A 57,671-nucleotide genomic window follows, 5' to 3' on the forward strand; every position below is an offset into this window, starting at 1 on the left:
TGCCCACCGCCCTCGGCAAGGGCGTCCTGGTGGCCCCCACGGTCTACGGCAACGTCCTGCTCGGCCCCACCGCCGAGGACCTGGACGACAAGGCCGCCACCGGAACGACCGCGCAGGGACTCGCGGCGCTGCGCGAGAAGGGCCGGCGGATCCTGCCCGCGCTCCTCGACGAGGAGGTCACCGCCGTCTACGCCGGCCTGCGCGCCGCCACCGAGCACGACGACTACCGCATCGCCGCCCACCCCGACCAGGCGTACGTCACCGTCGGCGGCATCCGCTCCACGGGCCTCACCGCCTCGCTCGCCGTCGCCTCCCACGTCACCGGACTGCTGGGCGACGCGGGGCTGGACCTGAAGCACCCCGTCGACCTGGAACCGGTGCGCATGCCGAACCTCGGGGCCGCCTTCCCCCGGCCCCACCAGCAGGGTCCGCACGTCGTCGTCTGCCACTGCGAGCACGTCACCCTCGACGAGATCCGGGACGCCCTCGCCGCCACCATCCCGCCGCGCGGCCTGCCGGGCCTGCGCCGCCGCACCCGGGCCGGGGCGGGCCGCTGCCAGGGCTTCCACTGCGGGGCGACGGTCCGGGAGCTGTTCGGGAAGACGGGCCGACCGTGACGGCCGAACGCCATGTCGACGTCCTCGTCGTCGGCGCCGGCCCCGCAGGTCTCGCGGCCGCCGCCCGGCTCGCCCTCGCAGGCGCGGGCCGGGTCGAGGTGCTGGAGCGGGAACCGGAGGCCGGGGGAGTGCCCCGGTACTGCGCCCACGGCGGATTCGGCACCTGGACCCGGCCGTTGACCGGACCGGCGTACGCCCGGCTGCTCGTCGAGGCCGCCGCGCGGGCGGGAGCGGTGGTCCGTACCGGGGTCACGGTGCTGGACTGGGCCGGGCCGCTCGCCCTCGCCACCGTCGGCGTGCGCGGCCCGGAGACGGTCACCGCACGGGCGGTGGTCCTCGCTACCGGCGCCTACGAACGCCCGCGCGCGGCACGGCTCGTCCCGGGCACCCGGCCCGCCGGGATTTGTACCGGAGGAGAGCTTCTGCAGGCCGTGCACCGCTACCGGCAGCCGATCGGCGAGCGGGCCGTGGTGATCGGGGCCGAGGAGGTGTCGTACGCGGCGGCCCGGACCGTGCGGGCGGCGGGCGCCGAGGTCGTCGCGATGGTCACCGGGCTGCCGCGCGCCGGCTCCGTCCGCGCCCTGGACGCCCGGCTCCGCGCCCGGATCCCGCTGCTGACCGGCACGGCGGTCACCGAGATCCTCGGGCACGGGCGGCTGTCCGGTGTGCGGATCCGGCACCGCGACGGGCGCACCGGCGTCCTCGCCTGCGACACCGCCGTCTTCACCGGGGACTTCGCGGCCGAGGACGAACTCGCCCGCCGGGGCCGGATCGCCCTGTCCGACGGGCCCGCTCCGTACACCGGCCGTCCGGGGGTCTTCGCCGCCGGTGGTCTGCGGCAGCCGGGACTGGACGTCCGGGCGGCGGTGCGGGAAGGCGTCGAGGCGGGCGGGGCGGTGCTGGAGTGGCTGGTCAGCCGGCCGTGAAGGAGCCGTGCCGGCCCGCTCCCGCCGCGAACCGCGCCGCGCCCTCCAGGCCCTCCGCCAGCACGGCCGTGCCGTAGCGGATCTCGGCGTCCATCGCCGCCGGCTCGTCCAGCCCCTCCTGGTCCAGCACCGACGCGCGGTCGCTGCGCAGGCAGGCCTGCGGGAAGGCCGCCACGGACGCGGCCAGTTCCTCGGCCGCCTCGCGGGCGCGGCCGGGCGGGACGAGCCGGTTGGCCAGGCCCATCCCGTAGGCCTCCGGGGCCGGGACCGGGCGGCCGGTGAGGATCAGGTCCATCGCCCGGCTCGTACCGATCAGCCGCGGCAGCCGTACCGTGCCACCGTCGATCAGCGGCACGCCCCAGCGGCGGCAGAAGACGCCGAACACCGCGTCCTCCTCGGCGACCCGCAGATCGCACCACAGGGCCAGCTCCAAACCGCCGGCCACGGCGTGCCCGGCGATCGCCGCGATCACCGGCTTGGACAGGCGCAGCCGGGTCGGGCCCATCGGGCCGTCGCCGTCCGGCGCCACCCGGTTGCCGTGCCCGGCGCCCATCGCCTTGAGGTCGGCGCCCGCGCAGAACGTGCCGCCCTCGCCCCACAGCACCGCCACCCGGGCCTCGTCGTCCGCCTCGAACGCCCGGAACGCGGCGGCCAGTTCGGCGGCCGTCGGCCCGTCGACCGCGTTGCGCACCTCGGGCCGGGAGAGGACGACCGTGGTCACAGGACCCTTGCGTTCGACGCGGACCGGCATGCGTTTCCCTCCCCGGGGAAGGCCACCCCGTGTCGGACGGCCTCCGTCAGATGACCTTGAGTCGTACCAGCGCTCCCAGTGTCAGGGCTCCCGGCAGCAACGGCACCCACACGGTGATGATCCGGTACGCGAGGACGACGGCCGTGGCCACCGCCACCGGACCGCCGGCCGCCACCAGCGCCACGATCAGCGCCGCCTCCACCGAACCCAGGCCGCCCGGCGTGGGGATCAGGGCGACGGCGACCGTGGCCGCCAGGTACGCCAGCGCCATGTGCGCGGGCGGTACGTCGAGGCCGAGCGCCCGCCCCACCGCCACCAGACCGCCCGCCTGGAGCGCGGGGAAGGCGAGCGAGCCGCCCCACAGCGCCAGCGCCCGGGACGGCCGCGTGTGCACCGAGCGGGCCTCGCCCAGGGCGCTGCGCACGAACCGGAACACCGGCTCGCGCACCCGCCGGACGAGGAACAGCGCGGCCAGTGCCACGGCCACCAGGGCGCCGGCGACGGCCAGGACCGGGCCGACGTCGCCGTCGGGGAGCAGGCCGTCGAGCCGCAGGGCGTCCGGGAAGGCGACGAAGAACACCGCCATCAGGCCCACGCGGGCGATCGACTCGGCGAGCAGGTAGAGGGCCAGCGCGGCCGAGGAGGTGGCGAGCGGCACCCCGCACACGGTCATGAACCGCAGGTTCACCGCGCCCGAGCCGAGACCCGTCGGCAGCAGGTGGTTGGCCGAGCCCGCCGCCAGCTGGGTGGCCAGCAGCCGCCAGCGCGGCAGCGGCTGGACGACCGCACCCTGTCGGGTGAAGGCGGCGGCCACCCAGGTCAGGCAGGTGGCACCGCCGGCCGCGAGCAGCCAGGGCCAGGAGGCGTCGCGCAGATGGCCGAAGCCCTCGACGAGGACCGGCCAGTGCTGCACCGCGATGACCGCGACCAGCACGAGCGGGATGAGCGTGAGGATGTGCCGCCAGGGGACACGGCGGGCGAGCCGGGGGAGGCGGCTCTCACGGAAGCCGGGGATTCTTACCGCTGTCACACCGGGAGAGGTTTTCCGCGCCGACCCAACTGCGGGTGGCGGAAGAGGAGACACCGGATGACGGCCGGGAAGCGGGTGAGGGGGGAGGCCCGCCGGGGAGCCCACCTGGGGCTTCGCGGAGCCGGACGGGGCCTGCGGAGGGCTCATCGGGTCCTTCGTGCGGGGAGACGGGGCGCGGACATTGACCTCAACGACGCTTGAGGTCCTACGTTCTCCCTCATGAGTATGGAGACCACTGCCTGGACGCAGCTGCACAGCGTCATGACCGCCCAGCAGGAGCGGCGCCCGTTCGACCGGGCCACGCTGCGCCGTATCGCCGCCTTCGCCCGCCCGCACCGTGCCGGCATAGTCCGTTTCGTCATCCTCGGGGTGGTCACCGCCCTGCTCGCCGTCGCCACCCCGGTGCTCGCCGGCCATGTCGTCGACGCGATCGTGTCGGGCCACGACACCGGCGCGGTGGTACGGCTGTCGCTGCTGATCGCGCTGGTCGCGGTCGCGGAGGCCGCGCTCGGGGTGCTCGGGCGGCGGCTCTCGGCGACGCTCGGGGAGGGCCTCATCCTCGACCTGCGCACGGCTGTGTTCGATCATGTGCAGCGGATGCCCGTCGCGTTCTTCACGCGTACCCGTACGGGAGCGCTGGTCAGCCGTCTCAACAACGACGTGATCGGCGCCCAGCGGGCCTTCGCCAACACCCTCTCCGGTGTGGTCAGCAACCTGGTCACGCTGCTGCTCACGCTCGCGGTGATGCTCACCCTGTCCTGGCAGATCACCCTGCTCGCGCTGGTGCTGCTGCCGCTGTTCGTGGTGCCCGCCCGCCGCATGGGCGGCCGGATGGCCCGGATGCAGCGGGAGGCCGCCGCGCTCAACGCGGCCATGGGCACCCGGATGACCGAGCGCTTCTCCGCGCCGGGCGCCACCCTGATCAAGCTCTTCGGCCGCCCCGGGGAGGAGTCGGCGGAGTTCGCCGCGCGCGCCGCCCGGGTCCGGGACATCGGCGTGCGCACCGCCACCGCCCAGTCGGTGTTCATGACCGCCCTGACCCTGGTCTCCTCGCTGGCGCTCGCCCTGGTCTACGGCCTCGGCGGCTGGTTCGCGCTGCGCGGCACCCTGCAGCCCGGCGCGGTGGTCGCCCTCGCCCTGCTGCTGACCCGCCTGTACGCCCCGCTGACCTCGCTCGCCGGGGCCCGCGTCGAGGTGATGAGCGCGCTGGTCAGCTTCGAGCGGGTCTTCGAAGTGCTCGACCTGAAGCCCCTGATCGAGGAGAAACCGGACGCCCGCGAGGTCCCCGAGGGCCCGGTCGCCGTCGAGTTCGAGGACGTCCGCTTCGCCTACCCGGCCGCCGACCAGGTCTCCCTCGCCTCCCTCGAAGAGGTCGCGGTCCTCGACTCGCGCGGCGGCAGCGAGGTGCTGCACGGCATCTCCTTCCGCGCCGAACCCGGCCAGACCGTGGCCCTGGTCGGCTCCTCCGGCGCCGGCAAGTCCACCATCGCCCAGCTGCTGCCGCGCCTGTACGACGTCGACGGGGGCACCGTCCGCATCGGCGGCACCGACGTCCGCGACCTGACCGCGGGCTCGCTGCGCGCCACCCTCGGCATGGTCACCCAGGACGGCCACCTCTTCCACGACACCGTCCGGGCCAACCTGCTGCTCGCCCGACCGAGCGCCACCGACGAGGAGTTGTGGGACGCCCTCGGCCGCGCCCGCCTCGGCGAGGTCGTCCGGTCGCTGCCCGACGGCCTGGACACCGTCGTCGGCGAACGCGGCTACCGGCTCTCCGGCGGGGAGCGGCAGCGGATGACCATCGCCCGGCTGCTGCTGGCCCGCCAGCGCGTGGTCATCCTCGACGAGGCCACCGCCCACCTCGACAACACCTCGGAGGCGGCGGTCCAGGAGGCCCTGACCGAGGCGCTGGCAGGGCGGACGGCCGTGGTCATCGCCCACCGGCTGTCCACGGTCCGGGCCGCCGACCAGATCCTGGTGGTCGAAGCGGGAGAAATCGTGGAGCGCGGCACCCACGAGGAACTCCTGCTGGCGGACGGGCGGTACGCCGAACTGCACCGCACCCAGTTCGCGGAGGTGACCGCGCCCTGACGGAGCGTTCACATGGCCGTCACATTTTCCTGTGAGTAGAGGAGGGGAGCGCTCCCCTACTTGACGACCGTGGTCCGGACCTTTAGCTTCACGCCTTAAACAAAGCCTCACGCGTGTAGCCAACACCCACCTGACCAAAGGGTGTTGGGCCACACCGTGCTGCCATCCCCCCGCGTGAAAGGCCAACCCCCCGCATGGCCAGACCTCTGCCCACGGCTGTCGCCCTCGCCGCCCTGTCGCTCTCCGCAGGACTGCTCACCGCGTCCCCCGCACAGGCCGCCACCGGCACCATCACCGGCCTCGCCGGCAAGTGCCTCGACGTCGCCGGCGCCAACTCCGCCGACGGCACCGCCGTCCAGCTCTACGACTGCAACGGGACCTCCGCCCAGCAGTGGACCCGCGGCAGCGACGGCACCCTCCGCGCCCTCGGCAAGTGCCTCGACGTGACCGGCAATTCGACCGCCGACGGCGCCAAGCTCCAGCTGTGGACCTGTAGCGGCGGCGCCAACCAGCAGTGGACCGTGTCGTCCGCGAACGACATCGTCAACCCGCAGGCGAACAAGTGCATGGACGTCACCGACAACAACTCCGCCAACGGCACCCGGATACAGATCTGGACCTGCGCGGGCACCGCCAACCAGAAGTGGACCGCCCCCGCGGCCGACGGCGGCACCACCCCGTCCTCCCCGATGGCCGTGGCGCCCTACCTCTACAACGGCTGGGGCGACCCGCCGAGCCCGACCACGATCACCAACGCGACCGGCGTGAAGTACTACACGCTCGCGTTCGTCCTCAGCAACGGCTACTGCAACCCGCAGTGGGACGGCAGCCGGGCGCTGACCGGCGGGGTCGACCAGAGCACCATCAACACCGTGCGCGCCAACGGCGGTGACGTCATCCCCTCCTTCGGCGGCTACAGCGGCAACAAGCTGGAGAGCTCCTGCTCCAGCGCGGGCGAGCTGGCGGCGGCCTACCAGAAGGTCATCAACGCCTACGGCGGTCTCAAGGCGATCGACATCGACCTGGAGGCCGACGCCTACAGCAACGCGACCGTGCAGCAGCGGGTCGTGGACGCGCTGAAGACGGTGAAGGCCAACAACTCCGGCCTGAAGGTGTACATCACCATCGGCACCGGCCAGAGCGGCCCCGACACCAGCCTGATCAACCGGGCCGCGTCCTCCGGACTGACCGTCGACGCCTGGGCCATCATGCCGTTCGACTTCGGCGGCGCGGGCCAGAACATGGGCAACCTCACCACCCAGGCGGCCGAGGGGCTCAAGAACGCGCTGAAGAACGCGTACGGCTACAGCGACGACACCGCCTACCGGGACATGGGCATCTCGTCGATGAACGGCATCACCGACAACAGCGAGACCGTCACGGTGGCCGACTTCCGCACCATCCTCGCCTACGCCCAGCAGCACCACCTGGCCCGGCTCACCTTCTGGTCCGCCAACCGCGACCGGCCCTGCACCGGCGGTTCCGCCGACAGCTGCTCCGGCGTGAGCCAGTCCAACTGGGACTACACGCGCGTCTTCGCCGGATACACCGGCTGACCCCCCGCCCAAGCCGCCTTCAAGGAGAACCCGTGCCTTCCCTTCCCCGGCGCCGCAGATCGACGGCCGCCGCAGCGGTGGCCGTCGTCGCCGCCTCCCTGCTCACCGCGGCGGGCGCCGCCTCGCCCGCGTCCGCAGCCACGCTGCCCACCGGCAACACCACCCTGCTCAACGCGGCCAGCGGCAAGTGCGTGGACGCCAAGGCGGCCGCCACCGCCGACGGGACCGTCGTCCAGCAGTACACCTGCAACAACACCACCGCCCAGCAGTGGAGTTTCACCGCCACCAGCGACGGCTACGTCCGCATCAACAACGCCAACAACACCAACGAGGTCCTGGACGTCACCGGCGTCTCCACCGCCGACAACGCGGCCGTCCAGATGTGGACCTACGGCGGCGGCACCAACCAGCAGTGGCTGCCGGTCGACGACGGCGGCGGCGCCTACCACTTCGTCAACCGCAACAGCGGCAAGTGCCTCGACGACCCCGCCGCCTCGACCGCCGACAGCGTGCAGTTCGTCCAGTACACCTGCAACGGCACGCAGGCCCAGCGGTTCCAGGTCGTCCCGGTGACGCAGTCGAGCAACCCGGACCTCGGCTCCAACGTGGTCATATTCGACCCGTCGATGTCCGCGTCGACCATCCAGAGCAAGCTGGACTCGATCTTCGCGCAGCAGGAGACCAACCAGTTCGGCTCCCAGCGCTACGCCGTGATGTTCAAGCCCGGCGCCTACAGCGCGGACGTCAACGTCGGCTTCTACACCCAGGTCCTGGGTCTCGGCCTGTCGCCCGACGCGGTCTCCGTCAACGGCGCGGTGCACGCGGAGGCCGACTGGTTCCAGGGCAACGCCACCCAGAACTTCTGGCGCGGCGCCGAGAACCTCTCCGTCAACCCGACCGGCGGCAGCGACCGCTGGGCGGTCTCGCAGGCGTCCGCCTACCGCCGGGTGCACCTGCGCGGCGGCCTCGCCCTGGACGACGGCGGCTGGTCCAGCGGCGGCCTGATCGCCGACAGCCAGATCAACGGGCAGGTCAACTCCGGTACCCAGCAGCAGTGGCTGACCCGCAACTCCCAGCTCGGCAGCTGGACCGGCTCCAACTGGAACATGGTCTTCGTGGGCAGCACGGGCGTGCCGTCGACCACCTTCCCGAGCCCGCCGGACACCACGGTCGCGCAGAGCCCGACCACCCGTGAGAAGCCGTTCCTGTACGTCGACGGCTCCGGCAACTACCAGGTGTTCGTGCCTTCCACGCGCACCAACACCTCCGGCACCAGCTGGAGTTCCGGCTCCGCCGCCGGCACCTCCCTGTCCCTGGACAGCTTCTACGTCGTGAAGCCGGGCGCCACCGCGTCCCAGATCAACGCGGCCCTGACGGCGGGCAAGAACCTCCTGGTCACCCCGGGTGTCTACCACCTCGACCAGACCCTGCAGATCAACCGCGCCGACACCGTCGTCCTCGGCCTCGGGCTCGCCACCTTCGTCCCGGACAACGGCATCACCGCCATGAAGGTCGCCGACGTCGACGGCGTCAACATCGCGGGCCTGCTCTTCGACGCCGGCACCACCAACTCCGCCACCCTGGTGGAGGTCGGCCCGAGCGGCTCCTCGGCCTCGCACGCGAGCGACCCGACCTCGCTGCACGACGTGTACTTCCGCGTCGGCGGCGCCGGCGTCGGCAAGGCCACCACCAGCCTGGTCGTCAACAGCAGCAACGTCATCGGCGACCACATGTGGATCTGGCGCGCCGACCACGGCACCGGAGTCGGCTGGACCACCAACACCGCCGACACCGGACTGATCGTCAACGGCAGCAACGTGACCATGTACGGCCTGTTCGTCGAGCACTTCCAGAAGTACCAGACCATCTGGAACGGCAACGGCGGCAAGACGTACTTCTACCAGAACGAGATGCCGTACGACCCGCCGAACCAGTCGTCCTGGATGAACGGCTCGACCAAGGGCTACGCGGCCTACAAGGTCGCCGACTCGGTCACCAGCCACCAGGCGTACGGCCTCGGCAGCTACTGCTACTTCAGCACCAACTCCAGCGTCGTCGCCGATCACGCGATCGAGGCGCCGACCAACTCGAACGTGAAGTTCACCAGCATGGTGACGGTCTCCCTCGGCGGCACCGGCACCATCAGCCACGTCATCGACAACAGCGGAGGACCGTCGAACTCGTCGACCAACGTCGCGAACCTCACCTCGTATCCGTGACCGTCGCCCGGTGAGCGGACAGCGGGTGCCCCGGCGGATCTCCGCCGGGGCACCCGCCTCTCGTCACGACGGAGCGTTGTCCCGGGACTGCGCGGCACGGGCCGGGGACGGGTCCTTCGGCTCCCGGCGGTCCGGTCCCGGACGGTGGCCGCCGCGCAGTGCGGAGGCCACGGCGGAGACCAGGGCCATGCCGGCGGCGACGCCGAAGACGATGGCCAGGCCGTGGTGGAAGGGCCCGGAGACCAGCTGCGGGAAGAAGGTGTGCCCGGTCAGGACGGACCGCTGGGCACGGGTGACATGGTCGAGGACGCCCTCCGAGGCGAGCAGGTGCTCGATCGGGTTGTTGCCGAGGAAGGTCGCGAAGAGCGTGCTCACCGGCGGCAGCGACGCGGCGTGCGCGGCGGAGGCGGCCGGCACGCCGTGCGCCACCAGCCCGCTCTTCAGCGTCGCCGGGAGCGAGGAGGCGAGCCCGGACACCATCAGCGAGAAGAAGACGCCGATGGACAGCGCCGTACCGGAGTTCTGGAAGGTCGAGCGCATGCCCGAGGCGACACCCCGGTACTCGGCCGGCACACTGCCCATGATCGACGAGGTGTTGGGTGCCGAGAACATGCCCTGGCCCAGGCCGTTGAGCAGCAGCAGCGCCGCGAACAGCCCGTAGTCGAAGTCGACGGGCAGGGCGAGCAGCCCCAGGAAGGACGCGGTGACGACGACCAGCCCCGCGGTGGAGAAGAACCGGGCGCCGAACCGGTCCGACAGGTATCCCGACACCGGTCCCGCGATCAGGAACCCCAGCGTCAGCGGGAGCATGAAGATGCCGGCCCACAGCGGGGTGTCCTCGAAGTCGTAGCCGTGCAGCGGCAGCCAGATGCCCTGCAGCCAGATGATGAGCATGAACTGCAGGCCGCCGCGCGCGATCGAGGTCAGCAGGGCGGCCACGTTGCCCGCCGCGAACGCCCGGTTCCCGAAGAGCGCCAGGTTGAACATGGGCTCGGCGACCCGCGTCTCGACGACGCAGAACGCCAGCAGCAGGGCGGCGCCACCGGTCAGGCCGGCCAGCACCCACGGGTTCCCCCAGCCGGTGGCGCTGCCGCCGTAGGGCTGGATCCCGTAGGTGATCCCGGCCAGCAGGATGCCGGCACCGGCCGCGAAGGTGAGGTTGCCGAGCCAGTCGATCCGGCCGGGGCGGCCCGCCGAGGTCTCGCGCAGGCTCAGGTACGACCAGATCGTGCCGGTGATGCTGACCGGGACGCTCACCCAGAACACGGCACGCCAGTCGACGACGGCGAGCAGACCGCCCGCCAGCAGACCGAGGAACTGGCCCGCCAGCGCGGTGATCTGGTTGATGCCCAGGGCCATGCCGCGCTGCCGGGCCGGGAAGGCGTCGGTGAGGATGGCCGCCGAGTTGGCGGTGAGCATGGACCCGCCGAAGGCCTGCACGATCCGCCACAGGATCAGCCACAGGGCTCCCGCCCCCGCGCGGAACGGATCGAGCGACAGCGCGACCGAGGCACAGGCGAAGATCAGGAACCCGAGGTTGTAGATCTTCACCCGGCCGAACATGTCGCCGAGCCGCCCGAGCACGACGACCAGGACGGCGGACACCAGCAGATAGCCGAGGATCATCCAGAGCAGGTAGCCGATGTTGCCCGGCGCCAGCGGGTCGAGCCCGATGCCGCGGAAGATCGCCGGCAGCGAGATGATCACGATCGAGGCGTCCATCGTGGCGATCAGCACGCCGAGCGTGGTGTTCGACAGCGCGACCCACTTGTAGCCCGGACCGGGGGGACCGTCCTTGCGGCGGGCCGAGCGCAGGGCGGCGGACCACCCGTGCCCGCTCACAGCCGCTCCGCCAGCCGGTCGAGGAGCGGCAGGGCCGCCCCGAGGGTGGCGCGCTCCGGCTCGGAGAACGTGTCGAGGACGGCGGCGAGCCGCTGGACCGACTCGGAGCGCCGCTCGGCGAGCACGGCCCGCCCCTCCTCGGTGACGGCCACGATGCTCCGCCGCCCGTCCGTGGCATCGGGAGTACGGCGGACCAGACCGCGCTGTTCGAGCTGGGCGAGGGTGCTCGCCATGGCCTGCGGCCGTACCCGCTCCGTCTCGGCGAGGGCGGTCGGGGAGTCCGGGCCCTCGCCCGCGAGCCGCGCGAGCACGGACACCCCGGACAGGGACACGTCCCCGACGGCGTGCGCCTGCCGCAGCCGCCGCGTCACCCGGCCCACCGCGAGCCGCAGCTCGGACGCGAGCCGGGTGGCCTCGCTCAGATCGCGTATACCGCCGGCACCGGCGGCCATATCTGCCTTCACATGTACTAACGATAGGTTTATCAGTCTGGACTGCTCAACCACTCGTTAGTAAATATGACGGTCAGCGGGCGATGTGGTGGCGCCGGCCGCCGTGCCGCAGCCGGACCGCGGCGTAGACCAGGTCGGCGAGGAGTACGACGGCGCCGACGATCAGCAGGTAGAACAGTCCGTGGGCGGCGAATCCGACGAGGCCCAGCACGAGGGCCACGAGGACCAGGAACAGGAACAGGCTCATCGGCTCTCCCGGACGGGCTCGGTGGGTCAGCGGCGGGCCAGGCGGCGTTCGCCGCCCGTGCCCGGGACGTAGTCGAGTTCGTAATGAGCGAAGACCGCGGGTTCCCGGGCGGCCGGCAGCTCGCCGTCGGTGTCGATCGACGGAGCCTTCTTGACCACGTCCTTGGGGTAGGCGACCTTCAGGTAGGCCGGACCGACGGTCGCCTCGGCGAGCGGGACGAACACCAGGCGGCGGCGGGTGGGCAGCCCGACCGTCACGGTGGCGAAACGGGGCTCGTCGGTCGCGGTGTCCACGTAGACCGACTCCAGCGCGCCGATCCTGTGCCCGGCTGCGTCGACCACGTCATGACCGCGCCACTCCCGGATGTCGGTTGCTTCGAACATCGGGCACCTCCGCCGACCGGGTACCCGGTGCGGCCGCCGGCAGTCGTCGGGCACACCGGCGGACTGCCGCCGAACACGTGCGGCGGCGACGGCCCTGGCAGGCGACAGGCGACAGGCGACAGGCGACAGGCGACAGGCGACAGGCGACAGGCGTCACAGGACCGCCCTCAGCGCGCCGGATCGGCCAGGTCGGCCACCAGCCGCCTGGCCAGCCGCTCGGAGGAAGCGGGGTTCTGGCCGGTGTACAGATTGCGGTCGACCACCACGAACGGGAGCAGGGGCAGCCGCGCCTTGACGTAATCCGCACCGCCCTCGCGCAGGCGGTCCTCAAGGAACCAGGGGGCCTTGCGGCCGAAGCTGTTGAGCTTCTCCTCGGTGTTGGACAGGCCGGTCATCCGGTACCCGGCGAACGGCCAGGTCCCGTCCTCGTCGCCGGCCGCCAGCGTGGCGGCCGGCGCGTGGCACAGGAGGGCCAGCGGCCTGCCGGAGCCGAGCACCCGGGTGAGCAGCGCGCCCGAGACCGGGTCGTACGCCAGGTCCTCCATCGGGCCGTGTCCGCCGGGGTAGAACACCACGTCGAACCGGTCCGGGTCGACGTCCGCCAGCGTCTCGGGGCTGTCCAGCAGGCTCCGGATCGAGTCCAGGTACCTGGCGACCTCGCGCAGCTTGGACGGCAGTCCTGCGGTGCGGGACATGCTGAGCCGGTCCAGGGTCGGCGCCCTCCCGCCCGGGGTGGCGATCGTGATGTCCCAGCCTGCCTCACTGAAGATCTTGTGGGGCATGGCCAGTTCCTCACCCCAGAACCCCGAGGGGTGTCTCGTTCCGTCGTTCAGCGTCCAGTGGTCGGCTGCGGACACGACGAAGAGGACCGTGGTCATCTGCGCTTCTCCCTCCGGCGATCGACTCGGTGACCCGCCGGGCGGGTCGACCGTCGAGTGATGTGTGCGTTGCTTACATAAGGTCGGCCATGAGGCTACGAGGCAATGCAGGCAGTGTCAACAGTGTCAACATTCCTTCCCGCGTCGAGGTGCAGGTCGCGCTCGTCGCGCCTGTATGGAGTTGTTGACGGTGCTTACATCGAAAGGCTAGGCTCATGTAATCACTGTCAACATCTAATCAGGGAGCCGCGATGCCCTCGCCCCAGCAGGAAACAGTCAAGGTCGACCTCGGCGGCCGCACGGTCACGGTCCCCAAGGGCGGCCTGTACGACCGCTACCGGATGGACACCGATCTGGACGAAGTCGCCCGCGATCCCCGTGTCAGCGGCGTGGACTTCTTCCGGCGACTGCCCAAGACCAAGGTCGACTCCCCGATCGGCGCCACGCTCACCCCGAACTTCTACTACCGCATCTCGACCGCCCGGATCACGATGCTCGCCCGCTCCCGCGCGATCCGCTCCCGGCTGCCCGGGGAGCTGGCGCCGCTGGAGGTCGCGCCGGGCCTCGGGCTGGTCTCCGTGATGTTCTTCCGCTACGACGTGTGCGACATCGACTTCTACACCGAGGCCGCCGTCGGGATCGCCGTGAAGCCGGCCCGGCACGGCAGGCTCGGGTTCTTCGACCTCGTCGCCGCCCTGAAGAACGAGCACCTCGACTCCTACGTGCTGTCCCTGCCGGTGAGCACGGACATCGCCCAGGTGCGCGGCCACGACGGGTACGGCTTCCCCAAGTGGGTCACCGGCCTCGATGTCGGCATCGACGCCCACCGGACCACCGCACGCGTGGCCAACGACGACGGCGGCACCGACCTCTCGCTCCGGGCGGCCACGCCCGCCCAGCGGGCCTACCCGAGCGGCGAACGGGTCTCGACCCTCACCTCGTACACGTCGATCGGCGATGCGTGGCACTCGACCCTGAGCCAGACCAACGTGCTGGCGGCCGGCACGGATCTGCTCCCGCGCAATCTCGCGCTGGAGGTGGGGCAGGGCCGGATGGCCGACGATCTGCGTTCCCTGAACCCGATCAGGACGATCCAGTTCGACGTGGTCAGCGAGGGCCAGCTCGCCCTGCACATGCCGGTCCCGACGTCGGTCCACAGCCGCTAGCAAGGAGTCCTGCCATGGCCACCGACCACGCCCTCCCACCCGCCGCCACCGCCACCACCGCCCGCGGTTCCGTGCTGCCCGCCTCCCTCACCCCGGCCCTGATCGAGCGGCTGGCCGCGCGGGTCGTCGCCGGGCCCGACGCCGCCCGGGTCGTCACCAGCGCTCCGTACACCGGTGAGCCGCTGGCCGACCTGCCGGTCTCCACCCCGGTGGACGTCGAGAACGCCTTCGCGCGCGCCCGTGTCGCCCAGAAGGCCTGGGCCGCCACCCCGCTGAACCGGCGCAAGCAGATCCTGCTGCGCTTCCACGACCTGGTCCTCGCCCGCCAGGCCGAGGCGCTGGACCTGATGCAGGCCGAGAACGGCAAGACCCGCCGCGACGCGCACCTCGAAGTGGTCGACATCGCGATCACCTCCCGCTACTACGCGCGCAACGCCGCCAGGTATCTGGGACCCAGGCGCCGGCGCGGCGCGGTCCCGCTGCTGACCCACACCACCGAGCTGCGCCACCCCAAGGGGGTCGTCACGGTCGTCTCCCCGTGGAACTACCCCCTGAGCATGGCCGCCGGCGACGCCATCGCGGCACTGACGGCGGGCAACGCCGTCGTCCAGAAGCCCGACACCCAGACCGCGCTGACCGCACTGTGGGCACTCGACCTGATGGAGGAGGCCGGTCTGCCGCCGGGCGTGTGGCAGATGGTGGTCGGGCGGGGCAGTTCCGTCGGCGGCACGCTGATGGACAACGCCGACTACATGATGTTCACCGGCTCCACCGCCAGTGGGCGGAAGATCGCGCGCGACGCCGGTGAGCGCCTCATCGGTGCCTCGCTCGAACTCGGCGGCAAGAACGCCATGATCGTCCTCGACGACGCGGACATCGAGAAGGCCGCCGCAGGCGCCGTCACCGCATGTTTCCCCTCGGCCGGCCAGCTCTGCGTCTCCATCGAGCGCCTGTACGTGGCGGAGTCGATCCGCGACCGGTTCGTCGAGGCGTTCGTCGCGCGCACCGAGCGGCTCAGGATCGGCGCCGCATACGACTACAGCATCGACGTCGGCAGCCTCACCAACACCTCCCAGCTCCGGACCGTCAGCGCGCACGTCGACGACGCCGTCGCCAAGGGCGCCACCGTCCTGGCCGGCGGAAAGGCCCGGCCGGATCTGGGGCCGCTGTTCTACGAGCCGACGATCCTCACCGACGTCACCCCCGACATGACGCTCCACGACCACGAGACCTTCGGCCCGGTCGTGTCGGTCCACTCCTACGGCAGCGTCGACGAGGCGATCGCGCGGGCCAACGCCACGCCGTACGGCCTCAACGCCAGCGTCTGGTCCGGCAACGGGGCGCGCGGCCGGGCCGTCGCCGCCCGCGTGCACGCCGGCACCGTCAACGTCAATGAGGCATTCGCGGCCGCGTGGGGCAGCATCGACGCGCCGATGGGCGGCATGGGCGACTCCGGACTGGGCCGCCGCCACGGGGCCGACGGCATCCTCAAGTACACCGAGCCCCAGACCGTCGCCCACCAGCGCATCCAGGGCTTCGCCCCACCGGCGGGCATCGGTCCCGAGACCTGGGCCGCCCTCCTGACCGGCGCACTGAAGGTCCTCAAGGCGGCCGGCGTCCGCTGAGACACCGACGGCCCTGCGCGCGTCGACGGCGCGGCTCCGACGGAGCCGCGCCGTCGATGCGCGTGCGGTCGACGCGCGTGCGGTCGACGCGCGTGCGGTCGTGCGCCGGGCCGGTGGCGCTCGCGGCTTCGCGGCGGCGCCTTATGGCGAACAGGTGTGGCGGCGGACCGGAAGGGCCCCAGGTGGTCGCGGCGAGCGACGAGCACCTGGGGCCCTTCCGGTGGCACGCCTACGCGGTGCGCTGTGACGCGGAGAGCCAGGCACGGTAGCGGCGCAGAGCCCGTCGCTGCTTCCGCCGCTCGGTGAGGAGGGCGATCGCCGGGTGGGTGCCGGGCGTGGGCCGGCTTCCGCGGGCGACACGGCGCATCTGGTGGCGTACCTGCGCCATGCCGGCGGCCGAGGCGAGGGCCTTGTCGGACCAGGTGACCGGCCGAAGCTGTGCGTCGGCCTCACCGCCCTGCCGCCAGCGGTCGGGCAGGTCCGGGGTGACGGCGAGGGCCGTGCCCATCCCGATGAGCGCCACGCCGCTGTCGAGGACCCGTTCCGCGGTCTCCCGCCGGGTGATGCCGCCGGTGAGCATCAGCGGCAGCGGACTCGTCGTGACCAGGTCCTTCGCCAGGTCGAGGAAGTACGCCTCGCGGGCCTGGGTGCGCGAGTCGGCGCGGCGGCCCGACATCGCCGGGCTCTCGTAGCTGCCGCCGGACAGTTCGACCAGGTCGACTCCGAGCGGTTCGAGCATGGCGATCACCTGCCGTGCGTCGTCGGCGTCGAACCCGCCCCGCTGGAAATCGGCGGAGTTGAGCTTCACCGCGACCGCGAAAGAGGGGGAGACGGCGGCGCGAACCGCGCGGACGACCTCCAGCAGCATCCGGGCCCGGTTCTCCAGCGACCCGCCCCACCGGTCGGTGCGCCTGTTGACCAGCGGGGACAGGAACTGCGACAGCAGGTAGCCGTGCGCGGCGTGGACCTCCACACCGTCGAAGCCCGCCTGTTCGGCGCGCCGGGCCGTGACGGCGTACCGGGTCACGGTGGCCTCGATCTGCTCGGGGGTCATGGCGACGGGGCGGCCGAAACGGCTGCTGTGCCTGCCCAGGTCGACGGCGACCGCGGACGGGCCCCACACGACGCCGGGCATGTCGGATCCGATCTGGCGGCCGGGATGGTTGATCTGCATCCAGACCGCCCCGCCGCCGGCCTTGCCGGCCTCGGCCCATGCACGGAACGGCTCCAGCGGCGCGGCGGCGTCGAGCACCACGCCGCCGGGGCCGGTCAGCGCCTCGGCGTGGACCATGACGTTGCCGGTGATCAGCAGCCCGGTGCCGCCGGCGGCCCAGCGCCGGTACAGACCGAACAACTCCCTGTCGGGGAGCTGGCCGTGGCCGGCCATGTTCTCCTCCATGGCCGCCTTGGCGATCCGGTTGCTCAGCACGTGCCCGGAGCGCAGGGACAGGGGCGTGAACAGCTCGCTGGTCATCCCGGTTCCCCTCTCAATCTCAGTTGCCTACGATGTGTGCAGCGTTTACATTAAAACGGCAATGTAATCAGCGTAAACATGACGGGGTGTGACCTGTGTCGCAAGTGGGCGGCGTCAGTCGTCGCGGCGATCCGCCTCCCGGTGGTGTGACGGCGGGTTCGGTGGACGGTCCGGTCACCACGGTCGGCGGACCCGAGAAGGCCGAGCGGGCGCGTGGACTGGGCGCCGACGTGGCGATCGACTACCGCACGCAGGACTTCGCGGAGTACGGCCCGTACGACGTGATCCTCGACGTCGTCGGCGGCGACTACCTCGAACGCAACGTCAGGTCCCTCGCCGCCGACGGACGTCTGGTCGTCATCGGCCTGCAGAACGGGCTGGAGGGCAGCCTCAACCTGGCCGAGCTGGTGTTCAAGCGCGCCTCCGTGCACGGCACCACGTTGCGTACCCGGTCCAAGGAGCAGAAGGCGGCCGTCGTCGCCGAGGTGCGGAAGAACGTCTGGCCGATGATCGAGAGCGGAGCCGTGCGGCTGGTCGTCGAACGGACCCTTCCCATGGCCGAGGCCGCCGAGGCGCACCGGCTCATGGAGGCCGGCGGCCACCTCGGCAAGATCCTGCTGGTCAACGGGTAGCGGGCGGCGCAGCAGTCGGCCGAAGTGCGCGCGGGTAGAGTGAAGGACGCCCTTGACCTGCAGGAAGCAGGCAGGGAGCCGCCATCTAGGAGTTCAGAATGCTGCGCACTTTGATGAAGTCCAAGATCCATCGCGCCACTGTCACCCAGGCCGACCTGCACTACGTGGGATCCGTGACCATCGACGCCGACCTCCTCGACGCCGCCGACCTGCTGCCGGGCGAGCTGGTCCACATCGTCGACATCACCAACGGCGCCCGGCTGGAGACGTACGTCATCGAGGGCGAGCGGGGCTCCGGAGTCGTCGGGATCAACGGGGCGGCCGCCCATCTCGTGCACCCCGGGGACCTGGTGATCATCATCAGCTACGCTCAGGTCACCGACGCCGAGGCGCGTACGCTTCGGCCGCGGGTCGTGCACGTCGACCACGACAACCGGATCGTGGCCCTCGGTGCCGACCCGTCCGAGCCGGTACCGGGCTCGGACCAGGAGCGCAGCCCGCAGGCCGTGCCGGCCTGACCGAAGGCCCAGGAGGGCGACATGAGCGACATCGAGATCCGCGACGACCGGGCGGCCGGCCGTCTTGAGGCGGTCGCCGGCGACGAAGTCGTCGGCCACATCGAGTACTTCGTCCTGGAGTCGCCCTCCCGGGCCCTCGTGCCCGTCCACACCATCGTGGAGCCGGAGCACGAGGGGAAGGGCATCGCGGGCTCCCTCGCGCGCGAGCTGTACGCGATCTCCGAGCGCGAGGAGACCCCGGTGGCCCCGCTCTGCCCGTACGTCGTCAGGTGGGCCGAGCGCCACCCCGACGTGGCGCCGACCCCGGATCCCGAGCTGCTGCGCGCGGCGAAGGAATGGCTGGTCGCCCACCCCGGCCGCTTCTGAGGCTCGGCGTGCTAGCCCTCCTGCACACCTCGCCCCTCCACGTCCCCGTCTTCGACGCCCTGCGCGACGAGCACCACCCGGGCCTGGAGCTACGCCATTCCGTGGCCCCGGACCTGCTGGCCCGGGCGCGGCGGGAGGGCCCCGAGGCAGTGGCCGGGGACGTGGCCGCCGCCCTTCACCGGGCGGCGGCGGACGACGGCGTACGGGCCGTGCTCTGCACCTGCTCGACGATCGGCGAGGTCGCGGAGCGGGCCGCCGGCGAGATCGGCGTACCGGTGATCCGCGGCGACCGTCCGATGGCGGCCGCGGCGGTGGCGGCGGGCCCCCGTGTCGCCGTCCTGGCGACGGTCGAGAGCACCCTGCCGCCCACCCTGGCCCTGCTCGACGACGAGGCGCGCCGCGCGGACCGGCCGGTCCGGACCCGCGCCCACGTCGTACCGGACGCCTGGACCCGCTTCGAGGCCGGCGACATCGAGGGATGCGCCCGCCTGGTGGCAGCCGCGGCGGACGCCGTGACCGACGCCGACGTGATCGTCCTGGCCCAGGCCTCCATGACCTCGGCCGCGAAGTTCACGACGACGGCGCTGCCGGTGCTGTCCAGCCCGCGCCCGGGCCTCGCGGCGGCTGCGAGGAGTGCGGGGGCGTCGGTCGGGTAGGTGGGCAGTAGACCCCCAGAGGTGACATCGAGCCACTGGCCGGAGGACACCATGACGACCCCACCCCCAGCCCCCCACCCTCCGGACCCCTACCCCAGCCCGGTCCCCACCCCCCAGCCACCCCCGGCCCCCGAACCAACCCCACCACCCCAGCCCCCGCCACCCCCACCCCCGGCCCCGATCCCCCCAAACCCAGACCCCACCCCCACCCCAGAACCGGGCCCACCCCTAACCTGACCAAAGCCCACCCGACGAACGGCGTCGCCCGGAATTCAGGGGCGCGGGGAACTGCGCAAATCCCCACGACGGACCGGCACCCGGCGGACGACCTCGCCCCACCTCACCTCAGGGGCGCGGGGAACTGCGCGAAATCCCACGACGGACCGGCACCCGGCGGACGGCCTCGCCCCGCCCCACCCCAGGGGCGCGGGGAACTGCGCGAAACCCCACGACGCACCCGCACCCGACGGACAACCCCGCCCCACCCCAGGGGCGCGGGGAACTGCGCGAAACCGCAGCTCACCCGCACCCCGGAAAGACGACGGCGCTACGCCGTGACCTCCGAGCGGTCCCCGCCCCACAGCGTGTGGAACGACCCCTCCCGGTCCACCCTCCGGTACGTGTGCGCCCCGAAGAAGTCCCGCTGCCCCTGCGTGAGCGCCGCAGGCAACCGCTCCGCCCGCAGCGCGTCGTAGTACGCCAGCGCCGCCGAGAACCCCGGCACGGCCACCCCCTCCCGCGTCGCCGCGATGATCACCTCGCGCCAGTCGTCCTGCGCCGCCGCGATCTCCCGCGCGAACGCCTCGTCCGACAGCAGGCTCGGCAGATCCGCCCGCGCGTCGTACGCCGCCCGGATCCGGTCCAGGAACGCCGCCCGGATGATGCAGCCGCCCCGCCAGATCGAGGACACCGCCCCGAGGTCGATGTCCCAGTCGTACTCGTCGCTGCCCGCCTGGATCTCATGGAAGCCCTGCGTGTACGACACGATCTTCGACGCGTACAGCGCCTGCTCCACCCGGTCCGCGAACGCCGCCGCCTCCGCCTCGGACAGCGCCGTCGGCTTCGGCCCCGCCAGCCCGCGGGAGGCCGCCCGCAGATCCGCATGGCCCGACAGCGAGCGCGCGAAGACCGCCTCGGCGATACCGGACACCGGCACGCCGAGGTCGAGCGCGATCTGGACGGTCCAGCGGCCGGTGCCCTTCTGCTCCGCCTGGTCCACCACCACGTCCACGAACGGCTTGCCGGTCGCGGCGTCCACGTGCGCCAGCACCTCCGCCGTGATCTCGATCAGGTACGAGTCCAGCCGGCCCGTGTTCCACGTGCGGAAGATGTCCGCGATCTGCGCGGGGGAGTACCCGGCGACATCGCGCAGCAACTGGTACGCCTCACCGATCAGCTGCATGTCGGCGTACTCGATGCCGTTGTGCACCATCTTCACGAAGTGCCCGGCCCCGTCGGGGCCGATGTGCGTCACGCAGGGCGCGCCGTCGGCCGCCTTCGCCGAGATCTTCTCCAGCATCGGGCCCAGCGAGTCGTACGACTCCCTCGGGCCGCCCGGCATGATGCTCGGCCCGTGCAGCGCGCCCTCCTCGCCGCCGGACACGCCCATGCCCACGAAGTGGATGCCCTGCTCGCGCAGCGCCTTCTCGCGGCGCCGGGTGTCCGCGAAGTGCGCGTTGCCGCCGTCGATGATCATGTCACCGGGCTCCAGGAGCGGCGCGAACTCCTCGATCACCGCGTCCGTGGGACCGCCCGCCTTGACCATGATGACCAGCCGGCGCGGCCGCTCCAGCGCCGCCACGAACTCCTTGGCGGTCTCGGCCGCGATGAAGTCGCCCTCGTCCCCGAAGTTCTCCACCAGCTCGTGTGTCTTCGACACCGTGCGGTTGTGCAACGCCACCGTGTAGCCGTTGCGCGCGAAGTTCCGGGCGAGGTTGCGGCCCATGACCGCGAGACCCGTGACGCCGATCTGCGCCGAAGTGCTCATACCGCCTGCTCCTCAAGAATCAAGTCGATCCCGTAGAACGTGCAAGGGATGCTGCCGCCGCTCATGCCAGCCAGTATTGCCCAAAGGCCATCCTGACCCGCCGTTCGACCGGCCGCACTTGCAGATACGGACGACATGGGCCCGACGGCTCAGTAACCTCGTGAAACGCTTCCGGCGGTCCCGCCGGCACCGTACGGTTGACGGCGCGTCAACGCCTGCCCCCGTCGCACCCGTTCGGACGTGACCGCCGTGCCTCCGGGGACAAGAGGCGGCTGATTGCCGTCTTGTCATGGCCTGTTCGGGACGCTTACTTTTGGCCTCCTGACGCGCGTGGCGAGGGGGGCTTCCGACATGGCCGATCGCGGCCGGCACCGCCGGTACCAGCCGAACAGGATCAACCGCGCCTCGCTCACCGTCACGGCGGGCGGCGCCGGCCTCGCGCTGCCGCTCGCCGCCGCCGCAAGCGCCGACGCGGCCTCCGTGTCCACCTGGGACCAGGTCGCCGCCTGCGAGTCGAGCGGCGACTGGGGCATCAACACCGGCAACGGCTTCTACGGCGGGCTCCAGTTCACCCAGTCCACCTGGGAGGCCTACGGGGGCACGAGGTACGCGCCGCGCGCCGATCTCGCCACCAAGGACCAGCAGATAGCGGTGGCGGAGAAGGTCCTCGACGGCCAGGGCCCGGGCGCCTGGCCGGTCTGCTCGGTGCGGGCCGGGCTCACCCGCGGCGGCGGCACCCCCGACGTGCACACCGAGAGCGCCGCCACCCACCCCGCGACGAACCACGCCGCGAAGACATCCTCGGCCAAGAGTTCGGCCAAGAGTTCGGCCAAGAGTTCCGCGAAGAGTTCCGTACGGGACGTACAGCCGCAGACCACGCCGCAGTCGCGGGCCGGCCGGGCCGAGATGTACACCGTGGTGCACGGCGACACGCTCTCCGGGATCGCCGAGGAGCACGACGTGGCCGGGGGCTGGCACCGGCTGTACGCGGCCAACCGCGCGACGGTCGGCTCCGACCCCGACCTGATCCTGCCGGGACAGCGGCTGAGCCTGACCGGCCGGGCCGCGAAGACCGAGCCGGCGGCGAAGAAGGCGGCCGCGAAGACCAAGGCCCACCCGAAGGCCGAGGCCAGGACCGGCACCGGTACGAAGACCGCGAAGACCAAGCCCGACACCCACGCCGGCCACTCCCTCGTCGCCCCCGTCGACGCCCCGATCGGCACCCCGTACCACGCGTCCGGCTCGCACTGGTCGAAGGGCTACCACACCGGCGTCGACTTCCTCGCGCCCACCGGCACCTCCGTGAAGGCGGTCGAGGCCGGGCAGGTCGTCACGGCGGGCTGGGGCGGCTCCTACGGCTACCAGGTGGTGATCCGGCACGCCGACGGCCGCTACACGCAGTACGCCCACCTGTCGGCGATCTCCGTGCGGGCCGGGCAGAGCGTGTCCACGGGCCAGCGGATCGGCCGCTCGGGCTCCACCGGAAACGCCACGGGCCCGCATCTGCACTTCGAGGTGCGGACGGGGCCCGGTTTCGGCTCGGACATCGACCCGGTCGCCTATCTCCGGGCCGGCGGCGTCAGGATTTGATCCGGGTCCGCGTACGGTGCCCGTCCAGGAACGGACCGTGCACGTAGCCGACGGCGGGCAGCACCACATCTGCCATGCTCGGCACCACGTCCGGCGCCGCGGGGCCCGACCGCTGCTGGGGCATCCTGACCAGTGAGGCGGCCTCCGCCGGCCTGGCCACCCCCGTCGGCTCCGCCTGCGACGCGCCGCCGAGTTCGGCACCACCGCGCTCGGCGCCCGCCTGCGCCAGGCCCGCCTCGGCCAGTTCCACCAGCGCCTCGACCAGCGGCTCGGGCGACACCTCCGGCACCGCCGGGTCCGGCACCGGCCGGGCGGCCGGATGCGGGGTGCGCTCGATGCGCTCGGTCGTCAGCAGGATCAGGCCGCCCGCCGCCACCACACCGCAGCCCAGCGCCAGCAGGGTGCCCGTCGCGCCGTAGCGGAACGTCTCGCCGAACATCGTGATGCCGACCGCGGCGGCCAGCACCGGGTTGACCACGGTCAGCGTGGCCAGGGGCGCGGCGAGGCCGCCACCACGGTAGGCGGCCTGGGAGATCAGGACGCCCGCGACGGCGTAGGCGCCGATCACGGACAGCCAGAGCAGGTCGGCCGTGGCGATCCCGCCGTCCCAGTCGATCGCCACCACCTTGGTGAACACCGAGGACATGCCGAAGGCTATGCCGGACGCGGTGGCGAGCAGCACGCTGCGCACCGCCGGGTGCCGGTGCGCGGCCCGGCCCGCGACCATCAGCGCGACGACCGCCGCGCCGGTGACCACCGCGACCCCGATCCGGCCGGCGGAGGCCAGGGTGTGCGAGTCGGAGGAGCCGACCAGGGAGAGCAGACCCGCCAGACCGACGGTGGCCATGATCGCGCCGCGCCAGGCGGTCGTCCCGGCCCGGCGGCCCACGAAGAGGGCCGCCATCGGCAGTGCGAACACGATGGTGAGCGCGCCCAGCGGCTGGACCAGGCTCAGCGGGCCGTAGGCCAGCGCCACGACGTGCAGCAGGCCGCCGAGGCCGTTGAGCGCCATCGCCCCCCACCAGCTCGGGCGGCGCAGCGGCGCGTACTGCTCGTCGGGGGAGGAGACCGCTACCTGCTCCTGCACGATCGCTCCGCCGGCGTAGGCGACGGCGGAGACGAAGGAAAGCAACACGGACAACGCGAGGGCGCTCATACTCGGCTCCTCTGCGTCAGGCGCGGCCGCTTGGCCCCGCGCGGTGATCGGTCGGCTTCCATGAGCAACACTCTGCCCGTCCGCGTGCTTCCCGTCGTCGTACCTGAGCACCTAATGGGTCCTACTACCGATGGAGTACGACGGGATCCTGATCATCCCCAGGGTGGGGGCCGCCGGGTGGAGGCGGCCTCGGCCCGCGATCCGGGGGACCCTGGTACTACTGCTGTTCGTGGACCCCTTCGAGGACCTGGACCCCGATCTCGCCGCGCTCCGTCCGCTCGGCGGCTTCTTCGTCCTGCGCACGGTCCGACCTGCGGTAGGAGGTGCCGACGCGCCGCGGATCGGTCGGCTCGGCACTCTGGCAAAGAGCTATAAAAAAGACACATCGGATGTTTACGGGAATGCGCTGACTTTCCGTGTCGAGACCGTTTCGGGGCGTCTGGGCGCCGCCGAGCCCCGGGTCGCCGCCTCCATCGCCCACCAGGCGCTGGCCGCCCGGCTCTGGTCCGTCGCCCTCGGCTGTGCCGTCCGCTACGGCCGCCTGCCCGACCTCGACCCCGGCCTGCTCCGCTGGGACCCCGCCGCCGGCGCCCCCGACGACCTCTGGCTCACCGAGGTGCGCGCACGGCCCGGCGGCACCGGTCCGGCCCCGCTCGCCGACTCCGTCGCGCAGGCCGTCGTACACGGCCATCTCGAACCCCTGGGGGAGACCCTGAGGGATCGCTACGGCGTCGCCGCCGGCCTGCTCTGGGGCAACGCGGGCTCCGCGCTGGCCGGTGCCGCACGGGAACTGGACCGCTGGGCCCGCGCGAACAACCGTACGGAAGCGGCCGCCCGGACCCGCGCCCTCGCCGACGCGCTCTTCGCGCACCCCCTGCTGAGTGCCACCGGCACCCGCGCCGGCCTGGCCTTCCGGCGCCGCAGCTGCTGTCTCTACTACCGGGTACCGGGCGGCGGGGTCTGCGGTGACTGTTGTTTCACACAACCACCGCGCTCTTCCCCGCGCGCCGCATCTGGGTGACCATGGAACAACCGGCCGTGGAGAGCGAGGGGTTGCGGGTGCGAGTCGGACTGCTGACCCGGGAGTACCCCCCGGACGTCTACGGCGGCGCGGGTGTTCACGTGGAGTTCCTCGCCCGTGAGTTGCGGCCCCTGGTCGACCTCGAAGTGCACTGCTGGGGCGAGGGCCGCGGGGTCGGCGTCGTCCGGCACCGCCCCTGGTCCGCCCTGGACACCGCCAACGACGCACTGCGCACCTTCTCCGTGGACCTGGCCATGGCCGCGGGCCTCGAAGGCCGCGAACTCGTGCACTCCCACACCTGGTACGCCAACCTCGCCGGCCATGTCGCCAAGATGCTGTACGGCGTCCCGCACGTGGTGACCGCGCACTCGCTGGAGCCGCTGCGGCCCTGGAAGGCCGAGCAACTCGGCGGCGGCTACGCCCTGTCGAGCTGGGCCGAGCGCAGCGCGATCGAGGCCGCCGACGGCGTGATCGCGGTGTCCGGGGCGATGCGCACGGACATCCTCGACTGCTACCCCGCCCTGGACCCGGCGAAGGTCCACGTGGTGCACAACGGCATCGACACCGCCCTGTACCGCCCGGACCCCGGCACCGACGTCCTGGCCCGCATCGGCATCGACCCGGGCCGCCCGTACGTGCTGTTCGTCGGCCGCATCACCCGCCAGAAGGGCGTGCCCCATCTGCTGCGCGCGGTACGGGACATCGACCCGGCGGCACAGGTCGTGCTGTGCGCGGGGGCACCCGACACGCCCGAGATCGACCGGGAGTTCCGCGAGCTGTTCGCGGAGCTGAGCCGGGTCCGGGAGGGCGTGCACTGGATCCCGCAGATGCTGCCCCGCGCCGACGTCATCCAACTCCTCACCCACGCGGCCGTGTTCGCCTGCCCGTCGGTCTACGAGCCGCTCGGCATCGTCAACCTGGAGGCGATGGCCTGCGGCACGCCCGTGGTGGCGTCCCGGGTCGGCGGCATCCCCGAGGTCGTCGACGACGGCAAGACCGGCCTGCTGGTCGATCTGGACGACGACTTCGAGGGCAACCTGGCGCGGGCGCTGGACGCCGTGGTCGGGGACCGGGAGACGGCCCGGCGGATGGGCGAGGCCGGACGCGAGCGCGCCGTCGGGGAGTTCGGCTGGGACGCGGTGGCCCGGCGCACGGTCCGCCTCTACGAGGAGATCCTCAAACAGGCGTAACGACAGGCGTAACGAACAGGCCGCCTGTTCGACGCGATCCCGGTGCAGGCTTAGCGGGTGTGCTCCCAGGGCAAGCATGGAGCACCAGGGTGAGGGGAGCGGCCATGCGTCGTGGTGGACCTTCGGTACTCGGGATCGTGCTGGCCGGCGGCGAGGGCAAACGCCTGATGCCGCTCACAGCCGACCGGGCCAAACCAGCGGTCACCTTCGGCGGTACCTACCGCCTGGTCGACTTCGTGCTGTCCAACCTGGTCAACGCGGACGTGCTGCGCATCTGCGTGCTGACGCAGTACAAGTCGCACTCGCTGGACCGGCACATCACCACCACCTGGCGGATGTCCAGCCTGCTCGGCAACTACATCACCCCGGTCCCGGCACAGCAGCGGCTCGGCCCGCGCTGGTACCTGGGCAGCGCCGACGCCATCCTGCAGTCCCTCAACCTCGTCCACGACGAACAGCCCGACTACGTCGCGGTGTTCGGCGCCGACCACGTCTACCGCATGGACCCCCGGCAGATGCTCCAGCAGCACATCGAGGGCGGCGCCGGGGTCACGGTCGCGGGCATCCGCATCCCGCGCGCGGAGTCCTCGGCGTTCGGGGTGATCACCCCGGGCTCGGACGGGCAGACGATAGAGACCTTCCTGGAGAAGCCGGCCGACCCGCCGGGCCTGCCGGACGCCCCGGACTGCGTCTTCGCCTCCATGGGCAACTACATCTTCACCACCAAGACCCTGGTGGAGGCCCTGCACCGGGACGCCGAGGACGACGACTCGCTGCACGACATGGGCGGCTCGATCCTGCCCCAGCTCACCGCCCGCGGCGAGGCCCAGCTCTACGACTTCGGCACCAACCACGTCCCCGGCGAGACCAGGAGCGACCGCGGCTACTGGCGGGACGTCGGCACCCTCGACGCGTACTACGACGCCCACATGGACCTGATCGCCGAGCGGCCCGCGTTCAACCTGTTCAACCGCAGCTGGCCCATCTACACCCACTCCAACCAGCTCTCCCCGGCCCGCTTCAACTCGGGCGGCATGGCGAGCGAGTCCATCATCAGCGCCGGCTGCCTGATCCGCGGCCAGGTCACCCGGTCCGTGCTGTCACCGGGCGTGCGGGTCGACCCGGGCGCGGTGGTCCAGGGCTCGGTGCTGCACGACAACGTCATCGTGGGCCGCGGCGCGGTGGTGCGCGGCGCTGTCCTGGACAAGAACGTCGAGGTCCCGCCGGGCGCGACGATAGGCGTCAACCCGGACCGGGACGCGGAGCTGTACACCGTCTCCAAGGGCGGGGTCATCGGCCTGGGGAAGGGGCAGCTGGTCTCCTAGCCCCTGACCTGCGCGCGTGCCAACTCGGGCGCGACGCGCTGCGAGTGAAAACCCCTCATTTGCCGGATTTTGGCGCTCTCTCCCCTCACGATGCAGACAGCAATGTCGAGCTTCGGAGGTCATCCGACATGAGAGGGACCAGTGGTATGTCACATACCACCGCGGTTCTCCGGCGCAGCCGGCTGTGCCTCGCCGCCGCGCTGGCGGCGTCCGCGCTGCTCACCGCCCCCGCCGCGGGGGCCGCCGAACCGGCCGACGGCCGCCTCGCCGATCTGGTGAACCCCTTCATCGGCAGCCAGGACGAGGGCAACACGTTTCCCGGCGCGGCCGTGCCCTTCGGCATGGTGCAGCTCTCCCCGGACACCGGCCACAGCACCGGCTACGACTACACCCAGCGCCGGATCCGCGGCTTCTCCCTGGTCCACCTCTCCGGCGTCGGCTGCGCCATCGGCGGCGACCTGCCCGTGCTGCCCACCACCGGGGACGTCACGCAGACGGACTACGCGAAGTACGCCGCCGGGTTCGACCACGCGGACGAGGCGGCCGGCCCCGGCTACTACCGCGTCGGCCTCGACTCGGGCGTGACGGCCGAGCTGACCGCGACCGCCCGCACCGGCGTTCAGCGCTACACCTTCCCGGCCACCGACCGGGCGAACGTCCTGCTCAACGCGCACCAGGCGCTGCACAAGCCGGTCGGCAGCGACGTCGAGATCCTCGACGACCACACGGTCCGGACCAGGATCACCGGCCACGGCTTCTGCCGCGAGACCGCCCCCTACACCGTCTACACGGTCACCCGTTTCAGCCGGCCCTTCACCGCGTACGGCACCTGGAACGGCGCCACGGTCACCCCCGGCTCGCGTACCGGAGCCGACGGGGCCTACGTCCGTTTCGACACCACCCGGGACCGCACCGTCGAGGCGACCACCGCCCTGTCGTACGTCGACGCGCAGGGCGCCGGGGCCAACCTGCGCGCCGAGGGCGGCCGTTCGTTCGACACGGTGCGACGGCAGGCCCGGGACGCCTGGGAACGGCGGCTGGGCGGCATCCGCGTCCAGGGCGGCTCCGAGACCCGGCGCCGTACCTTCTACTCGTCCCTGTACCGCACCTTCCTCGCTCCCAACGTCGGCAGCGACGCCGACGGCCGCTACACCGGCTGGGACCGCCGGATCCACCGCGCCCGGGGGTTCACCTACTACCAGAACTGGTCGCTCTGGGACACCTACCGCACCCAGGCCCAGGCGCTCGCCCTGCTCGCCCCGCGCGAGGCCCGGGACATGGCCCTGTCGGTGCTGAAGGTCGACGAGGAGGGCGGCTGGCTGCCCAAGTGGGGCTACGGCACGGTCGAGACGAACATCATGACCGGCGACCCGGTCACCCCCTTCCTGACCACCGCGTACCAGCTGGGCCTGCTCAAGGGGTACGAGGAGCGGGCCTACCGGGCGCTGAGGAGGAACGCCGACGGCGTGCCGCCGGCCGCCAACGCCGGGGTCGGCCGCGAGGCCAACGCCGAGTACCTCGCCGACGGCTTCGCGCCGTACCTGAAGGGCCGCCCGCACACCAAGGTGGGCGACTCCGACTACGACCACGGTGCCTCCGTCACCCTGGAGTACGCGCTGTCCGACGCGATGCTCGGGCAGATGGCCCGGGACCTCGGCCACGGCGCGGACGCGGCCCGCTACGCCACCCGGGCGCAGAACTACCGCAACGTCTTCGACCCCTCCACCGGCTTCTTCCGGGCCCGCGACGCCGCCGGCGCCTTCACCGGCAACCCCGACCCGGCCCGCGGCATCGGCTTCCACGAGGGCACCGCCTGGCAGTACCAGTGGCTCGTCCCGCAGGACCTGCCCGGCGTGATCTCCCTGATCGGCGGCGAACGCGCCACCAACGCCCGGCTCGACTCCTTCTTCGCCTACGACAGGCTGCTCGCCGACCCGGGGAGGACCGCCCGCGAGGTGTGGGTGCACGGCAACGCGTACACCTACTACAACGCGGCCGTCTACAACCCCATGAACGAGCCCGACCTGATCGCCCCGTACACGTACCTCTCCACCGGCCAGCCCTGGAAGACCACCGACGTGGTGCACGCGGCGCTGACCCTGTTCACCGACGGCCCGACCGGGATGACCGGCAACGACGACCTCGGCACCATGTCGGCCTGGAACGTCCTGTCGTCCCTCGGCCTCTTCCCGGTGCAGCCCGGCTACGGCACCTGGGGCCTGTCCACGCCCGTCTTCGACCGGGCCGACGTCCGCCTCGACCGCCGCTTCTGGCCGAGCGGCGGGTTCACGGTGACCGCACCGGGGACCTCCGACGGCCACCGGTACATCCAGCGGGCCCGCACCGACGGAAGCGACTACGGCCGTACCTATCTGACGACCGGTGCGCTGCGCTCCCTGCGGTCACTGGCGTTCACGGTCGGCCCGCGCCCGTCGGAGTGGGGTACGTCACCCGAGGCGGGACCGCCGGCGCTGAAGTGACCTCAGGTGCCCCATGAGTCCCGCCTCTTTCGGAGGAGGCGGGACTTAATCTGCTGTTAACTGAGCGTAGCGTGATCGTACTTGACCGTAATAATGAGTCGGCGTTTGACTGCTGATCCACCCTCCGTCAACGCGAGGCACCCCCTTTGAAGACTGCGACTGCTGACCTGCTCGCTCCTCTCGACCTGGCGTTCTGGAACATCGAGTCCGAACAACACCCGATGCACCTCGGCGCGCTCGGGGTGTTCTCGGCGCACTCGCCGACGGCCGGCGCGCACGCCGCCGACCTGCTCGCGGCCCGGGCCGTCGCCGTGCCCGGACTGCGCATGCGCATCAGGGACGTCTGGCAGCCGCTCGCGTTCGGCAGCGCCGCCCGCGAGGCCGACCCGGACTTCGACCCCCTGAACCACGTCCGGCTGCACGCCCCGACCGCCGACTTCCAGACCGTCGCCGGCCGGCTGATGGAGCGTCCGCTGGAGCGCGGCCGGCCGCCGTGGGAGGCGCATGTGCTGCCCGGCGAGGACGGGGTGTCCTTCGCCGTGCTGTTCAAGTTCCACCACGCCCTCGCCGACGGACTGCGCGCCCTCAAGCTGGCCGCAGGCGTCATGGACCCGCTCGACCTGCCGGTGCGCGCCCCCCGCTCGATCGAGCCGCCGCGCCCGATGCTGGCGCTGCCCGACGTGCGCAGGCTGCCCGAGCTGGTCCGCGGCGCCCTCTCCGACGTGGGCCGGGCCCTCGACATCGGTGCCTCGGTCGCCCTGTCCGCCCTCGGGGTGAGCTCGTCGGCCGCCCTGAAGTCCGAGCCGACCGGTACCCGGAGCATCGCCGGCGTCGACCTCGACATCGACGACGTGCACCGTGTCCGCAAGGCCGTCGGCGGCACCGTCAACGACGTGCTGATCGCCGTCGTCGCCGGTGCCCTGCGCCGCTGGCTGGTCGAGCGCGGCGACGGCACCGAGGGCGTCGCCCCGCGTGCCCTGATCCCCGTCTCCAAGCGCCGCCCGCGCACCGTGGCCCCACAGGGCAACCGGCTCTCCGGGTACCTGATACGGCTCCCGGTCGACAACCCGGACCCGATCGCCCGCCTCGACCGCGTCCGCACGGCGATGGTCCGCAACAAGGACGCCGGCCCCAACCGGGGCGCCGGTGCCGTCGCCCTGCTCGCCGACCACGTGCCCGCGCTCGGGCACCGGCTCGGCGGGCCGCTCGTCGGCCAGGCCGCCCGGCTCTGGTTCGACATCCTGGTCACCAGCGTGCCGCTGCCCGGCGTCGGCCTGCGCCTCGGCGGCCACCCGCTCACCGCCGTCTACCCGCTGGCCCCGCTCGCGCCCGGCCAGTCCCTGGCGGTCGCCATCTCCACGTACCGCAACCACGTCCACTACGGCCTGGTCGCCGACGCGAGCGCCGTCCCCGACCTCGACGTGCTGGCCCGCGCGGTCACCGACGAGGTGGACTCGCTGATCGCGGTCTGCGATCCATGATCCGGTCGGGTTTGGAGGTATCGCCCGGCGCTCCGTAAAATTCCCGGTTCGAAAGCGGGCGCGAGTCGGAGCGCCGCTGGTGGACCAGGGAAGCGGCAGCACGATGACGGTGACACAGGACGGCCCGGCGGCCGAGGACGCGGTGCGGACCGTGGACGAGGCCGTGGACGGGGCCGTGGTCCACGGCCCCGGCATCGACCCGGAGCGGCTCGCCGTCTGCCTCGGCGTGCTCGCGGAGCTGGACGCACTGGAGGTCGACCACCCGGACGCCATCGCGGTGCGCCGGGCCACGGCCGGCGTCTACCGCACGGTCAAGCAGCGCCGCCGCCAGGAGCGCCGGGCCGCCAAGACCGCCCACGACAAGGCGGTCACCGAGGCCACCGCGACCGGCTCCGCCGAGCGCATCGACGACGAGACCGAGGGCCTGCTGCCCTCCTCCCGGACCGAGGAGGGCAGGGTCGCGGGGATACTCCAGCGCCCGCGGTCCTGCTACACCTGCAAGACCCGCTACGTCGAGGTCGACTACTTCTACCACCAGCTCTGTCCGGACTGCGCCCGGCTGAACCGCGCCAAGCGCGACGCCCGCGCCGACCTGACCGGCAAGCGCGCCCTGCTCACCGGCGGCCGCGCCAAGATCGGCATGTACATCGCGCTGCGGCTGCTGCGTGACGGAGCCCACACGACCATCACCACCCGCTTCCCGAAGGACGCCATCCGCCGGTTCAAGGCGATGGAGGACTCGGCGGACTGGCTGCACCGGCTGGAGGTCGTCGGCATCGACCTGCGCGACCCGGCGCAGGCCGTCGCCCTCGCGGAGCAGGTCGGCGCGGCGGGCCCGCTCGACATCCTGATCAACAACGCGACCCAGACCGTACGACGGCTGCCCGCCGCGTACGCGGCCCTGGTCGAGGGCGAGAGCGCCCCGCTGCCCGCCGGCGAGCTCCCCGCCCACCAGGTCATCGGCGCCTTCAACTCCGGAGCCGTCGACGGCCTCGCCGCGCTGCCGCTGGGTACCAGCGGCCTCGACGCGCAGCAGGTCGCCGACCTCGCCCTCGTCGCGGGCAACGCCAGCGTGGCCCGGCACCTCGACGGCACCGCCATCGACGCGGGCGGCCTCGTCCCCGACGTCGTCGACACCAACACGTGGGTGCAGACCATCGACCAGATCTCCCCGGTCGAACTGCTGGAGACCCAGCTCTGCAACTACACGTCGCCGTTCATCCTGATCAGCGCGCTCCGGCCGGCCATGGCCGCGGCCGCGAAGAAGGCGGCGCGCGGCCGGTCGTACGTCGTCAACGTCTCGGCGATGGAGGGCGTCTTCGGCCGCGGCTACAAGGGCGCCGGGCACCCCAACACCAACGCGGCCAAGGCCGCCATGAACATGGTCACGCGGACCAGCGCGGCGGAGATGTTCCAGACCGACGGCATCCTCATGACCTCCGTCGACACGGGGTGGATCACCGACGAGCGGCCGCACTTCGACAAGCTGCGGCTGGCCGAGGAGGGCTTCCACGCGCCGCTCGACCTTATCGACGGGGCGGCGCGCGTGTACGACCCGATCGTGCTCGGGGAGCAGGGCGAGGACGTGTACGGGGTCTTCCTGAAGGACTACGCGCCGGGTAGGTGGTGAGTTTCGGCGGGTCGTGCGGGTGCGGGTGAGTGGGGGCTGGTCGCGCAGTTCCCCGCGCCCCTGGGCGTTGCGCCTGCGGCGTCGCGAGATGCTGCTGGTCGCGCCGACAGGGCGGCAGCCGCAGATCGGAACGGCCCCGCGTCCCCAGGGCACTGCTGCAGCCGCATGTCGGGAAGTCCTGCGCCCCTTCAGTCAGGGATACGCGCCGCTCGTACCCGGGTGCCGCCGTCCACCACCAGGTCTGCTCCCGTCACCCACTCCGCCGCGTCCGAGGCCAGCCACAGCACGGCCGCCGCCACGTCCTCCGGCTCGCCGATCCGCCCCAGCGGCAGCCCGGCGGCGATCTCCTGCTCGCGCGGCTCCCACATGAAGCGGGCCATCTCGGTGCGTACCAGACCCGGTGAGACCGAGTTCACCCGCACCCGGGGTGCCAGTTCGCCCGCCAGTTGCTGGGTCAGGTGCAGGAGCGCGGCCTTGCTGGTGCCGTAGGCACCCACGTGGGGGCCGACATGGGTCGCGCCCTCCGTGCAGATGTTGATCACCGAGCCGCCGTGCTCCCGCATCCAGCCGCGCCACGCGCACTGCGTCAGCCGCAGCGGGGCCTCCACGTTGACCGTGAACGCCTCCCGCCACAGCCCCAGGTCGGCGTCCATGAGCGGGCCGTAGGGGCGGTTGGTCGCCGCGTTGTTGACGAGGACGTCCAGCCGCCCGAACTCGGTCAGCGCCAGCCGGGTCAGCTCCCGGGCGTGCTCCGGCTCGGCGACGCTGCCGGCCAGGCCGACCCCGCCCAGCTCCGCGGCCGTGCGCCGCACCTCGTCCGGGTCCCGCGCGCTCACGCACACCAGCGCACCGGCCGCCGCGAGCGCCTCGGCGACCGCGCGCCCGATGCCGCGGGTGCCGCCGGTGACGACGGCCCCCCGGCCCCGGAGCCCGTACGACGTTCCGTACGATGACGTCATCGCCGTACCGTCTCATGACGGAACGTCAGTCGACAGCCCCCAGGCGGGAGTTGCGGGCGGCGACCAGTTCCAGGACGGTCCGCCAGTCCTCCAGGACGCCCGCGTCGAAGCCCGCCGTGCGGCTCTCCTCGTCCGCCTGGCGCAGGCGCAGTACGTCGTCGTCGGTGGTGGTGGTGCCGTTCGCGCGGACCAGGTGGTAGACGCGTTCCCCGAGCAGGTGGCGTACCGCGTGCGCGGCGCCGTCGGCGGGGCCGAGCAGTTCCTCGATGCCGTGCACCAGGCCCGCGACCTGGAGTTCCTTGTCGGCGGGGCGGCTGCGGCGCAGCAGTGCCGCGGTGCGCAGCGCGCGCTGGTGCCGGCAGGCGTACAGCAGATCCATCAGCTCCTCGACGCTGCGCAGCTCCATGCGTCAGTCCTTCCGCGAGACAGCCGTTGTCCTGCGCCATCGGATCATGTCGAGTTTTCGACCCGGCCAACGCAACCTGAACTGCACAGCCTGTGAAGGGGGTGACGGTCTACGTGTTCGAAGATGTGTTCGCATTCGCAGGCCGGGCGGGTGAGTCGTAAACGCGGCATTATGTTACGAACAGGTGCATTTAGAGGTCGCCGAAGTGCGTAGCGACTCGCGATAGTTACACCTTGTTTGCACTCCCTATCGAGCGGACCCCTGCTCATTTGGTTAATCTGTAGGGGACGGACAGCAACAAGGGGTCCCACCCACACCCACGGTCCGTCCCGGGACGAGCCTGTCGACAGCGGCCTGCTCTCTTGTGAGTTACCGGCGCCACCGCGTCCGAACTGGCCTTCCACCCAGACCCGAGCGGGCGCCCGGCACCGGAACGCAGACCGTCCGGCACGCCCCGAGGGTGACCGACACATAAGGAGTGCGCGGTGACACCGGAGAAGACGAATCGCGAGCAGCGCCCCAAGGAACGCACGGAGCGCGCGGGCAGCCGGCCCGGACAACTCGGCAGCCTCGACGTGTGGGCCCGGTCCGCCCCGATCCGCCTCGCGGGTTACGAGGAGGATCTCGCCGAGCCCCACATCCTGCCGAGCGTGGACTGACCGGCAGGTCGGTCCCGTCGCGATCGCCGACGCGCATGGGCGTGCGAGACTCACGCCCATGCTGATCAGAGAAGCCACCGCGGCCGACTGGCCGCAGATCTGGCCCTTCTGGCACCGGATCGTCGCCGCCGCCGAGACCTACGGATGGGACCCCGACACCTCGGAGCAGGCGGCCCGCGCACTGTGGATGAGCCCGGCCAAGCGTGTCTACGTCGCCGAGGACCCCACCGGAGCCGTCGTCGGCTCCGCCTACCTGACCCCCAACTACGGGGGGCCCGCGGCGGGCGTCGCCAACGCCGGCTTCATGGTCGACCCCGATCAGGGCGGCCGGGGCATCGGGCGGGCGCTGGCCGAGCACGTCCTCGCCGAGGCCCGGGCGCACGGCTACCGGGCGATGGTCTTCAACGCCGTCGTCGAGACCAACCCCGCCGTGGCCCTGTGGACCTCCCTCGGCTTCACGATCCTCGGCACGGTCCCGCAGGCCTTCGACCATCCGAAGCACGGACCGGTCGGCCTGCACATCATGTACCGCGCCCTGTGACCTATCCGAGCAGCGCCTCGGACACGTGCCACAGCCGGGCCGCGTTGTCCCGGTCCAGGGCGTACGGCGCGACCCCGCCGACGGCACCCGCCCGCCCGGTGACCGGCTCGGCCTGCGCGCAGTCCTCGAAGTAGCGGCCGCTGACGCCCGCCACGGTCGGCGAGCCGGCCAGCAGCACCGAGGTCGCGGCGCCCTGCGCCACCGTCTTCTGCGGCGGCAGCGCGATCTCGCCCGAGGCGATGAACTCCTCGATCTGCCGCAGGTCCATGTGCCGGGCCAGGTTGGTGTCGGCGATGTTGCCCGGCATCAGGGCGTTGGCTGTGATGCCGTCGTCGGCCCAGCGCTCGGCCGCGGCGACAGCGAACAGGATGTTGGCGGTCTTCGACTGGCCGTAGGAGGTCCACGGGTCGTAGGGGCGGAACCGGTAGTCCAGGTCGTCGAAGACGACGGGGGAGAAGAGATGGCCGGTGGAGCTGACCGAGACGATCCGGGCGCCGCCGGCCGCCGCCAGCGCCCGGTGCAGGCCGGTGGTGAGGGCGAAGTGCCCCAGGTGGTTGACGCCGAACTGCTGCTCGCGGCCGTCGGAGGTGCGGGTGACCTGCTGCGGGGCCATCACACCGGCGTTGTTGACCAGGATGTGCAGCGGGCCCTGCCAGCCGGCCACGAAGGCCGCGACGGTCGACCGGTCGGCGAGGTCGAGCCGCCCCACGGTCAACTCGCCCGACCCGGACGGCAGTTCCGCCGCCAGGCGGGCCGCCGTGCGGTCGCCGGCCTCGGTGTTGCGTACGGCCAGGGTGACGTCGGCGCCGGCCGAGGCGAGCGCCCGGGCCGTCTCCACGCCGATGCCGGAGCTGGCTCCGGTCACCACGGCCCGTCGGCCGTGCAGGTCCACGCCGTCGATGACCTCGGCGGCGGTGGTGGTGGCGCCGAAGGCGCTCGTGGTCGGGGGTACGGACATGAGAGGTGTCTCCTGTGGATGTGTGGGGGGTGCGGCCGGGGTGCGCCCCGGCCTGATCACCGGGAGGAGGCCCGCGAGTCGCCGACGGCGATCCGGGACCGGCCCTCCGCGGGCGGGGACGGCGGCGGTCAGCCGTTCAGGGTCCCCATGTGCTCCGGCGCGTACCGCTCGCCGGTGACCACGCCGTGCGGGGCGACCGCCTCGACGGCGGCGAGGTCCTCCGCGGTGAGGGTGATCCCGGTGGCGGCGATGTTCTCCTCCAGGTAGCGGCGGCGCTTGGTGCCGGGGATGGCGACCGCGCCCTGCCGCTGGACCCAGGCGAGGGCCAGCTGGGAGGGGGTGACGCCCTTGCCGGCGGCGAGCCGGCGGACCTCGCGGACCACGTCGAGGTTGCGCCGGAAGTTCTCGCCCTGGAAGCGCGGGTCGGTACGGCGCCAGTCGTCGGCGGCGAAGTCGTCGGGGCTGGTGATCGCGCCGGACAGGAAGCCGCGCCCCAGCGGGGAGTAGGCGACCAGGCCGATGTTCAGCTCCCGGAGGGTGTCCAGGACGCCGTCGTGCTCGATGCCGCGCTCGAAGAGGGAGTACTCGGTCTGCAGGGCGGCGACCGGGTGGACCGCGTGGGCCCGCCGGATGGTGTCCGCGGAGGCCTCGGAGAGACCGATGTGCCGGATCTTGCCCTCGGCGACCAACTCGGCCAGCGCGCCCACGGTCTCCTCGATCGGCACCCCGGGGTCGATGCGGTGCAGGTAGTAGAGGTCGACGTGGTCGGTGCCGAGGTGGCGCAGCGACCGGTCGAGGGCGTGCCGCACGTACTTCGGCGTGCCGTTCAGGCCGACCACCCGGCCGTCGTCGGTGATCTCCACGCCGGTCTTGGTGGCGACCACGGCGGACTCCCGGCGCCCGGCCAGTGCCTTGCCGAGCAGCTGCTCGTTGACGAAGGGGCCGTAGCTCTCGGCGGTGTCCAGCAGGGTGACGCCGAGCTCCAGCGCCCGGTCGACGGTGGCCAGCGACTCGGTCTCGTCGGTGGCGCCGTAGAAGGCGCTCATGCCCATGAGGCCGAGGCCCTGGACGCCGACGGTCAGGCCCTGGCCGCCCAGTGCGCGCTGTTCCATGGGGTTCCTCGATTCCATAACTAACTGGATAGATACCTTGACCGTAACCCCGGCCTCCGGTCATGTCAATAACTAGATAGTTACTTGGTAGGGTAGTGGTCATGTCACGGGATTCCAGCGCCACCAAGGCCCGGCTGCTCGACGCGGCCTTCAGCGAATTCGCCGCCTACGGCATCGCCGGTGCCCGGGTGGACCGGATCGCCGAGGCCGCGGGGGCCAACAAGCGGCTGATCTACGTCTATTTCGGCAACAAGGAGCAGCTCTTCGACGAGGTGCTGACGCGGGCGATGACGGCGGGTGCGGAGTCCGTACCGTTCGACGTCGAGGACCTGCCCGGATACGCCGGCGCGATCTTCGACCATCTGGTCGCCCGGCCGGACCTGATGCGCCTGCGACTGTGGAAGCTGCTGGAGCGCCCCTCCGCCACCGGACTCGAACAGGACGCGTTCCGGAACAAGGCGGCCCTGGTGGCCGAGGCGCAGCAGCGCGGCGACCTCGACGCGGCCATGGCCCCCGACGACCTCCTGACCATGGTGCTGGCCGCGGCCCAGGCCTGGTTCTGGGCCGCCGAGGGCGTCGACCCCAAGGAGGCCGGCGAGTCCTGGCCTGCGGAGCGGCTCGCCCTGCACCGCGCGGCGGTCGTGGAGACGGCCCGCCGGATGACCGAGCCGAAGCGGTCGTAGCCGCTCCGGGAGCACTTCCGGAGTACTTCCAGAGGCACTCCCAGGGACACCACGAGCCGCAGAAATCCCGTGAACCACGCAACCGTGGTGCCCGTAGCCTCCTCTGCCTGATTCTTCGCGAGGCGGAGGAACCTCATGCTGTCCCCTGACAAGAACACCGTGTTGACCAGCTTCGGCCCCCGACGTACGCAAGGTCCGGCTCCTCGGCGAGGACCTGGCGCTCTTCCGGCAGGCGGACGGGAGCGTGCACGTGCTCGCCGACCGCTGTCCGCACCGCGGCGCCGCCCTGTCGCGAGCTGATCGCACAGCTGCCGGCCGACTCCCGGCTCGCCCTCCCGCACAGCCAGGTGCTGGACCTGAACGAACCGCTCGACGAGGCCGGTTTCCAGCACCTGCGCCGCAGCATCCAGGACCGCTACTCGATCAACCTGATCGTCCCCGCGGAGCAGGACTCCTGGGAGGCCGGGCTGCACCACGGCTTCAAGGGCATGCAGCTGGCGTGCCCGGCCGTCACGGCGGAGGCGCTGAAGGGCACGAACCCGGCCAGTGTGTTCTCCCGGTCCATGGAGGCTCACAACCAGGACAAGGTCAGCATGGCGCCGATCGCGGCCCGTGACGCGCGTACGGTCGTCGGGCTGGTGGAGGAGGTCGTGGCGATCCACCTGCTCACCGCCTGCCAGGCGCTGGACCTGCGCGGGGCCGAGCTCATGGCGTCGCGGACCCGGGCCGCGTACGAGCTGGTCCGGGCCCGCGCGCCGTTCGTCGGCACCGACCGGCGGATGGACGCGGACATCGCGGCCGTGGTGGACCTGATCCGCTCGGGCGCCTTCGGCGAACTGCTCACCCCCTGAGGCAGCGCCCCTTTGGAGCGCTGGGGGTACCGCCGGCCGAAGGCCGGGGGAGGAACTGCGCGACCGGCCACGACGGTGCCGCGGACGGCCGACGGCCCGCCTCGGCACCTCGGGCGGCGAGCTCAGCCGACCGGCGCCACCCGCTGCCACGGCCGCAGCGTCTCCAGCTGCTGGGCCACCTCCAGCAGGACCGCCTCCGACCCCGGCCGGCCCACCAGCTGTACGGCGCAGGGCGCGCCCGAGGGCAGGGTGCCGAACGGGACCGACATCGCCGGCCAGCCGGTGAGGTTCCAGGCCGGGGTCAGGGGGGAGTAGTTGGAACCGGCCAGGGCGTTGCGGAACCAGCCCCGCTCGTGCCAGGGGGCCGCCTTCGGGGCGTGCCGGGCCAGGGCCGGGGTGAGCAGCACGTCGTACTCGGCGAAGAACGGGGCGAGCCGGGCGCGCAGCCGCTCGCGGGCGTCGCCCACCTGCACCCCGTGCAGGAAGCGGCGCCCGATGGCCGCGTGCACCCGGGTCCGCCGGGCCAGCAGGGCGGGGTCCAGGCCGGCCGCGTCCACGGCCGTCCCGGCGGTCCAGTGCCGGATCGCGGTGACACCGATCGACGCCGGGTACGGCGGCTCGGCGCGACGCACCTCGTGTCCGGTGCCGGCCAGCAGCCCGGCCGCCTCCGTCGCCGCGTTCGTATACGGTCTGCTGACGGTCACGCCGACCAGCGGGCTGCGCAGCGAGACGGCGATCTTCCGCGGGGTGCGCTGTCCGGCGCCCCCGAACTCCTTCTCCGCCAGTACCGAGAGCATCAGCCGGGCGTCCGCCACGGTGGTCGCCAGCGGCCCGTTCTCCGACATGCCGAACCAGTCGCCGTTGCCGATCCCGGCCGGCACCACGCCGAACCCCGGCTTGATGGTGACCAGACCGCAGTTGGCCGCGGGGATCCGCAGCGAGCCCATGCCGTCGTTGCCGAGGGCGAGCGGCGCCAGCCCGGCGGCGACCGCGGCTGCGCTGCCGCCGGAGGAGCCGCCCGCGCTGCGCCCGGTGTCCCACGGGTTGCGGGTGATGCCGTGAGCGCCCTCGGTGGTGCCGAAGACGCACAGCTCGGGCACGTTGGTCAGCCCGATGACCACCGCGCCCGCCGCCCGCAGCCGTGCCACGGTGACATGGTCCGCGTCGGCGGGCGTGTCCGGCATCGCGGCCGAACCGTCCAGGTGTGCCTCGCCGCGCACGGCCAGATTGTCCTTCACCGCCAACGGCACCCCGGCGAGGGGGAGTTCGGCGAGGTCGGCGCGGGCCGCGACCTCGTCCGCCTCGGCCGCCGCCTCCGCCCGAACCTTGCGGAACGCGCCGATCCGCCCGTCCAGCCGGGCGATCCGCTCCAGGTGCGCGGTCACCACCTCCCGGGGAGTGACCCGCTTCTCGCGTACGGCGGCGGCGATCTCGGCGGCGGTCCGGCCGGTCCAGTCGGTCACGGGCGCTCCTCGGGGTGCGGGAATGCTGCTTACTCGTCGGTACGAAAGGGCACTCTGCCCGGCCGCGGGCGCCACGTCGAGAGTCCCGGCCGCTGCTCCTGCCGGCCGGGTCCGCCGCGCGGCGGCCGGTGGTACCGGTGTGCTCTCCGCAGGTCATCCGATCACTGGGTCAACTCCCGTTCATGCACGCCCCATTGACAGGTCTCTGGGCCCGCTCAATCATCAGACATCCGATGAATGGAGCCGCGCAATGAGCATGTCTCCTTTTCCGAGACGCCAGGCCCTGGGGATCGCGGCGGGCACCGCCGCGGCGGCCGCCCTGCCCCTGGCCGTACCCGCCCGGGCGCACGCCGCCGGGGCGGCCGACGCACAGGCCGAAGCGGGGGCCGAAGCGGGGGCCGAGTCGACCTGGGTACCCGTCCCCGACCCCGTGCCCGTACCGCTCGACTCCCTCTATGACAACGATGGCATCGACACGGCAGCCGCCCGGGGCGGTGACTTCGACGGCTCCGGCTACACGTTCCCGGGCGAGGAACTCCCGGCCGGCCGCGTCGAGGTCGACGGCATCCCCTTCGACTTCCCGGCCGCCACGGCGGGCGCCGGGAACAACGTCGTCGCGCTGGGCCAGCGCCTGGACCTCCCCAAGGGCCGCTACCTGTCGGCCCTCTTCCTCACCGCCGGCAGCTACGGCAACGCCTCCGGCACGGCCACCGTCCACTACGCCGACGGCACGACCAGCACCGGCGGCCTGAGCGGCGGCGACTGGTACTCGGTGGGCGGGCCCCTGTCGGCGCCGTACCGCTACCAGCCGGACGGCGGCAAGGACGCGCACAGCGTCGGGATCGGCACCTCCGAGGTGTGGATCGACCCGCAGCGTGAGGCCGTCGCCCTCACCCTGCCGGTCACCAACCCGGCACAGGCCGGCAGGACCGCCCTGCACGTCTTCGCGCTCTCCCTCCAGCCCGTCGCCCAGGGACGGGCGCTGGCCCTGCGCGACTCCCGGTCCACCAGTTCCCTGCTCGACGCCACCGGCGCCCAGAGCGTCGAGGCCACCGTCGTCAACGCGGGCACCGTCGCGATCCTGGCCGACGACGCGGTGTCCGTACGCGTCGACGTCCCCGGCGCCCGCACCGTGCAGCCGGCCCGCATCCGCCGCCTCGACCCCGGCGAACAGGCCCGCGTCCGCGTCGGCATCCGCAACCGCACGGGCACCGCGCCCGGCACCGAGCAGGACGGCACGGTCACCGTCCACGGCCGCGGCACCCAGGTCGCGGCGAACCGGCGCACACTGACGCTCGGCACCGCCGACTACCAGCCCACCGAGACCTCGTTGGCCGGTCACCGGGCGCCCTACTGGTTCAACGACGCCAAGTTCGGCATCTTCATCCACTGGGGCGTCTACTCGGTGCCGGCCTGGGCACCGGTCGGGGTGCAGTACGCCGAGTGGTACTGGGACCAGATGCAGGACCCGAACAACCCGACGTACGCCTACCACCGGGACACCTACGGCGCGGACTTCGCCTACGACGACTTCATCCCGCGCTTCACGGCCGAGAAGTTCGACCCGCGTGCCTGGGTGGAGCTGTTCCGGGACGCCGGAGCCCAGTACCATGTCCTGACCTCCAAGCACCACGAGGGCTTCGCCCTCTGGGACACCAAGGTCTCCGGCCGCAACGCCGTTCAACTGGGCCCGAAACGGGACCTGGTCAGGGAGCTGTTCGAGGCGTCCCGCAGGTACGCGCCCGAACTCCACCGCGGCCTGTACTTCTCCATGCCCGAGTGGTTCAACCCCGACAACCCCTGGATGGGCCACGCCCCGCGCAACCCGTACACGCTGGAGCCGCTGCCGTACACCGGGTACACCGCGGGCAAGGACTATGTGAGGGACTTCCAGGCCCCGCAGCTGCTCGAACTGATCCACGGCTACGACCCGGAGATCATCTGGTGCGACATCGGCGGCGCCAACGACAGCGTCCACGTCCTCGCCGAGTACTTCAACCACGCCAAGAACCGCGCCCGTCCCGTCGACGTGACCGTCAACGACCGCTCGGGCATCGGGTTCCACGACTACACCACGCCCGAGTACACGACGTACGCCGACACGGTCGTCGCCAAGTGGGAGGCCAGCCGGGGCCTGGACCCCCGCAGCTACGGCTACAACCGGGAGACCCCGGACGACGCCTACATGACCGCCGAGGAGGTCGTGCACAGCCTCGTCGACATCGTCTCCAAGAACGGCAACTTCCTCCTGGACATCGGCCCGCGCGCCGACGGCACCATCCCGGAGATCATGCAGACCCGGCTGCGCGAGACCGGCGCCTGGCTCGCCGTCAACGGCGAGGCGATCTACGGCACCACGTACTGGTCGCGCACGGCCCAGCTCGGCGACGACCTGAGGTTCACGGTCCGCCCGGACGAGGCCTTCTACATCCACTCCCTCACCCGGCCGGGGGCCAGGCTCACCGTCGAGGCCCCGGTACCGGTCCGGGCCGGCGACAAGGTGACCATGCTCGGCCACGGCCGGCCACTGACCTGGACCCTCACCAACGGGGCCCTGGTGATCGACGTGCCCGAGGCGGCTCGCAGGGCGGGCCGGCATGCGTGGGTGTTCAAGGTGGAGTGGCATGCGTGAGGTCAGGCACCGGCTGCCGCGGCTCCTCGGAGCCGTGGCAGCGCTGACCCTGCTGGCGGCGCCGACCTCGGCGGTGGCCCAGGAGCGGCAGGCGGCCCCGCCCGTCACCGTGCCCGCACTGACCGACTGGACTTCGGCACCGGGGAGTTACGCGTTCGGCGCCGGTACGCGTCTCGTCGCCTCGGACGTGGCCGGCCGCAGGGTCGCCCATACCCTCGCCGAGGACCTCCGGGCGGCCGGGCACGGCGTGGTCCCGGTCGCCGGAGGCGGCGCCACCCGCCCCGGTGACGTCGTCATCGACGTCCGCCCGTCGGCACGGCCCACGCTGGGCACCGAGGGCTACGAACTCGCCGCCGGCCGACGGCTGTCGATCACCGGCGCGACCGAGACCGGCGCGTTCTACGGCACCCGCACCCTCCTCCAGCTCCTCGCCCGGGGCGACCGGATCCCCGCCGGGCACACGACCGACGTGCCGCGCTACCGCGAGCGGGGCGTCGGCGTCTGCGCCTGCTACATCCACGTCTCCCTGCCCTGGCTGGAGAACCTGGTCCGCGAGATGGCGTACCACAAGCTCAACCAGCTGCTCCTGGAGCTGAAGGTGAAGAGCGACGCCCATCCCGAGGCCGACACCTGGGGCTACTACACCAAGGACGAGATACGGCACCTCGTCGCCCTCGGCGACCGCTACCACGTCGAGATCATCCCGGAGATCAACTCCCCGGGCCACATGGACCCGTGGATCGAGAACCGCCCCGACCTGCAACTGACCGACTCCGACGGCAACAAGCAGCCCGCCCGGCTCGACGTCACCCGGCAGGCCGCCTTCGACTACTACACGAGCCTGATGGACGAGTACGCCCAGGTCTTCACCGCGAAGTCCTGGCACATGGGCGCCGACGAGTACATGCTCGGTTCCGACTACGCCAAGTACCCCCAGATGGCCGCCTACGCGCGGAGCAGGTACGGGCCGAACGCCACCCCGCAGGACGCCTACGTGGACTTCGTCAACCGCGTCCAGGCCTACGCGGCGGGCGAGGGACGGCACCTGCGCATCTGGAACGACGGCCTCACCGGCGCCAACACCGTCCCCGTCGCCGCCGGAACCACGGTCGAACACTGGCTGAACGTGGCGGTCAAACCGGGTCAGTTGATCGCCCAGGGCTACGCGGTGATGAACGCCTCGTACTCCCTCTACCTCGTCCGCGGCGGCTTCCACAGCGACACCGAGGCGCTGTACGACCGGAGCTGGGACCCGCGCTCCTTCGAGGGCGAGCAACTCGCCTCCGCCGACGGCATCACCGGCGCGAAGATCAGCCTCTGGCCGGACAACGGCAGCGGCGAGACGGAGAACGAGGTCGCCACTGAACTGTGGCCCGCCTTGCGCCACATCTCCCAGGCCACCTGGGGCGACCCGCATCCCGACGCCACCTACGCGGGTTTCACGGCGCGCGGTACGGAGGTCGGACACGCTCCGGGGTGGCGGGACCTGACGAAGGTGCCGGTGCCGGACGGGACGTACACCCTCCGGGCGGACGGGGTGTCCTACCGGGCGGAGGTCCGCCGCACCCCGGACGGCTACGCGACCCTGCGCAGCGCCGAAGGCTGCCTGGAGATACGCGGCGGCAAGCTCACGCTCAACGCCCCGCTCCAGCCCGGGGTGGCGGCGACCTGGGAGCCGTGCGACGGCCGGAACACCCTGCAGCGCTGGGAGCTGGCGCCCGAGGCGAACGGCTACCACCTGATCGACGCGATCACCCGCATGGCGCTGACCGTGACGGACGACGGCCGGGTGGTCCAGTACCCGCCCGACCAGCGCACCCCCGCCCTCTGGCACCTCTCCTGACCCGAGGAGCACGCCCATGGACCTCTCCAGACGCCTCTTCGTCACCTCGGCGGCGGCCGCGGCGATGACGGCCGGACTTCCGGCCCTCCCGGCCGCCGCCACCGCGGACACCGACCGCTCCCGTATCCCGGTCGGCCCCGACGACACCGCGGCCGACCTCGTCCGCAAGGCCTCCCAGGTCCGCCCCACCGCACGGCAGATCGCCTGGCAGGCCCTGGAGCGCACCGCCTTCCTGCACTTCGGCGTGAACACCTTCACCGGCCTGGAGTGGGGCACCGGCGACGAGGACCCGGACGTCTTCCAGCCCACCGGCCTCGACACCGACCAGTGGGCCCGCGCCCTGCGCGACGGCGGCTTCCGCCTCGCCATCCTCACCGTCAAGCACCACGACGGCTTCGTCCTCTACCCGTCCCGGTACACCGGCCACACGGTGGCGAGCAGCAGCTGGCGCGACGGCCGGGGCGACGTCCTGCGCTCCTTCGCGGACTCCATGCGCCGGTACGGCCTGAAGGTCGGCGTCTACCTCTCCCCGGCCGACGAGAACCAGTACCTGCACGGCGCCTACGCCAACGGCAGCGCGCGCTCGCCCCGCACGATCCCGACCCCGGTGACGGGCGACGACCGCTCCCCGTCCCGCTCCTTCACCCTGGACGCCACCGACTACGGCGCCCACATGCTCAACACCCTCTACGAGGTGCTCACCGAGTACGGCCCGGTGGACGAGGTCTGGTTCGACGGCGCCCAGGGCCACATCCCACCCGACAAGGTCGAGGACTACGACTGGGACAGCTGGTACACGCTGATCCGCTCCCTCGCCCCGGCCGCGGCGATCGCGGTCACCGGCCCCGACCTGCGCTGGGTCGGCAACGAGGGCGGGCTGGCGCGCGAGGACGAGTGGAGCGTCATCCCGGTCAAGGAGAACCAGTACGGCCGCACGGACTGGGCCCTGTCCTACGACACCGCCGACGAGGGCAGCCGGGCCGCGCTGGTCGCGGCCCACCCGAACACCGACTACCTCCAGTGGTGGCCGGCCGAGTGCGACGTCTCGATCCGGGACGGCTGGTTCTACCACGCCGGCCAACAGCCCAAGTCCGTCGACGAGCTGACGGAGATCTACTTCGGCTCGGTCGGCCGCAACGCCGTCCTGCTCCTGAACGTCCCGCCGGACACGGACGGCCTGCTGCACGCCACGGACGTGGCCCGGCTGCGCGAGTTCCGCGAGCGCGTGGACCGGGAACTGCCCGAGGACCTGACCCGTGGCGCACGGCGCTCGGTGACACCGGGCGGCGTGACCGTGGATCTGGGCCGGGAGCTGGAGGTGGACCGGGTCCGGCTGGCGGAGGACATCCGGTACGGGCAGCAGGCGGAGGGGTTCGTGGTCGAGGCGTACACGGACGCAGGATGGTCCCAGGTGGCCGCGGCCGGGACGGTCGGCGCGAGCAGGATCCTGCGGTTCGCCGGGCCGGTGCGGGGCCGAAGGTGGCGGGTGCGGGTCACGGGGGCGCGGGGGACGGTGCGGTTGGCGGAGTTCGCGCTGTTCCGGTCGGCGCTGAACAGCGCCCCGTAAGGGGCGCGGGGCTGCATCCGACATGCGGCGGCTTCGCCGCGTGGGCGCGACCAGCCCCCACCGGCCCGCCGTGAACGAACCGCCTGACCAGCGGAGCGCTCACCCACGGGCGGGTGCCGTAGAGCCCCGAACCGTCAGCCGGGGCACCGGCACCCGCACCGCCCGCGCCGCACCCCCGTCCAGCAGGGCCGTCAGTTCCCGGGCCGCCGTGCGGCCGAACTCCGTGCTGTCGCGGGAGAGGGCGGAGAGCCAGGGTTTGACCATGCGGCACAGGGCCGAGTCCTCCCAGGAGACGACGGAGACGTCGTCGGGGACGGAGTAGCCGAGTTCGGCCGCCGCCGCGACACCCGCCACGGCCATCACGTCGTTGTCGTAGATGAGGGCCGTCGGGGGCGGGGCCGCCCGCAGGACGCGGCGGGTGACGGCAGCGCCCTCGGCGTCGGAGTAGTCGGTGGTGACCGAGTGGACCTCGGACAGGCCGCGGCGGTCGGCCTCGGCGCGCAGGGTGCGGATCCGGCGCTGGGTGTGCGCGAGGCCGGGCAGGCCGGCGATGTGCACGATGCGCCGGTGGCCCAGCCGGGTCAGCTCGTCGACCACCGACGCCATCGCGGCCGCGTCGTCCGCCCAGACCGTGGACAGCCCGGGGTGGCGTTCGTCGGGTGCGCCGCCGATCACCACGGCGGGCAGGCCCAGTTCGTCGAGCAGGTCGGGGCGGGGGTCGTCGGCGCGGGGGTCGACGACCAGGACGCCGTCGACGCGGTGCTCCGCCCACCAGCGGCGGTACACCGCGCACTCGTCGGCCACGTCCTCCGCCATCTGGAAGAGCAGACCGAGATGGCGTTCGGCGAGCACCTCCTGGATGCCTGACACCAGTTGGAGGAAGAAGGAGTCCACGCCGAGCGAGTGCGCGGGACGGGCCAGGACGAAGCCGACGGTGGCCGCGCCCTCGCCGGAGAGGGCGCGGGCGGCCGTGCTGGGGCGCCAGCCGAGCTGCTCGGCCACCCGCTGCACCCGGGCCCTGGTCGTCTCGGAGACCCCTGGGCGGCCGTTGAGCGCGAAGGAGACCGCGCTCTCGGAGACGCCGGCGCGGCGCGCGACGTCCTTCATCGTCGGCCGGCGCGCGGGGATGCGTTTCTCCGCCAACTCACTTCCTCATTCGGTCTGGACGACGATCTGCTAATGCGCTTGAGTCCAAACACCCTAAAGCGTATTAGTGATCGACCGCAATACCCTCGTAACACCTTGCTGAGCAGGGGATTTGAGCCACTAATGACTTTAGCTCCGCCGAATCCATTGACGTGGTGCCAATACGGCGTGCAAGGTCTGGCGCGGCACCTCCGGCCGACCCCGCTGCAAAGGAGCAACGGACCATGCGTATCTCCCGCAGAGCCTTCGCGCTCGCCGCTGCCGCCGTCCTCGCCCTGCCGCTGAGCGCCTGCGGTTCCGGCGGGGACGACGGCGGTTCCACCGACGCCTCGGGCAAGGTCGAGGGCGACATCACCTTCCAGACCTGGAACCTGCGCGCCAACTTCAAGTCGTACTTCGACGGCCTGGTCTCGGACTTCGAGAAGAAGTACCCCGGCACCCATGTGAAGTGGATCGACCAGCCGGCCGAGGGCTACGCCGACAAGATCAGCGCGGACGCGGCCGGCGGCACGCTCCCCGACGTCGTCAACGTCTCCCCGGACCTGGTCGCCCCGCTCGCCAAGGCGGGCCTCGCCCTCGACCTCGACAAGGCGGCGGCCAAGTACAAGCCCGAGTACCTGGCGGGGGCTTGGGCCAGCCACCAGATACCGGGGACGAGCGGGACGTACGCCTTCCCCTGGTACCTGAACACCGGGCCGCTCTTCTACAACAAGACGCTGTTCGAACAGGCCGGACTCGATCCGGAGCAGCCGCCGAAGACGTACGACGAACTCTTCGCCGACGCCCTGAAGATGGCGCAGCAGAGCGGCGGCAAGGTCGCCACCCTCGCCAACGTCCCGACGATCGAGGACTTCGGGCGGTACGGCTCCCAGCTGATGAACAAGGCAGGAACCGGGTTCGCCTTCAACGACGCCAAGGGCGTCGAACTGCTCACCAAGTACAAGGAGCTGTACGACGCCAAGGCGCTCGACCCGCAGGCCCTGACCGCGACCCCCGAGTCCACCGGCAAGAAGTTCCTCACCGGGGCCGTCGCCATGAACCCCGGCAGCGCCCTCGACCTCGACAACTTCAAGAAGCAGGCACCGAACCTGTACAAGAACATCGGCATCACCGACCAGATCACCAGCACCGGGCACGTCAACATGTACGTGATGGGCGTGATGGTCAACTCCCGGACCAAACACACGGCGGCCGCCGTCGCCTTCGCGCACTTCGTGACCGACGCGCAGAACCAGATGTCCTTCGCCAAGAAGGTCGCCATCTTCCCGAGCACCGCCGGCTCCCTCGACGACCCGTACTTCACCAAGGAGGACGGCACCGACGAGACCCGGGTCCGCATCGCCGCCGCCAAGTCGCTGAAGAACGCGGTCAACTACACGCCCGTGCTGTTCAGCGACCAGATGAAGACCGCGCTGCGCAACGAGGTCGCCAGGACGCTGCAGGGGAAGCAGAGCCCCAGGACGGCCCTCGACAACGCTGTCAAGGCCTGCGACCGGCTGCTCCAGCAGGAGGGCTGAGGACCCGATGGCCGACGTGTCCCGCGTGCGGCGCCAACTGCCCACCAGCCCCTGGCTGTTCGCCGCCCCCGGGCTGCTGGTCGTCGGCGCCTTCGTGCTCTACCCGTTCGTCTCGACGGTGGTCAACTCCTTCACTGACCGCCGCACCCTGATCCCGGGCCGCTTCGTCGGCCTCGCCAACTTCCGTGAACTCATCCACGACGACATGTTCTGGACCGGCCTGCGCAACAGCACCCTGTACATCGTCGGGGTGGTACCCGCCCTCGTCGTCCTGCCGCTGCTGCTCGCCCTGCTGGTGCAGAAGAACATCCCCGGCATCACCTTCTTCCGGTCCGCCTTCTACACCCCGGTCGTCGCCTCGGTCGTGGTGGTCGGGCTCATCTGGGTGTGGCTGCTCGACGAACGCGGCCTCGTCAACTCGCTCCTGGAGACCGTCGGGATCGGCCGGGTCGGCTTCCTGAGCGACCAGTGGCTGCTCCTGCTGAGCGCCATGGCCGTCACGGTCTGGAAGGGCCTCGGCTACTACATGATCATCTATCTGGCGGCGCTCGCCAACGTGCCGCGCGAGCTGCACGAGGCCGCCGCCGTGGACGGCGCCGGAGCGGTCCGCCGCTTCCTCACCGTCACCGTGCCGGCCGTCCGCTCCACCATGGTGCTGGTCGCGGCGCTCTCCTCGGTCGCCGCCTTCAAGACGTTCTCCGAGGTCTACCTGCTGGCAGGCCCGGACGGCGGCCCGGCCGGCGAGGACACCACCCTCGTGATGCTCGTCCAGCAGACCGGCACCGGACTGACCGGCCGGGTCGGCTACGCCTCGGCGCTCTCCGTCGTCGTCTTCGTGGTGACGGTGGCGCTCATGCTCCTCGTGCTGCGCGCCGACCGGAGGGAGCGGACATGACCGTCACCGAGGAACGCGTGCGGACCGTGGCCCCGGCGAAGGAGGCGCGCGTCACCGACGAACACGGCCGGCGCATCAGGATCGGCGAACTGGTCCTGCGCTACGCCCTGCTGCTGCTCGTCCTGGCCCTCACCGTCGGCCCGTTCCTGTGGCAGCTCTCCACCTCGCTCAAGGGCCCGACCGAGGACATCTTCGGCTCGCCGCCCGGTTTCGTGCCCGAACACCCCACCCTGCACAACTACCGGCGGGTCGCCGACACCATCCCCGTCTGGGACTACGCCCTCAACTCCCTGAAGGTCGCGAGCGCGAGCGTGGTGACCAACTGCGTCGGCTCGGCACTCGCCGGGTACGCCCTGGCCCGGCTGCGCTACCGGGGCCGGCGGGTCGCCACCCTGGTCTTCATCCTCGCGATGCTCGTCCCGGTGGAGGGCATCATCATCGCCCAGTTCACCACCATGCGCGAACTCGGCCTCAACAACACCCTGATCGGGGTCGTCCTGCCCGGCTCGATCGGTGCCATGAACGTGCTGCTGATGCGCAACGCCTTCCTCAACCTGCCCTACGAGATCGAGGAGGCGGCCTACGTCGACGGCGCCAACGTCTGGCAGCGGTTCCTGCGGATCGCCCTGCCGTCGGTCAAGGGCACCGTCGCGGTCGTCGCGATCTTCGCCTTCATGGGCGCCTGGGACGACTTCCTGTGGCCCCTCATCGTGCTCAGCGATCCCTCCCGGTTCACGCTCACCATCGGCCTCAACTACCTGCACGGCACCTTCGCCAACGACGAACGCCTCGTCGCCGCCGGCACCGTGATCGCCGTCGCCCCGCTCATCGCCCTGTTCGCCTGCCTCCAGCGGTACTTCTTCCGGGGCGTCGGCGAGGGAGCCGTCAAGGGGTGACCCCCGTCCATCGCCAGCAAGGAATACGCATGCCTCCTGCCGTGCGCCTCGGCGTCAACTACACCCCCAGCGAAGGGTGGTTCCACCACTGGCTCGACTTCGACCTCGACTCGGTACGCGCCGACCTCGACTCGATCGCCGCGCTCGGACTCGACCACATCCGGGTCTTCCCGCTGTGGCCCTACTTCCAGCCCAACCGCACCCTGATCCGGCCGCGCGCCGTCGAACAGCTCCTCGCCCTCGCCGACGCGGCCGCGGAGCGCGGCCTGGACGTCAACGTCGACGGCCTGCAGGGGCACCTGAGCAGTTTCGACTTCCTGCCCGCCTGGACCCGCACCTGGCACCGGCGCAACCTCTTCACCGACCCGCAGGTCGTCGAGGGCGAGGCAGCCTACCTGCGCACCCTCGCCGCGGCCCTCGCGGACCGGCCCAACTTCATCGGGATGACCATCGGCAACGAGGTCAACCAGTTCGCCGCAGGACCGCACCCCGACCCCGACCGGGTCAGCGAGGCGGACGCGGAACAGTGGCTCGTACGGCTGCTGGCCGCCTGCGCCGAGGGCGCCCCCGGACGGCTGCACCTGCACGCCTCCTACGACGCCGCCTGGTACCAGGACGACCAGCCGTTCACCCCGGCCCACTCGGCCCGCCTCGGCGCGGTCACCGCCGTGCACTCCTGGGTGTTCGACGGCACCGCCCAGCGGCACGGCCGCACCGCCCCGCAGACCGAGCAGCACGCCGCGTACCTGGTCGAGCTGAGCAAGGCCTGGGCCGAGGAAGCGCACCGGCCCGTCTGGCTCCAGGAGGTGGGCGCGCCGGCACCGCTGATCCCCGCCGAGCACGCGGCCGCCTTCGCCGAGGCGACCATCGCCGCCGTACTGGACTGCCCCGACCTGTGGGGCATCACCTGGTGGTGCTCGCACGACGTCGGCCGGAACCTCGCCGACTTCCCCGAACTCGAATACGGTCTGGGCCTGTTGACCAACGACCGCAAGCCCAAGGACATCGCCCACGTCCTCGCGGCCGCCGAGCCCGTGACGGCGCGGCCGCGCTCCACCGCACTCGTCGTGCCCGCCGACCCGGCGCTGCGCTCCCGGAGCGCCCCCGGCGGACCCGTCTTCGACGCCTGGTTCCGGCTCGCCGCCGACGGCGCCCGCCCCACCACCGTCCTCGACACCCGCGCCGCCGACCGGGACCATCTCACCGCGCGCGGCATCACCGAAGTCGTCACTCCCGACCAGGTACTCCCCACCCCACAAGGAGGCACCCGCTCGTGAACCCCAGCAGACGCACCGTGCTCGTCGCCGCCACCGCGGCGGCCTTATTGCCCACCCCCGCCATGGCCGCGACCCCGAAGGCCGGCGCGGCCGCCGCCACGGCCACTCCGCCCTACGCGTCCTACTTCTACCCGGACTCGTTCCCCTCCGGCAGCCCGGGCACCGGCATCACCTGGCGCAGTCTGAAGACCTGGACCGCGGCCGGCGACACCGACCTCGCCTTCAACGCGGCCTCGGTGCCGCTCGCCGCCCGCTTCACCCCGACCCCCGCCAACACCACCGCCCGCTCCGGGCAGGCCCGCATCCAGGCCCTGGTGTCCTTCGGACCGACCTCCAGCAACCCCTCCCAGGGCTCGGCCACCGCCGACTACTACGCCCTCACCCACTGGGCGTACCTCGACGAACTGGTCTTCTGGGGCGGCTCGGCGGGCGAGGGGCTGATCCTCGCCCCGAACGCGCCGATCGTCGACGCCGCCCACCGGCACGGCGTGCCCGTCCTCGGCAACATCTTCCTGCCGCCCACCGCCTACGGCGGCCGGCTCCAGTGGACCCGCGACCTGGTCCAGACGGACTCCACCGGGCACTACCCCCTCGCGGCCCAGCTCGTCGCCCTCGCCGCCGCCTACGGCTTCGACGGCTGGTTCGTGAACGCCGAGACCGGCGGCGGCAACACCGCCCTCGGCACCTCGATGCTCGGCTTCGTCACCGAACTCAAGTCCCTCGCGGCAGCAGGGGGTCAGCGGGTCACCTGGTACGACGCGATGACCGTCAACGGCACCGTCAGCTGGCAGGGCGCGCTGAACAGCCAGAACCAGTCGTTCTTCCAGGCCGCCGACGACATGTTCGTCGACTTCCGGTGGAGTGCCTCGACCCTCGCCTCCTCGGGCACGAAGGCGGTCCAGCTCGGCCGCAGCCGCTACGAGTTGTGGGCCGGGGTCGACGTGGAGTCCAACGGCTCCAACACCTCCGTGAACTGGGACGCGATGGTGCCCAGCGGCTCGGCGCACATCACGTCCGTCGGCTTCTACCGGCCCGAGTGGACCCGCAACCACCTGCCCGCGAGCCGCACGCCCGGCGACTTCCACGCCGCCGACGACCGCTTCTGGACCGGCCGCTCACTGGACCCGTCCCAGCCGGACGCCACCGACCCCTGGCGGGCGCCGGCCGTGTCCGTGGCGGACCGGTCCACGGTGACGGCGGTCCCGTTCGCGAGCGTCTTCAACACCGGGCACGGGCTGCGCTGGTACGAGGACGGCGAGGTCACCTCGGACACGCCCTGGAACCACCTCGGCCTGCAGGACCGGCTCCCGTCCCGGCGCTGGGCGGTCCGGACGTCCGGCACCCGGCCGACCGTGACCTTCGACTTCGCGGACGCCTGGCGGGGCGGCAGCAGCGTGCTGGTGAACGGCGCCCTGGACCAGCCCGTGGTACTCGACCTCTACGCGGCCCGGCTCCCGGTCACGGCCCAGACGGTCGTCGAGCTGACGTACCGGACCGACGCCGGCGGCGTGGACGTCGAGCTGGCCGTCGCCACCGCCGAGCCGGGCACCGCCGGCGCGGCACCGCCGTACACCTATCTGCCGGTGGACTCGGGCGACGGCTGGTTGACCGCGACCGTCCCGCTGAGCGGCCTCTCCGGCACGGTCCACGCCCTCGGCGTCCGCCTCACGGCGACCGCGGGGCCGGTCGGGTGGCGGCTCGGCGGCATCGCCGTACGGGAGGGGGCGAGCAGCCCCGGGTCTCCCGCCAACCCGCAGATCACGGCGGCCGACGGCGGAGACCTGCGCCTCGCCTGGGACGCCGCGCCGGACAGCCCACGGCAGTACACCCTGCACCGCCTGCTGCCCGACGGCACCCGGCGCTTCCTGGGCGCCACCGGCCAGCGGGCCTATTTCCTGACCGGCCTCCAGCCGGAGCAGGGCGAGGCGACGGCACGGTTCGAAGTGCGTGCCGTAGGGGAGCTGTACACCTCGTCGGATCCCGTCACCGTCACGCACACCTGGTAACCGGTAACCAACAAACGGAGCACCCCACATGCATGACGACCGCAGCCTGGTCGAAGCCCGCCTCAGGCGCGTCCTCGACGAGCGCATCCGCCCCGCCGTGTATCCCGAGTCCGTGCCGCTCGACGTCGCGGTGTGGCATGCGCCCGGCGAGCCCGTGCCGGTCGACGAGGGGCTCGCGGCCGAGCCCGAGCCGATCGCGGTGGGCGCCCGGTGGGGTGCTCCGTGGGGCACCAGCTGGTTCCGGGTGACCGGGACCGTCCCCGAGGAATGGGCCGGACGGACCGTGGAGGCCATCCTGGACCTCGGCTTCGACGAGAACATGCCCGGCTTCCAGTGCGAGGGCCTGGTCTACCGGCCCGACGGCACCCCGGTGAAGGGCCTCAACCCGCGCAACCAGTGGGTGCGCGTCGGCGCCCCCGCCGAGGGCGGCGAACAGGTCCGGCTGCACGTCGAGGCCGCCTCCAACCCCGTCATCCTCGACTACCACCCGTTCCGGCCCACCTGGCTCGGCGACAAGGACACCGCCGGGCACGAACCGCAGTACACGCTCACCCGGATGGACCTCGCCGTCTTCGACGAGACCGTGTGGCGGCTGGTGACCGACCTGGAGGTGCTCGGCGAGCTGATGGCCGAGCTGCCCGCCGACGCGCAGCGCCGCCACGAGATCCTGCGCGCGGTCGAGCGGGCCCTGGACGCGGTGGACCTCCAGGACGTGAACGGCACGGCGGCCGAGGCCCGAGCACGCCTCAGCGGGGTCTTCGCCGCGCCCGCCGCGCCCTCCGCGCACCGGATCAGCGCGGTCGGGCACGCGCACATCGACTCGGCGTGGCTGTGGCCGCTGCGCGAGACGGTCCGCAAGGTGGCCCGCACCACGGCCAACATGACCGCCCTGATCGAGGACGAGCCCGACTTCGTGTTCGCCATGTCCCAGGCCCAGCAGTGGGCGTGGGTGAAGGAGCACCGGCCCGAGGTGTGGGCGCGGGTGAAGAAGGCGGTCGCGGACGGGCGGTTCGTGCCGGCCGGCGGGATGTGGGTGGAGTCGGACACCAACATGCCGGGCTCGGAGGCGATGGCCCGTCAGTTCGTGCACGGCAAGCGGTTCTTCCTGGACGAGTTCGGCATCGAGAACGACGAGGCGTGGCTGCCCGACACCTTCGGCTTCGCCGCCGGACTCCCGCAGATCATCAGGGCCGCGGGCTCGACCCGGCTGCTCACCCAGAAGATCTCCTGGTCCCAGACGAACAAGTTCCCGCACCACACCTTCCAGTGGGAGGGCATCGACGGCACCCGGATCTTCACCCACTTCCCGCCCGTCGACACCTACAACTGCTCCATGAAGGGCAGCGAACTCGCCCACGCGGCCCGCAACTTCAGGGACAAGGGCCGGGCCCGGCACTCGCTCGCACCCACCGGCTGGGGCGACGGAGGCGGCGGCACGACGCGTGAGATGGTCGCCAAGGCGGCCCGGGTACGCGACCTGGAGGGCTCACCGACCGTCGTCTGGGAGACCCCGGAGCAGTTCTTCGACAAGGCCGAGGCCGAATACCCGGACGCACCCGTCTGGGTCGGCGAGCTGTACCTCGAACTCCACCGCGCCACCCTCACCAGCCAGGCGAAGACCAAGCAGGGCAACCGGCGCAGCGAACACCTGCTGCGCGAGGCCGAGCTGTGGGCGGCGACGGCCGCCGTACGCACCGGATTCCCCTACCCGTACGAGCAGTTGGACCGGCTCTGGAAGACGGTCCTGCTCCACCAGTTCCACGACATCCTGCCGGGTTCGTCGATCGCCTGGGTGCACCGGGAGGCAAGAGCCACCTACCAGCGGCTGGCGACCGAACTCGACGGGATCATCGACGCGGCCCAGCGGGCCCTGGCGGGGCAGGGCGACCGGCCGCTGCTGTTCAACGCGGCACCGCACAGCCGGGGCGGCGTCCCGGCCGGGGGCGCGGCGCAGGAGCAGCCGTCCGGCGAGGCGACCGTGTCGGACCGGCCCGAGGGCGGGCACGTCCTCTCCAACGGCCTCCTGCGCGTCGAGATCGACGCCCGCGGCCTCATCGTGTCCGCCTACGACCTCGAAGCCGGCCGCGAGACCGTCGCCCCTGGCGCGGCCGCCAACCTGCTCCAGCTCCACCCGGACTTCCCGAACATGTGGGACGCCTGGGACGTCGACGCCTTCTACCGCAACGCGGTCACCGACCTCACCCGGGCCGACGAACTGACGGCCGGCGCGGAGGGCGTCCGGATCGTGCGGTCCTTCGGCTCGTCCCGGGTCACCCAGGTGCTGTCCCTGCCGCCGGGGGAGCGCCGGCTGGTCATCGACACGGAGGTCGACTGGCACGAGACGGAGAAGTTCCTGAAGCTGGCCTTCCCCCTGGACGTGCACGCCGAACGGTACGCGTCGGAGACCCAGTTCGGGCACTTCCACCGGCCGACCCACACCAACACCTCCTGGGAGGCGGCCAAGTTCGAGGCCTGCAACCACCGCTTCGTCCAGCTGGAGGAGCCGGGCTGGGGCGTGGCGGTCGTCAACGACTCGACGTACGGCCACGACGTCACACGCAGCGTCCGCACGGACGGCGACCGGGGTACGACGACCACGGTCCGGGTCTCGCTGCTGCGCGCGCCCCGCTTCCCCGACCCCGAGACCGACCAGGGCATCCACCGCTTCCAGCACGCACTCGTACCCGGCGCGGGGATCGCGGACGCGGTCCGCGAGGGGTGGCGGATCAATCTCCCCGAGCGCAGGGTGACGGGCGGTCAGGAGGTGGCTCCGCTGGTGACGGTCGACAACGACGCGGTGGTCGTCACGGCGGTGAAGCTGGCGGACGACGGGAGCGGCGACGTGGTGGTCCGCTTTCACGAGGCGCACGGCGGCCGGGCCCGAGCCACGCTGACGGCGGGTTTCGCGACGGCGGACGTCATGGTCACCGACCTGCTGGAGCGGCCGTCGGACGCACCGGCCCCGGACCGG

47 protein-coding genes and 1 pseudogene (2 of these 48 cut by a window edge) are annotated in these 57,671 nt (G+C 72.1%); 32 read left to right on the forward strand and 16 right to left on the reverse strand.

What is annotated here, in order from left to right:
- On the forward strand, positions 1–617 hold the end of the coding sequence (locus ACFZB3_RS24790; RefSeq protein ID WP_391378550.1) for an FAD-dependent oxidoreductase. It extends 766 nt beyond the left edge of the window; the window shows 617 of its 1,383 coding nt (coding positions 767–1,383); the start codon falls outside the window, past its left edge; the stop codon is at positions 615–617.
- Positions 614–1,543 carry an FAD-dependent oxidoreductase gene (locus ACFZB3_RS24795; protein ID WP_391378552.1) on the forward strand — a complete coding sequence of 310 codons (930 nt, stop codon included), beginning with the start codon at positions 614–616 and terminating at the stop codon, positions 1,541–1,543. The genes ACFZB3_RS24790 and ACFZB3_RS24795 overlap by 4 nt, the downstream gene beginning before the upstream one ends.
- On the opposite strand, the gene ACFZB3_RS24800 is transcribed toward ACFZB3_RS24795, so the two are convergent.
- Together ACFZB3_RS24800 and ACFZB3_RS24805 are read right to left on the reverse strand one after the other, a co-directional pair.
- Positions 1,530–2,294 (reverse strand): crotonase/enoyl-CoA hydratase family protein, encoded by a 765-nt coding sequence (locus ACFZB3_RS24800; protein WP_391378554.1) that lies wholly within the window; start codon positions 2,292–2,294, stop codon positions 1,530–1,532. The two genes, ACFZB3_RS24795 and ACFZB3_RS24800, sit on opposite strands and share 14 nt — an antisense overlap.
- 46 nt (positions 2,295–2,340) lie before the next feature.
- The gene (locus ACFZB3_RS24805; RefSeq protein WP_391378556.1) at positions 2,341–3,324 is read right to left on the reverse strand and encodes a lysylphosphatidylglycerol synthase domain-containing protein; all 984 of its coding nucleotides are present in this window, start codon (positions 3,322–3,324) and stop codon (positions 2,341–2,343) included.
- A 225-nt stretch (positions 3,325–3,549) separates the two neighbouring features.
- On the opposite strand from ACFZB3_RS24805, the gene ACFZB3_RS24810 reads away from it, so the two are divergent.
- The 3 genes from ACFZB3_RS24810 to ACFZB3_RS24820 all read left to right on the forward strand — a co-directional run bounded on the left by ACFZB3_RS24810 (position 3,550) and on the right by ACFZB3_RS24820 (position 9,190).
- Positions 3,550–5,415 carry an ABC transporter transmembrane domain-containing protein gene (locus tag ACFZB3_RS24810; protein ID WP_391378872.1) on the forward strand — a complete coding sequence of 622 codons (1,866 nt, stop codon included), beginning with the start codon at positions 3,550–3,552 and terminating at the stop codon, positions 5,413–5,415.
- A 194-nt stretch (positions 5,416–5,609) separates the two neighbouring features.
- Positions 5,610–6,971 (forward strand): lectin, encoded by a 1,362-nt coding sequence (locus tag ACFZB3_RS24815; RefSeq protein WP_391378559.1) that lies wholly within the window; start codon positions 5,610–5,612, stop codon positions 6,969–6,971.
- 32 nt (positions 6,972–7,003) lie between these two features.
- Positions 7,004–9,190 carry an RICIN domain-containing protein gene (locus ACFZB3_RS24820; RefSeq protein ID WP_391378561.1) on the forward strand — a complete coding sequence of 729 codons (2,187 nt, stop codon included), beginning with the start codon at positions 7,004–7,006 and terminating at the stop codon, positions 9,188–9,190.
- Positions 9,191–9,253: 63 nt separating this feature from the next.
- Here ACFZB3_RS24820 and ACFZB3_RS24825 read toward each other — a convergent pair whose 3' ends face one another.
- The 5 genes from ACFZB3_RS24825 to ACFZB3_RS24845 form a co-directional block, all read right to left on the reverse strand.
- A complete protein-coding gene (locus tag ACFZB3_RS24825; protein WP_391378874.1) occupies positions 9,254–10,912 on the reverse strand; it encodes an MFS transporter in 1,659 nt (552 codons plus the stop codon).
- Positions 10,913–11,028: 116 nt separating this feature from the next.
- Entirely contained in the window at positions 11,029–11,496 is a 468-nt protein-coding gene (locus ACFZB3_RS24830) for a MarR family transcriptional regulator (protein ID WP_391378564.1), read from the reverse strand.
- Positions 11,497–11,557: 61 nt separating this feature from the next.
- Positions 11,558–11,731 (reverse strand): hypothetical protein, encoded by a 174-nt coding sequence (locus ACFZB3_RS24835; RefSeq protein WP_391378565.1) that lies wholly within the window; start codon positions 11,729–11,731, stop codon positions 11,558–11,560.
- Between the two features lie 26 nt (positions 11,732–11,757).
- On the reverse strand, positions 11,758–12,114 hold the full coding sequence (locus tag ACFZB3_RS24840) for a PRC-barrel domain-containing protein (protein ID WP_391378567.1): 357 nt from the start codon (positions 12,112–12,114) through the stop codon (positions 11,758–11,760).
- Between the two features lie 167 nt (positions 12,115–12,281).
- Complete coding sequence (locus ACFZB3_RS24845; protein WP_391378568.1) at positions 12,282–12,992, reverse strand: DJ-1/PfpI family protein; 711 nt, start codon at positions 12,990–12,992, stop codon at positions 12,282–12,284.
- A 251-nt stretch (positions 12,993–13,243) separates the two neighbouring features.
- Here ACFZB3_RS24845 and ACFZB3_RS24850 point away from each other — a divergent pair, with 251 nt between their 5' ends.
- Together ACFZB3_RS24850 and ACFZB3_RS24855 are read left to right on the forward strand one after the other, a co-directional pair.
- Positions 13,244–14,158 (forward strand): acetoacetate decarboxylase family protein, encoded by a 915-nt coding sequence (locus ACFZB3_RS24850; protein WP_391378569.1) that lies wholly within the window; start codon positions 13,244–13,246, stop codon positions 14,156–14,158.
- Positions 14,159–14,172: 14 nt separating this feature from the next.
- The gene (locus tag ACFZB3_RS24855; protein WP_391378570.1) at positions 14,173–15,783 is read left to right on the forward strand and encodes a succinic semialdehyde dehydrogenase; all 1,611 of its coding nucleotides are present in this window, start codon (positions 14,173–14,175) and stop codon (positions 15,781–15,783) included.
- Between the two features lie 229 nt (positions 15,784–16,012).
- On the opposite strand, the gene ACFZB3_RS24860 is transcribed toward ACFZB3_RS24855, so the two are convergent.
- Positions 16,013–17,257 carry an NADH:flavin oxidoreductase/NADH oxidase family protein gene (locus tag ACFZB3_RS24860; RefSeq protein WP_391378571.1) on the reverse strand — a complete coding sequence of 415 codons (1,245 nt, stop codon included), beginning with the start codon at positions 17,255–17,257 and terminating at the stop codon, positions 16,013–16,015.
- A gap of 161 nt (positions 17,258–17,418) precedes the next feature.
- Between ACFZB3_RS24860 and ACFZB3_RS24865 the strand changes: the two genes are divergently transcribed.
- The 4 genes from ACFZB3_RS24865 (at position 17,419) to ACFZB3_RS24880 (ending at position 19,429) form a co-directional block, all read left to right on the forward strand.
- The gene (locus ACFZB3_RS24865) at positions 17,419–17,889 is read left to right on the forward strand and encodes a zinc-binding dehydrogenase (protein ID WP_391378572.1); all 471 of its coding nucleotides are present in this window, start codon (positions 17,419–17,421) and stop codon (positions 17,887–17,889) included.
- Positions 17,890–17,987: 98 nt separating this feature from the next.
- Positions 17,988–18,407 (forward strand): aspartate 1-decarboxylase, encoded by a 420-nt coding sequence (panD, locus tag ACFZB3_RS24870; RefSeq protein ID WP_391378573.1) that lies wholly within the window; start codon positions 17,988–17,990, stop codon positions 18,405–18,407.
- A gap of 21 nt (positions 18,408–18,428) precedes the next feature.
- Positions 18,429–18,773: an N-acetyltransferase gene (locus ACFZB3_RS24875; protein WP_391378574.1), complete on the forward strand. Its 345-nt coding sequence runs from the start codon at positions 18,429–18,431 to the stop codon at positions 18,771–18,773.
- An 8-nt stretch (positions 18,774–18,781) separates the two neighbouring features.
- Positions 18,782–19,429 carry an aspartate/glutamate racemase family protein gene (locus ACFZB3_RS24880; RefSeq protein WP_391378575.1) on the forward strand — a complete coding sequence of 216 codons (648 nt, stop codon included), beginning with the start codon at positions 18,782–18,784 and terminating at the stop codon, positions 19,427–19,429.
- Positions 19,430–19,976: 547 nt separating this feature from the next.
- On the opposite strand, the gene gndA is transcribed toward ACFZB3_RS24880, so the two are convergent.
- A complete protein-coding gene (gndA, locus tag ACFZB3_RS24885) occupies positions 19,977–21,416 on the reverse strand; it encodes an NADP-dependent phosphogluconate dehydrogenase (protein ID WP_391378576.1) in 1,440 nt (479 codons plus the stop codon).
- 351 nt (positions 21,417–21,767) lie between these two features.
- On the opposite strand from gndA, the gene ACFZB3_RS24890 reads away from it, so the two are divergent.
- A complete protein-coding gene (locus ACFZB3_RS24890; RefSeq protein WP_391378578.1) occupies positions 21,768–23,006 on the forward strand; it encodes a transglycosylase family protein in 1,239 nt (412 codons plus the stop codon).
- Here ACFZB3_RS24890 and ACFZB3_RS24895 read toward each other — a convergent pair.
- On the reverse strand, positions 22,996–24,162 hold the full coding sequence (locus ACFZB3_RS24895) for a DMT family transporter (protein ID WP_391378580.1): 1,167 nt from the start codon (positions 24,160–24,162) through the stop codon (positions 22,996–22,998). The genes ACFZB3_RS24890 and ACFZB3_RS24895 overlap by 11 nt on opposite strands.
- A 211-nt stretch (positions 24,163–24,373) precedes the next feature.
- Between ACFZB3_RS24895 and ACFZB3_RS24900 the strand changes: the two genes are divergently transcribed.
- The 6 genes from ACFZB3_RS24900 to ACFZB3_RS24925 all read left to right on the forward strand — a co-directional run bounded on the left by ACFZB3_RS24900 (position 24,374) and on the right by ACFZB3_RS24925 (position 33,289).
- Positions 24,374–25,183: a (2Fe-2S)-binding protein gene (locus ACFZB3_RS24900; protein ID WP_391378876.1), complete on the forward strand. Its 810-nt coding sequence runs from the start codon at positions 24,374–24,376 to the stop codon at positions 25,181–25,183.
- Positions 25,184–25,221: 38 nt separating this feature from the next.
- Entirely contained in the window at positions 25,222–26,373 is a 1,152-nt protein-coding gene (glgA, locus tag ACFZB3_RS24905) for a glycogen synthase (protein ID WP_391378878.1), read from the forward strand.
- A 104-nt stretch (positions 26,374–26,477) separates the two neighbouring features.
- Entirely contained in the window at positions 26,478–27,698 is a 1,221-nt protein-coding gene (glgC, locus tag ACFZB3_RS24910; RefSeq protein ID WP_391378582.1) for a glucose-1-phosphate adenylyltransferase, read from the forward strand.
- A 146-nt stretch (positions 27,699–27,844) separates the two neighbouring features.
- A complete protein-coding gene (locus ACFZB3_RS24915) occupies positions 27,845–30,178 on the forward strand; it encodes a GH92 family glycosyl hydrolase (RefSeq protein WP_391378584.1) in 2,334 nt (777 codons plus the stop codon).
- Between the two features lie 146 nt (positions 30,179–30,324).
- The gene (locus ACFZB3_RS24920; RefSeq protein WP_391378585.1) at positions 30,325–31,659 is read left to right on the forward strand and encodes a wax ester/triacylglycerol synthase family O-acyltransferase; all 1,335 of its coding nucleotides are present in this window, start codon (positions 30,325–30,327) and stop codon (positions 31,657–31,659) included.
- Positions 31,660–31,762: 103 nt separating this feature from the next.
- Positions 31,763–33,289, forward strand: a complete 1,527-nt coding sequence (locus tag ACFZB3_RS24925; protein WP_391378587.1) for an SDR family NAD(P)-dependent oxidoreductase — start codon at positions 31,763–31,765, stop codon at positions 33,287–33,289.
- A 188-nt stretch (positions 33,290–33,477) separates the two neighbouring features.
- On the opposite strand, the gene ACFZB3_RS24930 is transcribed toward ACFZB3_RS24925, so the two are convergent.
- Both ACFZB3_RS24930 and ACFZB3_RS24935 read right to left on the reverse strand, forming a co-directional pair.
- On the reverse strand, positions 33,478–34,248 hold the full coding sequence (locus ACFZB3_RS24930) for a glucose 1-dehydrogenase (protein ID WP_391378588.1): 771 nt from the start codon (positions 34,246–34,248) through the stop codon (positions 33,478–33,480).
- A gap of 25 nt (positions 34,249–34,273) precedes the next feature.
- A complete protein-coding gene (locus ACFZB3_RS24935; protein ID WP_391378590.1) occupies positions 34,274–34,654 on the reverse strand; it encodes a hypothetical protein in 381 nt (126 codons plus the stop codon).
- 485 nt (positions 34,655–35,139) lie between these two features.
- On the opposite strand from ACFZB3_RS24935, the gene ACFZB3_RS24940 reads away from it, so the two are divergent.
- A complete protein-coding gene (locus ACFZB3_RS24940) occupies positions 35,140–35,313 on the forward strand; it encodes a hypothetical protein (protein ID WP_189267454.1) in 174 nt (57 codons plus the stop codon).
- 58 nt (positions 35,314–35,371) lie between these two features.
- On the forward strand, positions 35,372–35,854 hold the full coding sequence (locus ACFZB3_RS24945; protein WP_391378593.1) for a GNAT family N-acetyltransferase: 483 nt from the start codon (positions 35,372–35,374) through the stop codon (positions 35,852–35,854).
- A gap of 1 nt (position 35,855) precedes the next feature.
- On the opposite strand, the gene ACFZB3_RS24950 is transcribed toward ACFZB3_RS24945, so the two are convergent.
- The gene (locus ACFZB3_RS24950) at positions 35,856–36,812 is read right to left on the reverse strand and encodes an SDR family NAD(P)-dependent oxidoreductase (protein ID WP_391378596.1); all 957 of its coding nucleotides are present in this window, start codon (positions 36,810–36,812) and stop codon (positions 35,856–35,858) included.
- Positions 36,813–36,940: 128 nt separating this feature from the next.
- Positions 36,941–37,924 carry an aldo/keto reductase gene (locus ACFZB3_RS24955; protein ID WP_391378598.1) on the reverse strand — a complete coding sequence of 328 codons (984 nt, stop codon included), beginning with the start codon at positions 37,922–37,924 and terminating at the stop codon, positions 36,941–36,943.
- Between the two features lie 101 nt (positions 37,925–38,025).
- Between ACFZB3_RS24955 and ACFZB3_RS24960 the strand changes: the two genes are divergently transcribed.
- The 3 genes and pseudogenes from ACFZB3_RS24960 to ACFZB3_RS24970 all read left to right on the forward strand — a co-directional run bounded on the left by ACFZB3_RS24960 (position 38,026) and on the right by ACFZB3_RS24970 (position 39,458).
- Positions 38,026–38,607 (forward strand): TetR family transcriptional regulator, encoded by a 582-nt coding sequence (locus ACFZB3_RS24960; protein ID WP_391378600.1) that lies wholly within the window; start codon positions 38,026–38,028, stop codon positions 38,605–38,607.
- A gap of 193 nt (positions 38,608–38,800) precedes the next feature.
- Positions 38,801–38,899 (forward strand): annotated as a pseudogene (locus ACFZB3_RS24965) (Rieske 2Fe-2S domain-containing protein); the annotation flags it as partial.
- 55 nt (positions 38,900–38,954) lie between these two features.
- Positions 38,955–39,458, forward strand: a complete 504-nt coding sequence (locus ACFZB3_RS24970) for an aromatic amino acid lyase (RefSeq protein WP_391378602.1) — start codon at positions 38,955–38,957, stop codon at positions 39,456–39,458.
- Positions 39,459–39,580: 122 nt separating this feature from the next.
- Here the strand turns inward: ACFZB3_RS24970 and ACFZB3_RS24975 are convergent, their stop codons facing one another.
- Entirely contained in the window at positions 39,581–40,921 is a 1,341-nt protein-coding gene (locus ACFZB3_RS24975) for an amidase family protein (RefSeq protein WP_391378604.1), read from the reverse strand.
- A 256-nt stretch (positions 40,922–41,177) separates the two neighbouring features.
- Between ACFZB3_RS24975 and ACFZB3_RS24980 the strand changes: the two genes are divergently transcribed.
- Genes ACFZB3_RS24980 through ACFZB3_RS24990 form a run of 3 tightly spaced genes read left to right on the forward strand, consistent with a single transcriptional unit; the run spans position 41,178 to position 46,963 of the window.
- Positions 41,178–43,553: an alpha-L-fucosidase gene (locus tag ACFZB3_RS24980; protein WP_391378880.1), complete on the forward strand. Its 2,376-nt coding sequence runs from the start codon at positions 41,178–41,180 to the stop codon at positions 43,551–43,553.
- Positions 43,546–45,396 (forward strand): family 20 glycosylhydrolase, encoded by a 1,851-nt coding sequence (locus ACFZB3_RS24985; protein ID WP_391378606.1) that lies wholly within the window; start codon positions 43,546–43,548, stop codon positions 45,394–45,396. The genes ACFZB3_RS24980 and ACFZB3_RS24985 overlap by 8 nt, the downstream gene beginning before the upstream one ends.
- 16 nt (positions 45,397–45,412) lie before the next feature.
- Positions 45,413–46,963, forward strand: coding sequence for an alpha-L-fucosidase (locus tag ACFZB3_RS24990; protein WP_391378608.1), 1,551 nt, complete (start codon positions 45,413–45,415; stop codon positions 46,961–46,963).
- A 99-nt stretch (positions 46,964–47,062) separates the two neighbouring features.
- On the opposite strand, the gene ACFZB3_RS24995 is transcribed toward ACFZB3_RS24990, so the two are convergent.
- Positions 47,063–48,070, reverse strand: a complete 1,008-nt coding sequence (locus ACFZB3_RS24995; RefSeq protein ID WP_391378882.1) for a substrate-binding domain-containing protein — start codon at positions 48,068–48,070, stop codon at positions 47,063–47,065.
- Between the two features lie 263 nt (positions 48,071–48,333).
- Between ACFZB3_RS24995 and ACFZB3_RS25000 the strand changes: the two genes are divergently transcribed.
- The 6 genes in view from ACFZB3_RS25000 to ACFZB3_RS25025 are tightly spaced (at most 29 nt apart) and all read left to right on the forward strand, a layout consistent with a single transcriptional unit that may run on beyond the window.
- Complete coding sequence (locus ACFZB3_RS25000; protein WP_391378611.1) at positions 48,334–49,626, forward strand: extracellular solute-binding protein; 1,293 nt, start codon at positions 48,334–48,336, stop codon at positions 49,624–49,626.
- A 7-nt stretch (positions 49,627–49,633) separates the two neighbouring features.
- A complete protein-coding gene (locus tag ACFZB3_RS25005) occupies positions 49,634–50,521 on the forward strand; it encodes an ABC transporter permease subunit (RefSeq protein ID WP_391378613.1) in 888 nt (295 codons plus the stop codon).
- On the forward strand, positions 50,518–51,417 hold the full coding sequence (locus tag ACFZB3_RS25010) for an ABC transporter permease subunit (RefSeq protein WP_391378616.1): 900 nt from the start codon (positions 50,518–50,520) through the stop codon (positions 51,415–51,417). Before ACFZB3_RS25005 ends, ACFZB3_RS25010 begins: the two co-directional genes overlap by 4 nt.
- Before the next feature lie 29 nt (positions 51,418–51,446).
- Positions 51,447–52,694, forward strand: a complete 1,248-nt coding sequence (locus ACFZB3_RS25015; RefSeq protein WP_391378618.1) for a glycosyl hydrolase — start codon at positions 51,447–51,449, stop codon at positions 52,692–52,694.
- A complete protein-coding gene (locus ACFZB3_RS25020) occupies positions 52,691–54,700 on the forward strand; it encodes an endo-beta-N-acetylglucosaminidase (RefSeq protein ID WP_391378620.1) in 2,010 nt (669 codons plus the stop codon). Before ACFZB3_RS25015 ends, ACFZB3_RS25020 begins: the two co-directional genes overlap by 4 nt.
- A gap of 28 nt (positions 54,701–54,728) precedes the next feature.
- A protein-coding gene (locus tag ACFZB3_RS25025; protein ID WP_391378623.1) for a glycoside hydrolase family 38 C-terminal domain-containing protein crosses the window boundary here: on the forward strand, positions 54,729–57,671 show its 5' portion. It continues 69 nt past the right edge of the window; only the first 2,943 of its 3,012 coding nucleotides appear in the window; the start codon lies at positions 54,729–54,731; the stop codon falls past the right edge of the window.

The sequence above is a fragment of the Streptomyces sp. NPDC008092 genome, from assembly GCF_042957285.1.
In the GTDB taxonomy this organism is placed as follows: Bacteria; Actinomycetota; Actinomycetes; order Streptomycetales; family Streptomycetaceae; genus Streptomyces.

What these genes read in the sequence shown, in the direction of transcription:
- ACFZB3_RS24800 (WP_391378554.1), bottom strand. Translation starts at nt 2,294, where the DNA reads ATGCCGGTCCGCGTCGAACGCAAGGGTCCTGTGACCACGGTCGTCCTC.
- ACFZB3_RS24810 (WP_391378872.1), top strand. Translation starts at nt 3,550, where the DNA reads ATGGAGACCACTGCCTGGACGCAGCTGCACAGCGTCATGACCGCCCAG.
- ACFZB3_RS24815 (WP_391378559.1), top strand. Translation starts at nt 5,610, where the DNA reads ATGGCCAGACCTCTGCCCACGGCTGTCGCCCTCGCCGCCCTGTCGCTC.
- ACFZB3_RS24825 (WP_391378874.1), bottom strand. Translation starts at nt 10,912, where the DNA reads ATGGACGCCTCGATCGTGATCATCTCGCTGCCGGCGATCTTCCGCGGC.
- ACFZB3_RS24835 (WP_391378565.1), bottom strand. Translation starts at nt 11,731, where the DNA reads ATGAGCCTGTTCCTGTTCCTGGTCCTCGTGGCCCTCGTGCTGGGCCTC.
- ACFZB3_RS24840 (WP_391378567.1), bottom strand. Translation starts at nt 12,114, where the DNA reads ATGTTCGAAGCAACCGACATCCGGGAGTGGCGCGGTCATGACGTGGTC.
- ACFZB3_RS24845 (WP_391378568.1), bottom strand. Translation starts at nt 12,992, where the DNA reads ATGACCACGGTCCTCTTCGTCGTGTCCGCAGCCGACCACTGGACGCTG.
- ACFZB3_RS24850 (WP_391378569.1), top strand. Translation starts at nt 13,244, where the DNA reads ATGCCCTCGCCCCAGCAGGAAACAGTCAAGGTCGACCTCGGCGGCCGC.
- ACFZB3_RS24855 (WP_391378570.1), top strand. Translation starts at nt 14,173, where the DNA reads ATGGCCACCGACCACGCCCTCCCACCCGCCGCCACCGCCACCACCGCC.
- ACFZB3_RS24860 (WP_391378571.1), bottom strand. Translation starts at nt 17,257, where the DNA reads ATGACCAGCGAGCTGTTCACGCCCCTGTCCCTGCGCTCCGGGCACGTG.
- panD (WP_391378573.1), top strand. Translation starts at nt 17,988, where the DNA reads ATGCTGCGCACTTTGATGAAGTCCAAGATCCATCGCGCCACTGTCACC.
- ACFZB3_RS24875 (WP_391378574.1), top strand. Translation starts at nt 18,429, where the DNA reads ATGAGCGACATCGAGATCCGCGACGACCGGGCGGCCGGCCGTCTTGAG.
- gndA (WP_391378576.1), bottom strand. Translation starts at nt 21,416, where the DNA reads ATGAGCACTTCGGCGCAGATCGGCGTCACGGGTCTCGCGGTCATGGGC.
- ACFZB3_RS24890 (WP_391378578.1), top strand. Translation starts at nt 21,768, where the DNA reads ATGGCCGATCGCGGCCGGCACCGCCGGTACCAGCCGAACAGGATCAAC.
- ACFZB3_RS24895 (WP_391378580.1), bottom strand. Translation starts at nt 24,162, where the DNA reads ATGAGCGCCCTCGCGTTGTCCGTGTTGCTTTCCTTCGTCTCCGCCGTC.
- glgC (WP_391378582.1), top strand. Translation starts at nt 26,478, where the DNA reads ATGCGTCGTGGTGGACCTTCGGTACTCGGGATCGTGCTGGCCGGCGGC.
- ACFZB3_RS24915 (WP_391378584.1), top strand. Translation starts at nt 27,845, where the DNA reads ATGTCACATACCACCGCGGTTCTCCGGCGCAGCCGGCTGTGCCTCGCC.
- ACFZB3_RS24925 (WP_391378587.1), top strand. Translation starts at nt 31,763, where the DNA reads ATGACGGTGACACAGGACGGCCCGGCGGCCGAGGACGCGGTGCGGACC.
- ACFZB3_RS24930 (WP_391378588.1), bottom strand. Translation starts at nt 34,248, where the DNA reads ATGACGTCATCGTACGGAACGTCGTACGGGCTCCGGGGCCGGGGGGCC.
- ACFZB3_RS24935 (WP_391378590.1), bottom strand. Translation starts at nt 34,654, where the DNA reads ATGGAGCTGCGCAGCGTCGAGGAGCTGATGGATCTGCTGTACGCCTGC.
- ACFZB3_RS24945 (WP_391378593.1), top strand. Translation starts at nt 35,372, where the DNA reads ATGCTGATCAGAGAAGCCACCGCGGCCGACTGGCCGCAGATCTGGCCC.
- ACFZB3_RS24950 (WP_391378596.1), bottom strand. Translation starts at nt 36,812, where the DNA reads ATGTCCGTACCCCCGACCACGAGCGCCTTCGGCGCCACCACCACCGCC.
- ACFZB3_RS24955 (WP_391378598.1), bottom strand. Translation starts at nt 37,924, where the DNA reads ATGGAACAGCGCGCACTGGGCGGCCAGGGCCTGACCGTCGGCGTCCAG.
- ACFZB3_RS24960 (WP_391378600.1), top strand. Translation starts at nt 38,026, where the DNA reads ATGTCACGGGATTCCAGCGCCACCAAGGCCCGGCTGCTCGACGCGGCC.
- ACFZB3_RS24980 (WP_391378880.1), top strand. Translation starts at nt 41,178, where the DNA reads ATGTCTCCTTTTCCGAGACGCCAGGCCCTGGGGATCGCGGCGGGCACC.
- ACFZB3_RS24985 (WP_391378606.1), top strand. Translation starts at nt 43,546, where the DNA reads ATGCGTGAGGTCAGGCACCGGCTGCCGCGGCTCCTCGGAGCCGTGGCA.
- ACFZB3_RS24990 (WP_391378608.1), top strand. Translation starts at nt 45,413, where the DNA reads ATGGACCTCTCCAGACGCCTCTTCGTCACCTCGGCGGCGGCCGCGGCG.
- ACFZB3_RS24995 (WP_391378882.1), bottom strand. Translation starts at nt 48,070, where the DNA reads ATGAAGGACGTCGCGCGCCGCGCCGGCGTCTCCGAGAGCGCGGTCTCC.
- ACFZB3_RS25000 (WP_391378611.1), top strand. Translation starts at nt 48,334, where the DNA reads ATGCGTATCTCCCGCAGAGCCTTCGCGCTCGCCGCTGCCGCCGTCCTC.
- ACFZB3_RS25005 (WP_391378613.1), top strand. Translation starts at nt 49,634, where the DNA reads ATGGCCGACGTGTCCCGCGTGCGGCGCCAACTGCCCACCAGCCCCTGG.
- ACFZB3_RS25010 (WP_391378616.1), top strand. Translation starts at nt 50,518, where the DNA reads ATGACCGTCACCGAGGAACGCGTGCGGACCGTGGCCCCGGCGAAGGAG.
- ACFZB3_RS25015 (WP_391378618.1), top strand. Translation starts at nt 51,447, where the DNA reads ATGCCTCCTGCCGTGCGCCTCGGCGTCAACTACACCCCCAGCGAAGGG.